46 protein-coding genes are annotated in these 57,671 nt (G+C 44.3%); 31 read left to right on the forward strand and 15 right to left on the reverse strand.

All coding sequences use genetic code 11. The features are described 5' to 3' along the window. Window positions 1-156: 156 nt before the first annotated feature. The 3 genes from JMX50_RS06810 (at window position 157) to JMX50_RS06820 (ending at window position 5,135) form a co-directional block, all read left to right on the forward strand. Window positions 157-1,407, forward strand: coding sequence for a PQQ-dependent sugar dehydrogenase (locus tag JMX50_RS06810; RefSeq protein ID WP_201628965.1), 1,251 nt, complete (start codon window positions 157-159; stop codon window positions 1,405-1,407). 197 nt (window positions 1,408-1,604) lie between these two features. Continuing rightward, window positions 1,605-3,254, forward strand: coding sequence for a BCCT family transporter (locus JMX50_RS06815; RefSeq protein ID WP_201563560.1), 1,650 nt, complete (start codon window positions 1,605-1,607; stop codon window positions 3,252-3,254). A gap of 225 nt (window positions 3,255-3,479) precedes the next feature. After that, entirely contained in the window at window positions 3,480-5,135 is a 1,656-nt protein-coding gene (locus JMX50_RS06820) for a BCCT family transporter (RefSeq protein WP_201626064.1), read from the forward strand. 201 nt (window positions 5,136-5,336) lie between these two features. On the opposite strand, the gene JMX50_RS06825 is transcribed toward JMX50_RS06820, so the two are convergent. The 9 genes from JMX50_RS06825 to dnaQ all read right to left on the reverse strand — a co-directional run bounded on the left by JMX50_RS06825 (window position 5,337) and on the right by dnaQ (window position 14,814). Continuing rightward, window positions 5,337-5,702 carry a hypothetical protein gene (locus JMX50_RS06825; RefSeq protein WP_201628966.1) on the reverse strand — a complete coding sequence of 122 codons (366 nt, stop codon included), beginning with the start codon at window positions 5,700-5,702 and terminating at the stop codon, window positions 5,337-5,339. A gap of 252 nt (window positions 5,703-5,954) precedes the next feature. Next, the gene (locus tag JMX50_RS06830; protein WP_193031653.1) at window positions 5,955-6,308 is read right to left on the reverse strand and encodes a DUF3144 domain-containing protein; all 354 of its coding nucleotides are present in this window, start codon (window positions 6,306-6,308) and stop codon (window positions 5,955-5,957) included. Window positions 6,309-6,444: 136 nt separating this feature from the next. Continuing rightward, on the reverse strand, window positions 6,445-7,611 hold the full coding sequence (gene metK, locus JMX50_RS06835) for a methionine adenosyltransferase (RefSeq protein WP_201628967.1): 1,167 nt from the start codon (window positions 7,609-7,611) through the stop codon (window positions 6,445-6,447). 144 nt (window positions 7,612-7,755) lie between these two features. Next, on the reverse strand, window positions 7,756-8,352 hold the full coding sequence (locus JMX50_RS06840; protein WP_201563552.1) for a DJ-1/PfpI family protein: 597 nt from the start codon (window positions 8,350-8,352) through the stop codon (window positions 7,756-7,758). Window positions 8,353-8,431: 79 nt separating this feature from the next. Beyond that, complete coding sequence (gene nth / locus JMX50_RS06845) at window positions 8,432-9,127, reverse strand: endonuclease III (RefSeq protein WP_201563550.1); 696 nt, start codon at window positions 9,125-9,127, stop codon at window positions 8,432-8,434. Between the two features lie 53 nt (window positions 9,128-9,180). Continuing rightward, complete coding sequence (locus JMX50_RS06850) at window positions 9,181-10,032, reverse strand: RnfABCDGE type electron transport complex subunit B (protein WP_227670954.1); 852 nt, start codon at window positions 10,030-10,032, stop codon at window positions 9,181-9,183. 123 nt (window positions 10,033-10,155) lie between these two features. After that, window positions 10,156-11,244, reverse strand: coding sequence for an NAD(+) diphosphatase (gene nudC, locus JMX50_RS06855; protein WP_201628968.1), 1,089 nt, complete (start codon window positions 11,242-11,244; stop codon window positions 10,156-10,158). Window positions 11,245-11,349: 105 nt separating this feature from the next. Beyond that, on the reverse strand, window positions 11,350-13,032 hold the full coding sequence (locus JMX50_RS06860) for a hypothetical protein (RefSeq protein ID WP_201628969.1): 1,683 nt from the start codon (window positions 13,030-13,032) through the stop codon (window positions 11,350-11,352). A gap of 177 nt (window positions 13,033-13,209) precedes the next feature. Further along, window positions 13,210-14,814, reverse strand: a complete 1,605-nt coding sequence (gene dnaQ, locus JMX50_RS06865) for a DNA polymerase III subunit epsilon (RefSeq protein WP_201628970.1) — start codon at window positions 14,812-14,814, stop codon at window positions 13,210-13,212. 307 nt (window positions 14,815-15,121) lie between these two features. Between dnaQ and JMX50_RS06870 the strand changes: the two genes are divergently transcribed. Both JMX50_RS06870 and JMX50_RS06875 read left to right on the forward strand, forming a co-directional pair. Beyond that, window positions 15,122-15,682: a hypothetical protein gene (locus JMX50_RS06870; RefSeq protein WP_227670955.1), complete on the forward strand. Its 561-nt coding sequence runs from the start codon at window positions 15,122-15,124 to the stop codon at window positions 15,680-15,682. 121 nt (window positions 15,683-15,803) lie between these two features. After that, window positions 15,804-16,109 carry a hypothetical protein gene (locus JMX50_RS06875; protein ID WP_201565338.1) on the forward strand — a complete coding sequence of 102 codons (306 nt, stop codon included), beginning with the start codon at window positions 15,804-15,806 and terminating at the stop codon, window positions 16,107-16,109. Between the two features lie 108 nt (window positions 16,110-16,217). Here the strand turns inward: JMX50_RS06875 and JMX50_RS06880 are convergent, their stop codons facing one another. Then, the gene (locus JMX50_RS06880) at window positions 16,218-16,628 is read right to left on the reverse strand and encodes a YkvA family protein (RefSeq protein WP_201565337.1); all 411 of its coding nucleotides are present in this window, start codon (window positions 16,626-16,628) and stop codon (window positions 16,218-16,220) included. Between the two features lie 283 nt (window positions 16,629-16,911). Between JMX50_RS06880 and JMX50_RS06885 the strand changes: the two genes are divergently transcribed. Further along, window positions 16,912-18,195 (forward strand): LD-carboxypeptidase, encoded by a 1,284-nt coding sequence (locus JMX50_RS06885; protein ID WP_227670957.1) that lies wholly within the window; start codon window positions 16,912-16,914, stop codon window positions 18,193-18,195. A 66-nt stretch (window positions 18,196-18,261) separates the two neighbouring features. Here JMX50_RS06885 and JMX50_RS06890 read toward each other — a convergent pair whose 3' ends face one another. Further along, window positions 18,262-19,284: a GlxA family transcriptional regulator gene (locus tag JMX50_RS06890; RefSeq protein ID WP_201628972.1), complete on the reverse strand. Its 1,023-nt coding sequence runs from the start codon at window positions 19,282-19,284 to the stop codon at window positions 18,262-18,264. A 201-nt stretch (window positions 19,285-19,485) separates the two neighbouring features. Between JMX50_RS06890 and JMX50_RS06895 the strand changes: the two genes are divergently transcribed. The 4 genes from JMX50_RS06895 (at window position 19,486) to JMX50_RS06910 (ending at window position 24,071) form a co-directional block, all read left to right on the forward strand. Then, the gene (locus tag JMX50_RS06895; protein WP_201628973.1) at window positions 19,486-21,291 is read left to right on the forward strand and encodes an acyl-CoA dehydrogenase; all 1,806 of its coding nucleotides are present in this window, start codon (window positions 19,486-19,488) and stop codon (window positions 21,289-21,291) included. Between the two features lie 56 nt (window positions 21,292-21,347). Further along, window positions 21,348-22,355 carry an NADP-dependent oxidoreductase gene (locus JMX50_RS06900; protein ID WP_201628975.1) on the forward strand — a complete coding sequence of 336 codons (1,008 nt, stop codon included), beginning with the start codon at window positions 21,348-21,350 and terminating at the stop codon, window positions 22,353-22,355. A gap of 3 nt (window positions 22,356-22,358) precedes the next feature. Continuing rightward, window positions 22,359-23,141, forward strand: coding sequence for an SDR family NAD(P)-dependent oxidoreductase (locus JMX50_RS06905; RefSeq protein ID WP_201628976.1), 783 nt, complete (start codon window positions 22,359-22,361; stop codon window positions 23,139-23,141). Window positions 23,142-23,306: 165 nt separating this feature from the next. After that, the gene (locus tag JMX50_RS06910; protein ID WP_265088591.1) at window positions 23,307-24,071 is read left to right on the forward strand and encodes an SDR family oxidoreductase; all 765 of its coding nucleotides are present in this window, start codon (window positions 23,307-23,309) and stop codon (window positions 24,069-24,071) included. A 119-nt stretch (window positions 24,072-24,190) separates the two neighbouring features. Here JMX50_RS06910 and uvrA read toward each other — a convergent pair whose 3' ends face one another. Continuing rightward, a complete protein-coding gene (gene uvrA / locus JMX50_RS06915) occupies window positions 24,191-26,788 on the reverse strand; it encodes an excinuclease ABC subunit UvrA (protein WP_201628978.1) in 2,598 nt (865 codons plus the stop codon). A gap of 330 nt (window positions 26,789-27,118) precedes the next feature. On the opposite strand from uvrA, the gene arfB reads away from it, so the two are divergent. After that, window positions 27,119-27,532 (forward strand): alternative ribosome rescue aminoacyl-tRNA hydrolase ArfB, encoded by a 414-nt coding sequence (gene arfB / locus JMX50_RS06920; RefSeq protein ID WP_201589017.1) that lies wholly within the window; start codon window positions 27,119-27,121, stop codon window positions 27,530-27,532. Between the two features lie 97 nt (window positions 27,533-27,629). Here arfB and JMX50_RS06925 read toward each other — a convergent pair whose 3' ends face one another. Further along, complete coding sequence (locus JMX50_RS06925) at window positions 27,630-28,829, reverse strand: sugar transporter (protein WP_201628979.1); 1,200 nt, start codon at window positions 28,827-28,829, stop codon at window positions 27,630-27,632. 404 nt (window positions 28,830-29,233) lie between these two features. Here JMX50_RS06925 and JMX50_RS06930 point away from each other — a divergent pair, with 404 nt between their 5' ends. The 6 genes from JMX50_RS06930 to JMX50_RS06955 all read left to right on the forward strand — a co-directional run bounded on the left by JMX50_RS06930 (window position 29,234) and on the right by JMX50_RS06955 (window position 38,077). After that, window positions 29,234-30,181: a LysR substrate-binding domain-containing protein gene (locus JMX50_RS06930; protein WP_201628981.1), complete on the forward strand. Its 948-nt coding sequence runs from the start codon at window positions 29,234-29,236 to the stop codon at window positions 30,179-30,181. A gap of 273 nt (window positions 30,182-30,454) precedes the next feature. After that, window positions 30,455-31,726 carry an aspartate aminotransferase family protein gene (locus JMX50_RS06935; RefSeq protein ID WP_201628982.1) on the forward strand — a complete coding sequence of 424 codons (1,272 nt, stop codon included), beginning with the start codon at window positions 30,455-30,457 and terminating at the stop codon, window positions 31,724-31,726. Between the two features lie 239 nt (window positions 31,727-31,965). Continuing rightward, window positions 31,966-33,366 (forward strand): VOC family protein, encoded by a 1,401-nt coding sequence (locus JMX50_RS06940; RefSeq protein ID WP_413786826.1) that lies wholly within the window; start codon window positions 31,966-31,968, stop codon window positions 33,364-33,366. A gap of 170 nt (window positions 33,367-33,536) precedes the next feature. After that, the gene (locus JMX50_RS06945) at window positions 33,537-35,027 is read left to right on the forward strand and encodes an aldehyde dehydrogenase family protein (RefSeq protein ID WP_201565327.1); all 1,491 of its coding nucleotides are present in this window, start codon (window positions 33,537-33,539) and stop codon (window positions 35,025-35,027) included. Window positions 35,028-35,312: 285 nt separating this feature from the next. Continuing rightward, the gene (gene nhaC, locus JMX50_RS06950; RefSeq protein WP_201628984.1) at window positions 35,313-36,773 is read left to right on the forward strand and encodes a Na+/H+ antiporter NhaC; all 1,461 of its coding nucleotides are present in this window, start codon (window positions 35,313-35,315) and stop codon (window positions 36,771-36,773) included. 17 nt (window positions 36,774-36,790) lie between these two features. Further along, window positions 36,791-38,077 (forward strand): NAD(P)/FAD-dependent oxidoreductase, encoded by a 1,287-nt coding sequence (locus tag JMX50_RS06955; RefSeq protein ID WP_201628985.1) that lies wholly within the window; start codon window positions 36,791-36,793, stop codon window positions 38,075-38,077. Between the two features lie 137 nt (window positions 38,078-38,214). Here the strand turns inward: JMX50_RS06955 and JMX50_RS06960 are convergent, their stop codons facing one another. Further along, window positions 38,215-39,150 (reverse strand): LysR substrate-binding domain-containing protein, encoded by a 936-nt coding sequence (locus tag JMX50_RS06960; RefSeq protein ID WP_201628986.1) that lies wholly within the window; start codon window positions 39,148-39,150, stop codon window positions 38,215-38,217. A gap of 106 nt (window positions 39,151-39,256) precedes the next feature. On the opposite strand from JMX50_RS06960, the gene JMX50_RS06965 reads away from it, so the two are divergent. The 12 genes from JMX50_RS06965 to JMX50_RS07020 all read left to right on the forward strand — a co-directional run bounded on the left by JMX50_RS06965 (window position 39,257) and on the right by JMX50_RS07020 (window position 54,237). Beyond that, entirely contained in the window at window positions 39,257-39,985 is a 729-nt protein-coding gene (locus tag JMX50_RS06965) for a cupin domain-containing protein (protein ID WP_201628988.1), read from the forward strand. A 1-nt stretch (window position 39,986) separates the two neighbouring features. Further along, window positions 39,987-41,120 carry a flavin monoamine oxidase family protein gene (locus JMX50_RS06970; RefSeq protein ID WP_201628990.1) on the forward strand — a complete coding sequence of 378 codons (1,134 nt, stop codon included), beginning with the start codon at window positions 39,987-39,989 and terminating at the stop codon, window positions 41,118-41,120. A gap of 637 nt (window positions 41,121-41,757) precedes the next feature. Next, the gene (locus tag JMX50_RS06975) at window positions 41,758-42,330 is read left to right on the forward strand and encodes a TetR/AcrR family transcriptional regulator (RefSeq protein ID WP_201624570.1); all 573 of its coding nucleotides are present in this window, start codon (window positions 41,758-41,760) and stop codon (window positions 42,328-42,330) included. A 190-nt stretch (window positions 42,331-42,520) separates the two neighbouring features. Further along, window positions 42,521-44,038 (forward strand): betaine-aldehyde dehydrogenase, encoded by a 1,518-nt coding sequence (betB, locus tag JMX50_RS06980; protein ID WP_227670958.1) that lies wholly within the window; start codon window positions 42,521-42,523, stop codon window positions 44,036-44,038. Window positions 44,039-44,157: 119 nt separating this feature from the next. Continuing rightward, window positions 44,158-45,858 (forward strand): choline dehydrogenase, encoded by a 1,701-nt coding sequence (betA, locus tag JMX50_RS06985; protein ID WP_201628992.1) that lies wholly within the window; start codon window positions 44,158-44,160, stop codon window positions 45,856-45,858. Window positions 45,859-46,196: 338 nt separating this feature from the next. Beyond that, entirely contained in the window at window positions 46,197-48,242 is a 2,046-nt protein-coding gene (gene betT, locus JMX50_RS06990; protein ID WP_201628994.1) for a choline BCCT transporter BetT, read from the forward strand. Window positions 48,243-48,982: 740 nt separating this feature from the next. Continuing rightward, the gene (locus tag JMX50_RS06995; RefSeq protein WP_201628995.1) at window positions 48,983-49,897 is read left to right on the forward strand and encodes a hypothetical protein; all 915 of its coding nucleotides are present in this window, start codon (window positions 48,983-48,985) and stop codon (window positions 49,895-49,897) included. Window positions 49,898-49,954: 57 nt separating this feature from the next. After that, window positions 49,955-50,539 carry an alpha/beta hydrolase gene (locus tag JMX50_RS07000; RefSeq protein WP_201628996.1) on the forward strand — a complete coding sequence of 195 codons (585 nt, stop codon included), beginning with the start codon at window positions 49,955-49,957 and terminating at the stop codon, window positions 50,537-50,539. 291 nt (window positions 50,540-50,830) lie between these two features. Beyond that, complete coding sequence (locus tag JMX50_RS07005) at window positions 50,831-51,466, forward strand: hypothetical protein (protein WP_201620280.1); 636 nt, start codon at window positions 50,831-50,833, stop codon at window positions 51,464-51,466. A 350-nt stretch (window positions 51,467-51,816) separates the two neighbouring features. Next, on the forward strand, window positions 51,817-52,476 hold the full coding sequence (locus JMX50_RS07010; RefSeq protein WP_201628997.1) for a glutathione S-transferase: 660 nt from the start codon (window positions 51,817-51,819) through the stop codon (window positions 52,474-52,476). Window positions 52,477-52,829: 353 nt separating this feature from the next. Beyond that, entirely contained in the window at window positions 52,830-53,438 is a 609-nt protein-coding gene (locus tag JMX50_RS07015) for a hypothetical protein (RefSeq protein WP_201628998.1), read from the forward strand. 85 nt (window positions 53,439-53,523) lie between these two features. Beyond that, window positions 53,524-54,237: a DUF6977 family protein gene (locus JMX50_RS07020; protein ID WP_201629131.1), complete on the forward strand. Its 714-nt coding sequence runs from the start codon at window positions 53,524-53,526 to the stop codon at window positions 54,235-54,237. A gap of 198 nt (window positions 54,238-54,435) precedes the next feature. On the opposite strand, the gene JMX50_RS07025 is transcribed toward JMX50_RS07020, so the two are convergent. Next, window positions 54,436-55,431, reverse strand: a complete 996-nt coding sequence (locus JMX50_RS07025) for a diaminopimelate dehydrogenase (RefSeq protein WP_201628999.1) — start codon at window positions 55,429-55,431, stop codon at window positions 54,436-54,438. Between the two features lie 526 nt (window positions 55,432-55,957). Between JMX50_RS07025 and rluF the strand changes: the two genes are divergently transcribed. Both rluF and ppiC read left to right on the forward strand, forming a co-directional pair. Continuing rightward, entirely contained in the window at window positions 55,958-56,956 is a 999-nt protein-coding gene (rluF, locus tag JMX50_RS07030; RefSeq protein ID WP_201629000.1) for a 23S rRNA pseudouridine(2604) synthase RluF, read from the forward strand. A gap of 169 nt (window positions 56,957-57,125) precedes the next feature. After that, on the forward strand, window positions 57,126-57,404 hold the full coding sequence (gene ppiC / locus JMX50_RS07035; RefSeq protein ID WP_201565312.1) for a peptidylprolyl isomerase PpiC: 279 nt from the start codon (window positions 57,126-57,128) through the stop codon (window positions 57,402-57,404). Window positions 57,405-57,671 lie beyond the last annotated feature (267 nt).

Raw genomic sequence — 57,671 nt, forward strand, 5'->3', positions numbered from 1 at the left:
CTTACTTGCCTATACTTTATATGGGTGGGTAAGGGGTTTTTGCGTTTGTTGCAAGTATTATTTTACCGTTGTTATACTTCGCCCGTACTTTGACTATGGTATAAATAATTATAGTGCAAATAAGAATGCAACAAAATTAAGGGAGATGACATCAGGATGATAAACAATAAAAAACAGACAAATACGCTAATAACATTACCGTTGATTCTTACCGCACTGCTGTTTAGTGTCTCTGCGTGCTCCAATCCTTCAGCCGTCAATACCAACAAAGATCTGACCGAGTATAAAGAAGGGCAAGCCCCTATCGATGCATCCATAGCAAGTATGGAAAAACCTAGCTTTGCAACGAAAGCAGTGACCGCCTTTAATGAACCTTGGGCAATGACCGCGTTGCCTACCGTCAATAATAAAGCAGCCAAACTGCTTGTAACCCAAAAGACAGGCGAGTTATTGATTGTTGATACAGCAACAGGTGCGAAAACAACAGTCAGTGGGATACCGAAAGTCGCTTATGGCGGGCAGGGCGGACTTGGCGATATTATCCTTGCGCCAGATTTTGCTACCTCTAATAATATATATCTTAGCTACGTTGAAGCAGGCAAGGGCGCTGATAATAATAAATTTGGTGCAAAAGTAATCAAAGCGACATTGACGGGGTCAGATACTGATGCCCCAAGCTTACAAGCCATGACGCCCATTTGGGAGCAATTTCCAAAAGTAAAAGGGCAGGGGCATTATAGTCATCGCTTACTGTTTTCACCTGACGGGCAGTATTTATATATCAGCTCAGGCGAGCGCCAAGAAAAAACCCCAGCGCAGGATATGAGCGTGAATTTGGGTAAAATTATCAGATTAAATCTTGATGGCTCAGTGCCAGCCGATAATCCATTTATGAATACAAATAATGATATCGCTGACCAGTTTTGGACCACGGGTCATCGTAATGTACTTGGTATGGCTTTCGATGACAAAGACAGACTTTGGGCGCATGAAATGGGTCCACGCGGCGGTGATGAGTTTAATCTTATTGAAAAAGGTAAGAACTATGGCTGGCCAATCGTCTCAAATGGCCGTAATTATACAGGAACCGATATTCCGGATCACGATACGCGCCCTGATTTTGCAGCGCCTAAAATTACTTGGACGCCCGTCATATCACCTTCTTCAATAAGTATTTATCACGCCGGTAAACATAATGACTTTCCAGCGTGGCAAGGCCATGCGCTGATCAGTGGCTTATCATCAAAAGCGCTCATCGTGGTGAGTTTTGAGAAAAATAACGGAGCGGCAGAACGCTATCGCTATGATATGGGTGAGCGTATTCGTGGTGTCCTAAACGTCGATGGGCAAGTATGGTTATTAGAAGATGGCGCTAAAGGTAGGCTGCTGCGATTATTGCCGAATTAGTGATTTATCTAATGGCCTGCATCAATCGCTGGCTAAATAATCTAACTGAATAATTGCTTAAAATGTCCAAATCAAGATTTAAAATAGCCAAGCAAGTTGTTACAAAAAAATATCTTTATCAAGTTTATTTTGTAGTTAATTGATAATTAAAGGTTAGTTTGTTAAGGTGACCTTTCTTAAATATGAGGTTTTAGCGAATGAACGAAGTAAAAGTAGGTAAGCTCGGCCCATTTCCAAGGGTAAATAAGCCTGTATTTATCACGTCAGGTATCTTAATTGTCGGCTTCATCATTTTTGGCTCGTTATTTACTGAAACTGCCGCAGCGCTTTTTAGCTTCTTACAGGACTTTATTGCCGAAAAATTCCGCTGGTTATTTATCATCTTATTTAACGTGGCGCTGGTGTTTTGTATTTACCTTGCCGCCAGCCGCTACGGTGATATTCGCTTAGGTAAACAGACAGAGCGACCGCAATATACCTTATTTTCATGGATTGGGATGTTGTTTTCGGCGGGCATCGGGATTGGATTGGTCTATTGGGGCACAGCGGAACCCTTATACCACTTTATGGCACCGCCCGTTGGTGAGGGACAGACTGTAGAGGCAGCAAAGCAAGCGATGAATCTGTCGTTTTTGCATTGGGGGCTGCATGCATGGGCGATTTATACCGTCGTGGCACTGTCGTTAGCCTATTTTCACTTCCGCCGTGGTCTGCCATTATCAATTCGCTCAACCTTGTATCCTATCCTCGGGCAAAAGATTTATGGTAAATGGGGGCATACCGTCGATATCTTGGCGGTATTCGGGACGATGTTTGGGGTTGTGACCTCGTTAGGTCTTGGGGTTATGCAGATTAACTCGGGTCTAGAGGGTTTATTTGGTATTCCTAATACCTTGACCGTACAGTTTATTATCATTGCCTTCGTAACTTCACTGGCTTGTGGCTCGCTGATGCTAGGTCTTGATAAAGGGATTAAGCGCCTTAGTGATATTAATATGGGGCTGACCGGTATCCTACTGGCCTTTATGGTGATTTTGGGTCCCACCTTATTTATCTTTGACAGCTTTATTGAAAATGTTGGCAACTATTTGGCAAACATCGTCACGTTATCAACGTGGAGTGAAGCCTATAGTGGCACTGATTGGCAAAGTGCTTGGACGATATTTTATTGGGCATGGTGGGTCAGCTGGTCACCATTTGTCGGCGTATTTATTGCACGTATCAGCCGTGGCCGTACCATTCGCGAGTTTGTATTTGGCGTGCTGCTTATCCCGATGACAATTTTATTTTTCTGGTTTACAACTTTTGGTGGCGTTGCGATTCAGATGGAGCTGCTAGCCGCCATCAGCCCTGATTTGGTCAGCCCAGGATTGGTCGCCGCGGTGCAAGCGGATACCGGTAGTGCCATTTTTAAATTGGTTGAATACTATCCGCTTACCAAACCTATCACCTTATTGATTGTGGTGATGATTGTACTTTGGTTCGTGACCTCTTCAGATTCGGCCAGCTTTGTCATCGATATGTTGACCGCTGGTGGCGATACCAATCCACCCAAAATCCAACGCTTATTTTGGGCCATTATGCAGGGCGTGATTGCGGCAATTTTATTAGCGGCAGGTGGATTAGGCGCATTACAAGCGGCGGCCATCGTGGCAGGATTGCCGTTTGCTTTGGTCATATTTGTGATGATGTATGCGCTATTACGTGGCATGAGTCGCGACCGTCTTATCCTATATCGCAACCAGCAGCGTTACATTACTGACGAGTCAGCCGACCATAATTCAGCCAATGAGTTTGTGGATGAAGAGCTATTAAAAGGTCCGCCTAAAATTGTGAAAGGTGATTGATAGGCTGAATATCGCCGTATCAAAGATATTTTTATACGTTGAATCATATAGTTAGCTTATATTTATTTTACCTAAATAAACAATATAATAATTGTCATTTAAAATCCTAAGATGCATCGTTATCTTAGGATTTTTTAATTTTGCCCATTAACAGATGACTGACCGGATTTGATAGTTTGTAAATATCTTGTTAAGGTTGGCGTCCTAAAAAATTGAGACGACTGAATGGATCACGTTAAAGTTGGCCGATTGGGCCCTTTTCCACGGGTAAGTAAACCTGTTTTTTTAACCTCAGCGATTTTAATCCTCGCATTTATTATCTTCGGTGCCTTTTTTAATGAATTGGCAAGCGAAGTGTTTGGCCAAGCGAAGGCATTTGTATCGATGCGCTTTGGTTGGTTTTTTATCATGGTGGTCAACTTAACGTTGGTGATGAGTATCTATCTGATATTTAGCCGCTATGGCGATATTAGATTGGGTCACCAAAATGAGACCCCAGAGTACAATATTGTTTCTTGGATTGGCATGCTGTTTTCGGCCGGTATTGGTATTGGCTTGCTCTACTGGGGGACGGCTGAGCCGCTATATCACTTTATGGCACCGCCCTTAGGTGAGCCTGAAAGCATTGCCGCGGCTAAGCAAGCGATGAACATCTCGTTCTTGCATTATGGTCTGCATGTCTGGGCAATTTATGGCATGGTGGCGTTATCGTTGGCGTATTTTCATTATCGCCGCGGCTTGCCATTGGCCATTCGCTCAACCTTATATCCGTTACTAGGCAAAAAAATCTACGGCCCTATGGGTCATATCGTTGATACGCTGGCGGTATTTGGCACCATGTTTGGTGTGGTTACGACTTTAGGTCTTGGGGTACTACAGATTAACTCAGGGCTTGAGAGTCTATTTGGTATTCCAAATAACATCACCGTGCAGATTATCTTGATTGCTTTTATCACTATGCTGGCAGGATTGTCACTATTGATGGGACTTGATAAAGGCATTAAGCGTTTAAGTGATATCAATATTTTCTTTACCATTGTGCTATTAAGCTTTGTGATTATTTTGGGTCCAACCCAGTTTATCTTTAACAGCTTCTTTGAGAATATCGGTAATTACCTACATCAAGTAATTCCACTTGGGCTATGGACGGAATCTTATGAAGGTGAAGCAAACTGGCAGTCATCATGGACAGTGTTCTACTGGGCGTGGTGGATTAGTTGGTCACCATTCGTTGGGGTATTCGTTGCCCGTATTTCTCGTGGTCGTACCATTCGTGAGTTTATCTTAGGGGTATTATTAATCCCTATTACCATTTTGTTTTTATGGTTCACTGCCTTTGGTGGTTCAGCAGTGCATATGGAGCTGATGGCGGCGGTTGACCCAAATATGGTAAGCCCTGGACTGGTTGAAGCAGTGCGCGCGGATACCGGTAGTGCTATCTTTAAGTTGATGGAGTCGTATCCGCTGACGGCAGCGCTGAACGGGCTTATCGTGGTGATGATTGTCCTTTGGTTTGTCACCTCATCAGATTCTGCCAGTTTTGTGATTGATATGCTGACCTCAGGCGGCGATACCAATCCACCAAAAATCCAGCGCTTATTCTGGGCAGGTACCGAAGGGGTTATCGCGGCGGTGTTATTAGCCGCAGGCGGTTTGGGTGCGCTACAAGCAGCCTCTATTGTCTCGGGCTTTCCGTTTGCCGTGGTCATTGTCATTATGATGTATTCATTACTGCGGGGCTTGAGCCGTGATAGATTGATACTTTATCGTAATCAGCAGTGGTTTATCACTGAAGAATCTGCCGAGCATAACTCAGCCAATGAGTTCCGCGATGAGGAATTATTAACCGGACCACCAAGTCTAAAGCCGACTGATGACTAGTGATGAGTAATAGCTATAATTAAAAGCTATGTAGCAAATGTTCATAGCAGGTTTGCTAAAAAACAGTCGCAGTAAAAATATAAAAAATCCCAGCTTAACACTGGGATTTTTTATGGGCGTTTAATAATTTATGCGTGTCTAGAGAAGGATAGGTATTTAACGATATGCTTTTAAAATCAGCGTTACTGTTTTAGACATTCATTATGAGCATTCGCCTTTTACATAGCTGATTGCCTCAGGGGTGCTACAAGCTGAGCAGGCATTGCCCGCCGTGCGATAGCTTATCACTGAGCCCACTTGTGTTTTTACGCAGACCGGATCGTATTGCGCCGTACACATGGTTTTTTCGGGATCAAAGGTTGGACACTGGGCAACGATTCCTTTTGGAGGTTGGCTGGTATTAGAAGCGGGCGGCTGAATAGCTGTGTTATCAGGCATAGGGCTTGAGTTAGAGTTAGTGCTGATATTGTTACAACCCGCTAAGCCGAGCGTCAAGGTTATGGTGAGTGATAGGGCGAGGGTAGAAGGCTTTAATAGAGATAGCCATGGTTTAGATAGAGCGCTCATAATAAATATCCTTATATTTTATGTATACGTGCTTTTAATTATTCATTTTGCATCAAAAGTTTGTGTTAAAAAAGTCTATCATCAATGCAATGGTTAGTATTTAATCATAGAACATTTGCTCGTAAGATATTTGATAGTAAAGGATTTATGCTCAGTCATCTAGTGCAAAACAGATAAAAAAACCCAAGCTTATAAGGCTTGGGTTATTTATGTTACTTCTTAATAAAATTCTGCAATCATATTTTATATAGCTTACTGCGCAGGTTTATCATCTTTATTAAGCTGCACGTACTTATCAAAATTCTGTGCGTAGTCGGTCAAGTTGTCGCTCAGCATTTGGCGATATTGTTTGGTATAAAACTCAACGATATCGTCTTTTTCTTTGGCGAAATCATCACCCTTTACAAAGCCAATCGAGGCAACTGACGCACTATAACGTGCCGCCGCATAAAGCAGTGACGCGCCTACTTGACCTGAATGCGCTTCAGGACCTAGTTGACTGTTTGCCACACCAATAATCGCATCGGCACGCTGATAAAACGCTTGCATCTCAGGGGTGATTTCAAGAGCGGCATCAATATCATCATTTTGGGCATTGTTTGGCATATTGTCTTGAGACATAAGCGACTCCTAATAAGGGTAAGTAAATTTAAATATATCACGCCAGTCTTTAAACTTAAAAAGGATAAAGACTGGATAAATCTAAAAAATGGATAAGATAGTAAACTGTCTAACGTTAGGCTTATAAACCTGCATCTGCTTTTAAGATTTCCGCTTTGTCAGTTCTTTCCCACGTAAAGGCGGTTTCAGAACCTTGGCGACCGAAGTGACCAAAGGTTGCCGTTTGCTGGTACATCGGCTGCAATAAGTTCAGCATACGCGTAATACCATAAGGACGTAGGTCAAAATGCTTACGAATCAAGCTAATGATTTCATCGTTGCTGATTTTGTTAGTACCAAAAGTGTTAATTGAAATCGAAGTCGGTTCAGCAACCCCAATCGCATAGCTCACTTGTAACTCACAGCGATCTGCGATACCGGCAGCGACGATGTTTTTGGCCACATAACGTACTGCATAGGCAGCGCTGCGATCGACTTTTGAAGGATCTTTACCACTAAATGCACCGCCACCATGACGCGCCATACCGCCGTAAGTATCAACGATAATTTTACGACCGGTAAGACCAGCATCACCGACAGGGCCACCAATGACAAATTTGCCCGTTGGATTGATATGGTAGCGCGTACCGGCATGCAATAACTCTGCTGGCAATACTTGCTTAATAATAGATTCCATTACCGCTTCTTGCAGGTCTGCTTGCGAGATGCTTGGATCATGCTGCGTTGATAAAACCACGGCGTCAATGGCAACCGGTTTATTACCGTCATATTTGAGGGTAACTTGGGCTTTGGCATCGGGACGTAACCAAGGCAGCTCACCGCCGCGGCGCAGCTCAGATTGACGCTCCATCAAGCGATGGGCATATTCGATAGGCGCTGGCATCAATACTTCGGTCTCATTGCTGGCATAACCAAACATTAAGCCTTGGTCGCCGGCACCTTGTTCTTCAGGATCGCTACGATCGACACCTTGAGCAATTTCAGGAGATTGCTTACCCAGCATATTAATAACGGCACAGGTCTCGCCATCAAAGCCCAAGTCTGAGTGATGATAACCGATGCCATTTACTGTATCACGGACGATACGTTCAACGTCGATATTGGCAGTCGTGGTGACTTCGCCTGCTAGTATGACCGCGCCTGTCTTAACCAGCGTTTCACACGCCACACGGGCATGTAAATCTTGGCGTAAAATGGCATCAAGGATAGCATCTGAGATTTGGTCAGCCATTTTATCTGGATGGCCTTCGCTCACAGACTCTGAGGTAAATAAATTATATTCGCGCATAGTGGGATCGCTTAATTGCAGGGACTGTAATATATAAAATCAGTCATTATTAAATGTTAACGGAAAATAGAAGGTAAAAGTGAATCAAAAAATTATGATATTTTACCGTGAATCGAGGTAAAACTCTAGTGTCAGCCATGACGGCTAACAATTGTAGAAATCATCGAGGCGGCTGTCTTCTTGCCAGCGGTATTCTGTATAGTCAGCGACTTCTTTTGCGCTATCGCGACCTTGTCTATCAGCAATAAAACCAAGCGCCATATCCATGCCAGCCGTGACACCTGAAGAAGTATAAAACTTGCCATCTACCACCCAGCGCGCCTGCTTTATCCAATCAACCTGATCTGATTGTTCGGTTACCCATTGCCAAGCACGCTTATTTGACGTGGCTCGTTTATGGTCTAAAATACCTGCCTTCGCCAATAAAGCACTACCCGTACAGACGCTAAGCACCCAGTCGGCGTTATCAGCGAGCGTAGTCAGGGTCTGCAAAAACTTACTATCATTAATCAGTGGACGTGTACCTTTACCGCCGACGACCAATAATATATTCGTTTGCTGGGCTAACTCTGCTACTGCGACAGTTTGTAAGGCAACACCATGATGGTTATGAATGATACCACCTTTCATTGACGCAAACTGAATGCGAAAATCGTTAGGTAAGCTACCAAATAGCTCAATAGGCCCAAATAAGTCTAAAGTTTCAAAGTCGTCAAATACGAGTGCGGTCAGGGTCTGCATTCTGATTCCTTAAATTAAAGTATTAAGCCGAAGTATTTAGAAAGGAGATATTTGAAAGTTTTTAAGGTTCTCAAAGCCTTTAAAGCTCTAAAAATGCCGCTTTATCCTTAAACATACATTCTTCATAAACAGGACAAGCGCCACATTTTGGGGTACGAGCTTGACAAGTATAGCGCCCATGCAAAATCAAATAATGGTGAGCATCAACGATAAAGTCATCGGGGATACGTTCGAGCAGTTTTTTCTCAACGATTAAGACATTTTTACCCGTGGCAAGTCCCGTACGGTTGCCGACGCGAAAGATATGGGTATCGACCGCCATCGTCGGCTGCCCAAAGGCGGTATTTAAGACCACATTCGCCGTCTTCCGCCCGACACCCGCTAGAGACTCTAAGTCTTTACGGTTATCAGGGACGGTGCTATCAAACTTCTCAATCAAGTCGCGGCAGGTTTTAATGACGTTTTTGGCTTTGGCATTAAATAAGCCAATATTCTTAATATACGCTTTCAGTCCTTCTTCGCCTAATGCCAAAATGGACTCAGGCGTATTCGCTACCGGATAAAGCTGATTGGTGGCAATATTGACGCTGACGTCGGTTGCCTGCGCCGATAATATGACCGCGATAAGCAGCTCAAAGTTACTGCTATAATTGAGCTCAGTTACTGGCTCATCAATCGTCGCAGCCAACTTCTCAAAAAACGGACGCACATCACGATTGGGCATCCGCCTCGATGGCGGGGTATCAGCAGTTTTATGTTTAACGGTTTTACTCATGGTATTGTTACCATTATTTTTTTCATTGGTTAGTCAGGAGTAGATATTGGCTATTAAAGTTGTGTAAGCTCAGCTTTTAATTCATTAAGCTCTGCTTGTTTGCTCTCATTAGGCCGTACGCTAAGCTGCTTTTCTAACTTCTTAATTTTACTGCGTAGCTTTGCCGCTGCAATGGTATTTTTTGCTTGTGCTTCACTGATATTCAACGATTGACTGGCGGCATTATTCAGTTTTGCCTCCACCATGCTAACCACAGGTTTACTATTGCTGCTATCCGCCAATTGCTCACTGACGCGTCTTAGATGGGTATGATAACGCTGGCGCAAATCCTCTTGTTCAAGCGTGCGCTCAGCTGTTGATAGGGTACGCTCAACGGTGACCAAGTCAATGCAATCAACCGGGCAGGGCGCGATACATAGCTCACAGCCTGTGCATAAATCCGTAAAAATAGTATGCATATGCTTGCCAGTCCCGACGATGGCATCAACAGGGCAGGCAGGGATGCATTTGGTACAGCCGATACAATCATCTTCTCGAATCACCGCGCGCACTTCTACTGGACGCTGTGAGCTTACATCTATCGGCCATTTTGACGGCTCAGCGCTAAATGGTTGTATATCGCTGCTATCTTGATTGATGATTTGTGCAATCGCATCGGTCACAGGCTGACCGCCGGGCACACATTTATTATAAGGCTCATTGTCGATAACAATCGCCACCGCATACGGTAAGCAGCCATCAGCATGGTCGCAAAGTCCGCATTGGGTTTGCGGCAAGCAGGCGTCAATGCGCGCAATCTTTGCTTGGGTGGCGGCCGGCAAGCTCTCTATGTTCAAGCTATCGAACAAGATAGGTAGATTGGTGAGACGGATATGACTGCTGTTTTTATTCATGGTGCTTTGCATTTAATGTAAAACCTTTATATCAATGCTAGATGCTGATATTAAAATAAATAGGGTAATAGCGATATTTATTAAGAACATCTATATTTATAAAAAGACATCTTGCCCTTATGAATTAAATATCCATTAAAGTGAGATGCCTTGTTCATGAGCAATTTGGGCAATCAGCGCATAAGCAATGCTGCCTTTTGACGGTATTTTCGGTAAATCTGACAGATCAAAAAAATCTGCATGTGACAGCTCATCTTCTTGTATGACGATGTCACCACCAGCATGAGAGGCTCGAAAACCAAGCATTAAATTAGACGGAAACGGCCAAGGTTGACTGCTGACATAGCGAATATCTTTGAGGCTGATATTCACCTCTTCTGCCACTTCGCGTACCACCGCATGCTCTAAGCTTTCACCGACTTCTACAAAACCGGCAATCAAACCATATTGTAGCGCTTGCTGAGGCGTTTTTTGCTGCCCATAACGGTGATGGTGCGCCAATAATATTTGCATTGCACCCGTTTGCGGATTCGGTCGGGTAATGGCGGTAATAACGCACGGCTGCACACGTGGATACTGGCGTAAGCGGCAAACTTGGCAGACCATCGCACGCTCAGCGCTTGCGGCATGTACCACGGGAGCGGCACAGCGACTACAAAACTGCGTATCTGCTTGCCAACGTAATAACTGTATGGCTTGGCTAAGTTGGTCAGATAACGCGAATGGCAGCTGCGTGATAAGTAGACGATACGCAATAAAAGCGCAAGTATCGGTGTCTGGACTAATTTTCTCGTCGCTATTACTTGTTAAATCGTTATTCTTTAGAGCGTTGCTTTCTAAATCATGACCTTCTAAAATTCTAGGTAAGTCAATATGATGGGCTATGGCATAGTCATAAGTAATGGCAATGGCCGCTTGTGATGTAAAAGTATTGGCAGTATCGGTTTCAAAATCAGCCAAACTAGCGCTATCTGCACTATCAATGCTGAGCGTGCTGCTTTTTATATCGTTATTAGGTAACCAATGAGTCGGCGCTAAGCTTTCAAGGAGCGTGACTCGTCCAACTTGATAAGCTGGCTGAATGTTATGGATGTCATGAATGTCATGAGTGTTTAACGCTGTATCATTAACCGAATCTGGTAACTGAACCTGTACAGGCCACCAGCCATTGGGCGTTTGACGACATAAAACCGTCTCGTCACGAAGTATAAAGGCGTGGGTCATAGGATAAGTTTCCAAACAATCAAAGACAGACTCATATCCGTATCGATATGAGTCTGTTTAAAGTGGACAGTTAAATGATAACTCAGTAAGTAAATAAACTAGCTATTAGGCAGCAAGCAACTGGCTTAAGCTTTGTTGCCCGATATCTAGCGCCTGTTTACTCACGGGACGATTGTTCTCAAAGCCATCTAAATGATGGTCAACGGCCATGATGACATCGGCGATATAAGCCAAGGTACCATCATCAATCCGTGCGCCACTATCAATACGCTGCTGCAAATAACTCGCTAATTGGCCGAGCATGCTAGCAGGGGTTGGCAATTGTAAAAACCGCACCGCACCTGACACTTGACGCAGCATTTCAGGAATATTTTGAATATTAAGGATATCACGCTCAGGTTCAGCCAAATAGTCATTGATGGCTTGTTCGGCACTGGCAATGGCGGTACGGCTCTCTTGTATCAGCGTATCATAGGCGGTATTTAGCTGATGTAATGAGATATGCGGATTGTTCAAAGGTAAATAAATAGCCCCTGGGGTGTGCATTTCTGCCATGGCGATAGTGGCATTTTCAGCGTGCATCAATGCCAATAATAAATGGTCAAAATCTTCTGGCGTAGGCGCGCGCCATTTGCTCACTGCCTCCGCTGCGGTACTCAAACTGTTTGCAGCATTTGCTAAGCCTAACAATCGGAATGCTGAACTCAGCTCGGTCAGCTGCTCAGTGATTTGCGAGGTTTGCATATCGACAGGATTGATAGAATCACCGCGTGCGTAGCTATCGACATTCTCTTTGATATTATTGATTTGTGCTTGAATAATGGTGTTTAAAGTGTCCGTCAAAGCACGATTAGGACCAAATAAGAAGCGCGCCATTTGCTCAAGTTGCGGCGTCTCTAACTGATTGGCAGCATATTGTTCACGTAGAATTTTGGCCTCTGCCGTATCGCGCTGGCAAGCAAAGCTGACTAAGTCTGCAAAGCGTGTGTCCATTACGGGCAGATAGCTTTGGAACTGCTGCTCTAAGTAAATAAGCGTGTGTTTTTGGCTTAAGTTCAGCGGTAAAATGCTGGCAATATCCGCCACAGCGGCAGTTGCTGCCTGCCAAAACAAACGGTTAGAGTTTGCAGCTATCAAAGCACAAGCTGCTGACATGGCATCGAGTTTTTTCTGCTCATCGTCGCTCACGTTGCCGTCTTGATTTAACAACGCAACCCCAAGTCCACTACGATAAGCGTAAGTCAGTAATTCGCTATCAAGATTGAGCTCGTGCAGCGGTTGAAAATTGTTTTCAGGGTTGGCAATGCTGACGCTGCTGCTACCAAAGGTTGAAAAATAATCAGCGGCGATTGGTGCTTCTTGCCCGTGAGCATTGAGCTTATTAATAATAGGCAGTAGTAAAGTCGGCTCTACTGACTCAGTCAATAAGACAAACTCAATATAACGATCAAGCGTCATAATGGCTTCTGATAAGTCCATAATCAAAGCCGTATCGCTATTATCACCGCTATCATAAAGCTGCTGTAAACCATGCGCGATAGCGGTGTTGAGCGCCTCTGCACCTGCCAGAGCAATCAGCTCAAAAATACAAGACAGCTGTTTTAACACAATAATAGAATCTAATAATAAAGGCGCTTGGCTATTATCATCATTAAATTCGCCCAAATGAATCTCAGTATCTTTTAATATGACTTTAATTTCATCGTGCAATAAATGCAGTGATGGCAGGTTAAAATCAGTCACACTCAAGGTTGGGGCGGTTAATTTCATTTGCGTAGAATGGTTCATAGTTGTTTTTTTCCATGACGTACTGATGAAAATAGCAATGGTTTATGATCAATTAAAAATAATATCAATAAGGTTTTAACGCTTATTGTCATAATAATCAAGACTAACTTACTTAACCGCCAGTATAAGAGGTTATTTTAATAAAAAAAGCGATTTTAATGATGGGGGTTATAACGGCTACATTTTATCTTTAAGCGCAGGATAATCCTCTGCAAGCGCCGCGTACCAGCTTTGATTGGCGCTCTCATTGCTACTGGACTCTAGTAATAAAGAGGCCAAATTAGCAAAGCTTGCATGGGCGGTATGTCCGCCATCGGCTTGGGTGTCGTCCTCGATAGCAAGGGTGACTTGTCCGCCGGTCATTGCCAAATAAACTTCAGCTAAAATCTCTGAGTCAAGTAATGCCCCGTGGAAAGTACGGTCTTGCTTACCGACATCTAGGCGGCGCACGAGGGCATCTAGAGTGTTTTTTTGCCCCGGATATTGCTGCTTGGCCATCACCAGCGAGTCGGTCACTTGGACGCGCTCTGCAAAGTCATGCATGCCAACTTTGGCGAACTCCATATTTAAGAAGTTCATATCAAAGGTGGCGTTATGAGCGATGATTTCGGCACCGTCCATAAAGTCATACAGCGCCTGAGCGACTTGATCAAAGGTTGGTTTATCGGTTAAAAACGCCTCAGAGATACCATGAATGCGGATAACTTCTTCATCCATACCGCGCTGCGGGTTGATATAGACGTGGAGCTTTTCACCGGTAAATTTACGCCCGACCATCTCTACAATACCGACTTCAATAATACGGTCACCCTTCATTGGGTCAAGACCTGTGGTCTCGGTATCCATAATAAGCTGGCGGTCAGATTCATGACGATGGATGGGCTTTGGCAGCAGCGGTATAAAATACGGGTTGGCACGGCTAGTATCACCATCAAATTTTGGCGTATCGGCTTCGCTACTGGTCTCTATATCAGCTGTTATGTCAGTTGCTATAGCTGCTATTTGGTTATTTGTGCTGGTGTCTGGCATCACTGTATCGCTTATTGGTTTGGTAGCATGGTGCTCATTGCTATTTTCTGCAGCTAAAGCATCTGTAGTTATCATCGTATCATGATGGTTTTGACTGTCTAATAACTCTGCATCAAGCTCATCATCCATCATATCAAAACCTAATGGATCAAATTTTAGCCAATCATCGCTAGCGTTCTGGGTATTATCGGTCACTATTTGCTCTTTTTTTTTAGCAGTCTCTTGCGAGTTGATTAGGGCAGCACTTTCACTGTTAGAGGTCACGCCTAAATTTGCTAGCTCATCCGCTTTTTCGTTGCCCGCGTGTCCGGCGTGACCCTTAACCCAATGCCAATCAACATCACGCTGCTGGCAGAGCTCATCTAGTCGCTGCCAAAGGTCTTGGTTGGCGACGGGCTTTTTACTTGCCGTTTTCCAACCTCTTTTTTTCCAACCCTCAATCCATTCGGTAATGCCTTTTTTGACATAGCTTGAGTCTGTCCAAATCTCAAGGTTGTGCTCATGCGGACTGTGGGTCAGTGCTTGTATCGCGCCCATCAGCTCCATGCGATTATTGGTCGTTTCTTTATCACCACCATATAAATCCTGCGTACAACCATCGCTAAATATCAGGTGCGCGCCCCAGCCGCCAGCACCCGGATTGCCTTTACAAGCACCATCGGTATAAGCAACTGTCGTATTGGGTTTTGCGGCCAACGGATTTATGGCGTTATTAATATTAAATGACTGCGCTGAAGTAGAAGTGTCTGACATAAAAGCGTATTGACCTAATAAATGGTAAACGTGGAGCAGGGCGGTTTCGGTAGTGCTATTTTTACACCAGCTAGCACGATATATTTTAGGTTTGAGTATAGCAAATCTATCCCAGCTATGGGCAGCTGGCATGCACAAAATCGTAAAAGCACAGATGATAGTAGTGATGATAATAATAACGCGGTGGTTTTCTGTTAAAATGGCTGCGATTGTAGTGCGATGGCACGATTTGATTGTTTTCTTTTGATTATTTTTAACAGTTAGACGCTCAATATCAGCTTTTTATATGCAAATGCAGGATAACCCTATGATGTCCGTACGCCCAAACGTTTTTTATAAAAAATGGCCGCCCTTGATGGTCGCTATCACAGTCAGTAGCGCACTGTTTTTAAGTGCTTGCAATGATAGCAATACGCCAGCTGATACTAAACAGATGCAGACGGCAGCGGATTTATCCATATTTGAAGGCTGCTATACCGTCAGTCATGACGAGCCTGCACAGATAAAAGTCAGCCAACAGGGCGGCGCGTGGGTGATGCAGATGAAAGAGCCGGCAAGCGCTAAGCGCGTTTGGGATGATGCTGAGCCGTTAGAGGTGATTGCAAATAGCGACATACCCACGTATTTCTCTATTGACCCTGACAATGTCGATGCGGTCATTGGGCGTCCAGACAGAGTGTTGGTACTGGCGCATGTGAAGCCTGTCTATGCCAATATCGATCCGCTACTTGATAGTGAGTATTTATCCTACATTTATCGCGGTGCCAATACCATTTACCGTGTCGAGTGTGACGAGGTCAATACGGATATTTTAGCCAATCCTCATTCAAACATTGTGATTGATAATGTGAATGAGAGCAGCCAGTAAAACTATAGACAACCCTTTATATAAATAGCTCATTATCGGGTATGATAATAAGCGAACATAGCTATTTATAAACCATTAAAGCTTTCTGTAATCAACAAATACGTCATTAGAGTCAGGCAATATGAATTTTTTTAGTTATGTGGTGTTAGGCGGATTTTCTTATGCGGCGGGTTGGGCAGTCAGAACCTATATTCTAGATAAACAGCCAAAACCTGAGCAGCCTTATAACCTTAAGCATCCAGCAATCTTAGCCTATCTTGGCGGATTTTTTATTATTATGCTGATTATTTCATGGCTTATCGGTCGCTATTTGCTTGGACACGTTGCCGTTGACTTGCCTTTTATTATTGTGAATAGCTTGGTTGCTACCTTTGTGTATTCATTTGGTCTGAATCCAGAAAAAGCCAATTATGAAGTGCCAGATTAACCCGTATAGATAAATTGCTAGCGGTTAATAAAAAGCCAAGGCTGATAAATGGATTATCGGTCGTGGCTTTTTCTCATTTATCTTTTCAATAGCATAGCTTGTCAGCAGTTAATTCTTTTTCTTTAAGTTGGTGGCAGTTTTAACCGCTGTTTGGCTTTGCTTCCACGTTTGATATTTCTGTAAATCCTTTTCGATAAGTTTTAAGCAAAAGGTGAGTACCAGCGCATCGTCGATATGCCCGATAAAAGGGATAAAATCTGGGATAATATCAATCGGGTTGAGAGTATAAAGCAGCCCGACGACGCCCGCTGAAATGGTTTTGTAGGGAATATCGCGATAATTGCCTTTGTAATAATCTTTAATCAAGCTCATAAATAGCATCAAATCTTTGGCAAAACGCTCAAGATGGCTGCTATCTTTTAGCTTTTCTTGCAGTTTTTCTTCCTCATGAATGAGGTACTCTAAATCGGCATCTAAGATGTCATCTTTTTCCTGCTTATCAGTCGCTTTGTCAGCCATTATTATTATCCTTATTTAAGCGCAATTGATGTCTTTATGTGATGTCTTCATACTACAACAAAGTCGTGGCATGCGCCAATATTGCGTATTATTGATAGGCTTAATTGGGTTAGTTTTTTAGTGTATAAGTAGCGAAAAAGTAAATATGGGCAAGGGTTAGGCAACTATTTTCACTTGCAAACCGTTTACAATACGCAGCTGTGATGTCTAAGCAAATAGATTGCAAAGATAAAGATGATTCAAAAGTAGATTAAAATAAAAAACGATAAGGTAGCAGCGAGCGATGGTTTCCAAGAGTCAGTTATTAAAAAATGCTAAAAGTAAAGATGCTCATACAGCGAATGACACGACGTCTGGCTTGAATCGTCGCCAGTTTTTACGTCAAGTCGGTATCAGTGCCGGGGCAGGATTATTAGTAACCCAAAGCATCACTCAGGCGCTGGCTGCAAACGCTATCCAACAAGATGCCGGTACGCAGCTTACTAAAGACGACTTACCAACGGCATTGATGAATGAGAGCCTGACATCACAAGAAGCAGCGCCCGAAATATTGCAATCGAATACCCGCTGTATTACGCCAAGTATAGAGACGCGGCTTTTTGCCAGCTCCAACGTTGGTGGTAGTGATGAGCGTAATGAATTGGCACTAGATCGTTTGGCTTGCGCGGGCTTTAAAGTGGATAATCCTGCGATTACCAAACGGCAGTATTTGCGCTTTGCAGGTACGGATTCGCAGCGCGCGAGTGATTTGCAAAACATCGCTACGGGTGCGATCGCAGCACCGAAACTGCTACTTGGTGTACGCGGTGGCTATGGTGCTGTGCGTTTATTGCCGATGGTGGATTGGTCGACGCTTGGTCGTATTATGAAGGAGCGTGGCACGATACTGGCGGGCTTTAGTGATGTGACCGCGATTCAGTGTGCGCTACTGGCAAAAGGAGGCATGAGCTCGCTTGCTGCCCCGATGCTTTATAGTGAGTTTGGCAAAACCAAACCCGACCAAGTCAGCTGTCGACAATTTGCGGAAGCATTAACCAATCCAAATCTGACTATTAATATACCAGATGCGTCTTTAACCAGCCCAAATTTACCGAGTATCTTGGCAAGCTCTGAGCCAAAAACGATAACGGGCACTATGTGGGGTGGCAATCTAAGCGTGGTGTCAGCGCTGGCAGGCAGTGAGTATTTGCCACGGATCACTGGCGGTATCGTATTTTTAGAAGATGTCGGCGAGCAAGCCTATCGTATTGAGCGCATGCTATATGATTTGTATTTGGCAGGGGTGTTTAAGAATCAGCAAGCGATTGTATTTGGCGCGTTATCAAGTAGCGGTGAGGACAGTTATGACAAGCGTTATGATGTCGCTACTGTAATTCGTCAATTGCATAAGCTGACAGGATTGCCGATTTATAGTGGTATGCGCTTTGGTCATATTGGACAAAAACACAGTTTTCCATTAGGTGCGACGTGTCAGATTAGCACCAATAACTTCGGTGGCTATCAGTTAGCATTTAGTGGTTATCCAACGATTAAAGCAGATGCCATTCATGTCGAAGGCTTGTGGTAATCCGTTTAGCTATCAGAAAAACCTCATAAGAAATAGCAATAAAATATAAGCTAAGTCTTAAAAGTTCTAAATCGCCAAGCGTGAAAATTTATCCTGATATTCTTTTGGCGTCAGCTCAGTAGCTCGTTTAAATAACCGAGTAAATGATGAAATATCATCGTAGCCGACTTGCTCCGCTAGTGATTTAATCGTCACATCTCCTAATTCTAACAAACGCTTTGCCTGCTCAATTCTCACCGCTTGAATATACTCAATCGGCCGCATAGCAACGCAGGATTGAAAGCGTCTATTTAAGGTGCGCGGGGTGATATTCACCATAGCAGCCAAATTGCTCACCTGCATAGCTTGCCTAAAATTCTCTTCGATAAATTCTTGTACCTGCTTAACCAGCTGATCTGAATGTGGTTTATGCAACGTCACATTGGTATAGCTGTTTTGATTGCCTCTTTTACTATCAATAATCTGGGTTTTTGCCACTTGGGTAGAAATCTCGCGCCCGCAATAACGCTCGATTAATAACAATCCCAAATCATAAAAGGCGCTTCCACCTGCTGCACAGAATATATTGCCAGATTGGTCTTTTGACTGGCTTTTTGAGTGAGTGACAAATTGGTTTTCTTGTAAATCAACCAATGGAAAATCTGTCTTAAACTTACTGGCATAGCCCCAATGAGTGGTCGCTACTTTGCCATCGAGCAAGCCTGCTTTTGCTAAAAAGAACGCGCCGCTACAATTACTAGCGATATCCGCTTTGGTATTCGCCAGTCGCTTGATGTGTGGAATTAAATCGCTATTTTGACTCAATACTTTATCGATTGAATCGCCAATCGTTGGGATTAATAGTAAGTCGCACTCTGTGACTTCCTGAATATCGCAATGCGCTCGCATGATTAAGCGGTTGCTGCATCTAATATCTACACCGCCCAGACTGGCAATCTGCACATTAAATCTAGGCTCTACTTCCTCATCCAAAAATCGCTGCCAGCTGACGCCAGTAAATGAAAATAAATCTAACGCTCCTGTCAAAGCGCTGCCAAGTACGCCATCGAAGCCGACAATGATGACTTTAAAAGGTTTGAAGTAGGGCATAAGCGTTCGCTTCCTTTAAGTTTACGCAAATTTATAGCTGATATTCACCAGCTGCACGATACGTAATTTGAAATTCACTAACCATAGGCTAGAGGATATGTCTTATTTGACCATAATTATGTCATAAATGACAATACGGCAAGGCAATAAATTAGCTTAATATCAATGCATCACCAAATTTAATGAGTTAACGAGAATACTATGGCAGCAGATACGCTTATCAATGACTTTGAGTTACCGTTCCAATTATATGATGTATTGGGCACTGAACATTTAACCAAGCATCCGAAATTTGCAGAACACAGCCGCGAAACCTTTGATGCGGTATTAGACACCGCCAATAAAATCGCGACCAATTTATTCTTGCCCCATAACCATGTGGCAGATAAAAACGAGCCACAATTCGATGGCCAAAAAGTCAGCATGATGGACGATGTCAAAGTCGCCTTTGATGCGTTTCGTGAGTCGGGCTTTATAGCGGGTCGTTATAGCTTTGACGATGGCGGCATGCAATTACCGGAAACCGTGATGACAGCCGTGGCAGGCTATTTTATGGCAGCCAACCCATCGACCACCGCTTATCCGTTTTTAACCACGGCGGCGATTAATGTTATCTCACATTTCGCCAGTGATGAGATTAAAAATGCCTTTATGCCGCGCATGTTGACGGGTGAATTTACGGGCACCATGGCATTAACGGAACCGCATGCTGGTTCGTCGCTTGCCGATATCAAAACTACCGCCGTCAAACAAGACGACGGCAGCTATCGCGTCAAAGGCAGCAAGATTTATATCTCAGCGGGTGATCACGAATTGTCTGATAATATTGTGCATTTGGTCTTAGCCAAAGTGCCCGGCGGTCCTGGTGGTGTCAAAGGAATTTCTTTATTTGTCGTCCCAAAATATCGATTAAATGAAGATTTATCAGTCGGCGAGCGCAATGATGTCCATTTAACCGGACTTATTCATAAGCTTGGCTATCGAGGTGCGACTTCTACCGCATTAAGCTTTGGCGATGCAGGTGAGTGCTATGGCTATCTGATTGGCGAAGAGCATTTTGGTCTGCGTTATATGTTTAAGATGATGAATGAAGCGCGCATCGCGGTTGGCTTTGGCGCAGCGATGATTGGCTATCGTGGTTATCAGTATTCGCTCGATTATGCCAAAGACAGGACGCAAGGCAGAATTGCACCAAATAATAAGCCTGAAGATGCGGCAACGGCGATTATTAATCATGGTGATGTCAAACGTATGTTGCTTGCGCAAAAAGCCTACAGCGAGGGCGGCATATCACTCTGTCTTTACGGTTCAAACCTGATTGACCGTATCAATACGTGTGAAGATGCAACACTAAAAGCTGAGCTATCAGAGTTATTGGATTTGCTGACGCCAGTGTTAAAAGCATGGCCCTCTGAATATGGTCCAAAGGCCAATGACTTGGGCATTCAAGTATTGGGCGGCGCAGGCTATACACGTGAATATCAAGCCGAGCAATTTTGGCGTGACAATCGTCTTAATCCCATTCATGAAGGTACAAATGGTGTGCAAGCGTTAGATTTGTCATTTCGAAAGTTATGGCAAAACAAAGGTCTTGGTATTCAAATTCTCAAACGTGAAATCACTAAAGACTTAGAAAGTATCAGCACATCAGAAACCGCCAAACTTGCCGGTAAATTGATGCCTTATATGGGTCATTTGCATGAAGTCTTGGTGCATCTAAGCAAAATTCTGCAAACAGAAAAAGCCATCACACTGACTGGTAATGCGCAGGCCTTGATGAATATTTTTGCCTCAATCGTGGTCAGTTGGATTTGGATTCGCCAAGCCAGCAAAGCTGAGCAATTGCTAAGCGAGACAACAGATATTGAAAAGCAGAATTTCTATCATGGCAAATTACAAGCAGCCAAATACTTTATCGATTGGGAATTGCCGTTAATCAAGCGCGATATTGAGCTGTTAAATAACGACAATGCAGTATGTACCGATATGCAAGCAGAGTGGTTTTAAGGGATTTTGAATCATATTTTGTATTAATAATAAATACAACTTTAAAGGAATAAATAATGACAACAATCAATAAGCAGTGGCGCTTAAAAGAAAGACCTGTTGGCGCACCGAGTGCAGAGACGTGGGATTATACTGAGTCGGAACTACCGACTATTTCAGATGGTGAGTTACTGATAAAAATCGAATATATCTCGATGGATCCAGCGATGCGTGGCTGGTTAAACGATGCCAAATCTTATATCGCACCGGTACAGATTGGCGAGGTAATGCGTGCAGGAACGGTGGGCAAGGTCATTGAAAGTAAACATGAAAAGTTTGCGGTCGGTGATTATGTTGTAGGTCATAACGGCGTGCAATCGTATGCGGTCAGCGATGGCATAGGACTACATAAAGTCGATCCAAAGCTTGCGCCATTGTCTTATTACTTAGGCGTGCTCGGTATGCCAGGTATGACCGGTTACTTTGGCCTGCTAAAAACAGGCGCGCCAAAAGCGGGCGAAACCGTCGTCGTTTCTGGTGCCGCTGGTGCAGTTGGTGGCTTGGTTGGGCAAATTGCCAAGCTCAAAGGCTGCCGCGTCGTCGGTATCGCAGGTGGTCCCGAGAAATGCAAATTCTTAGTCGATGAGCTGGGTTTTGATGCGGCTATAGATTATAAAAATGAAAATGTCAAAAAGGGCTTAAAACAAGCGTGTCCAAATGGTGTCGATGTCTTCTTTGACAACGTCGGCGGCGATATTTTAAATGACGTCCTCACGCAAATTAATCTACATGCCCGTATCGTTATCTGCGGTGCGATTAGCCAATATAACAACACTACAGAAGTCAAAGGGCCATCAAATTATTTGTCATTATTGGTCAATCGCGCCCGTATGGAAGGCATCGTCGTCTTTGATAATATCAAAGAATACCCGACGGCGATGCAAGACATCGCAGGCTGGATTCAAGCGGGTGATATTAAAGTAAAAGACCATATCGTTGAAGGTATCGAGACTTTCCCTGATACCTTGATGATGCTATTTAAAGGTGAAAATTTCGGCAAGCTGGTACTTAAGGTAGAGGGATAAATCATGACACTGAATACAAATGGAATTGCATCAGACGTCACTGGTAAACGCATTTTAATCACCGGCGGCGCGTCTGGCATCGGTGCGGCAAGTGCGTTATTGTTAGCCAGTCGCGGTGCGAAAGTTGTCATTGGTGATTTGGCAGAAGAGATGGGCGCTACTGTTGCTCAGCAAGGGCAAGATACTGGCAACAGTATCGTCTTTAAAAAAGTCGATGTGACCAGTGGCGATGAAGTGCGGACGCTATTTGCTTTTGCTATGGAAACGCTTGGCGGTCTTGATGTGGTGATAAATAATGCCGGTATCGACCATAAACCGGCACCGATGCATGAGTTAAGTGACGATGATTTTGATCGTAATATCGCGGTTAATCTAAAAGGCGTCTGGCATTGTATGCGCGCTGCTGTTACTTGTATGGCGCCCAATGGCGGCGGTCATGTGATTAATGTTGCCTCCATTGCTGGTTTACGTTCAGCGCCACTGCTGACAGCTTATAGCGCGGCCAAGCATGGAGTGATGGGGCTGACCAAGTCTGCTGCCCATGAATATGCCCGTGTCAATATCCGCTTTAATGCGGTATGTCCAAGCTTTATCGATACGCCAATGGTGCGTAATACCATGGCAAAAATGGACGAGCGCGCCCAGCAAGCCACCATCAAAGCCAGCCCAATGCGCCGTTTGGGAGATGTCGATGAAGTATCTGGCGCGATTGCTTGGCTAGCTAGCGATGAGAGCAGCTTTATGAATGGTCATGCGTTTACCCTTGATGGTGGGATGTTGGCTTAGTTAACTTAATATATTTTATTAAAACCATTGATGTTAAGTTTGGCGGTGCTGGTAAAAATTTTCTTGCTTGCTGTGTGCGTTGCACTGCAGAGGCTGCAAAAATTTCTTCCAGCTCTGCTACACATTTAAAATGTATAAATAATATATTCAAAAATATAAGGAATAATGATGAAAGATTTATTTGATTTAACAGGTAAGATTGCTTTGGTTACCGGTGCGAGCCGCGGTATTGGCGAATCTATCGCCCGCTTATTGGCGTCAAGAGGCGCGCATGTGATTGTCTCTAGCCGTAAGATTGATGCTTGCCAAGCGGTCGCGGATAGCATCATCGCTGATGGTCATAAAGCCAGCGCCTTTGCTTGTCATGTGGGCGATATGGATCAGATTGAAGCGATTTTTGAGCATATCAAAAGCGAATTTGGTCAAATTGATATCTTGGTCAATAACGCCGCGGCAAACCCTTACTACGGGCATATCTTAGATACGGATTTAGCGGCTTTTGATAAGACCGTTGAAGTCAATATTCGTGGTTATTTCTTTATGTCGACGGCTGCGGGTAAGATGATGCGCGAGCAGGGCGGCGGGGTGATTTTAAATACTGCCTCGGTCAATGGCTTGGTCGCAGGTGACAAGCAAGGTATCTATTCAATTACTAAAGCGGCAGTGATTAGCATGACTAAAGCCTTTGCCAAAGAATGTGGCCCACTAAATATTCGCGTTAATGCGTTATTACCGGGTCTGACCGATACCAAATTTGCCTCTGCTTTGACGACCAATGATAAAGTCTTAAAAATGGCACTACATGCCATTCCGCTAGGGCGCGTGGCTAATCCTGACGAGATGGCAGGCACGGTATTGTACCTAGTCTCTGACGCCTCAAGTTATACCACGGGTGCAACCGTGGTCGTCGATGGTGGTATGTTGGCTTAGTTAGCAATGCATGTTTAAAAAACCGATGTTTAAAAATAGAAAACCGCATGACTTTAATAGTGATGCGGTTTTTTTATACCGATGTTTTTATTAAGTTATTTTTATATTCTATATCAATACTAAGTCAATAAAAAAGGCGCGGTACGACTCTCTTTGGATTTCGCCACCTCTTTAGGCGTGCCCGCGGCGACAATAAGACCCCCTTCATCGCCAGCACCCGGGCCCATATCGATAATCCAATCGCTGTTGCTAGCAACTTGCATATCGTGCTCAACCATAATCACTGTATTACCGGTTGCGACCAGCCCATTTAACTGTGCCATCAGCATCGCGACATCAGAAGGATGTAAGCCAGTCGTTGGTTCATCGAGCACATACAGCGTATCGCCGCGCTGGGTACGCTGCAGTTCGGTAGCAAGCTTGATACGCTGTGCTTCGCCACCAGACAACTCGGTCGCTGGTTGTCCAAGTCTTAGATAGCCAAGCCCAACTTTTAGCAAGGCATCTAAGGCGCGCATTATTGGGGCATCATCAATGAAAAATTCAGAAGCCGCTTCGACCGTCAAATCGAGTACTTCAGCGATGTTTTTACCTTGATAAGTAATTTCTAAGGTTTCGTCATTGTAGCGCTGACCATGGCACACTTTGCAAGGCGAGTAAACACTCGGCAGAAATAGCAGCTCAACGCTGACAAAACCGACGCCTTCGCAATTTGGGCAACGTCCTTTTTTAACGTTAAATGAAAAACGTCCAGCATCATAGTGCCTTGCTTTTGCTTCTTTGGTGGCAGCAAACAACTTGCGCACATGGTCAAACAGTCCAGTATAAGTCGCCAGATTTGAGCGCGGTGTGCGCCCGATGGCTTTTTGGTCAACGGTGACTAAGCGCTTGATGTGCTCCATACCACTGACTATCTCACCGCCTATTGGCGTTTCTTGTTCTTGCTCCAGTAAAGCCGCTTCATCGGTGGGTGCTTCAATCACGGTTTTTTGCCCTAGCGCATTGTAGACCAGTTCAACCAACGCTTGACTGACCAAACTCGATTTTCCCGAACCTGAAACGCCCGTCACTGTTGTTAATACTCCTAAAGGAAATGCCGCATCTAACCCTTGTAGATTATTACGCTCGATATTGGCAAGTTTTAGCCAATGATTAGGTTGTCTTGGCTGCTGGCTTGTTAATTGATGGGCTTTTGGTTGCTGGGTTTTTGATTTTTTATTTTTGGAATCACTATTAAAAAGATATTGTCCAGTATAAGAATTACAGATATCTTGCAAGCCTGCGACAGGGCCGCTATAGATGATTTCACCACCGTGACTGCCCGCTTTTGGTCCGACATCGACGATCCAATCGGCATGGCGAATGACGCTGACATCATGCTCGACAATGAATAATGAATTACCCGCGGCTACCAGTTCATCTAACGCACCTAATAGCGCCTGAGTATCGGCAGGATGCAGGCCAGCGGACGGTTCATCGAGCACGTAAACCACGCCAAATAGTTTAGAGCGAATTTGGGTGCCAAGTCTTAGGCGCTGTAGCTCACCGGGCGATAAGGTAGGCGTGGTACGTTCAAGTGATAAGTAACCTAGCCCAAGTCTGGTTAACGCTTGCACACGCGATAAAATATCGCTGGTAATACGCTTGGCAACAATGGCTTTTTCACGGTCGGGCATATCATCGCTGAGTTTTTTATTGGCAGCGTCTTGAAGTTTTAGCGCCAGTTCAGTCAAGGTTAATTGTGATAACTCGCCAATATCAAGCCCTGCAAATTTAACCGACAGCGATTCTTGTTTTAACTTTTTGCCATGGCAGCTTGGGCATTCTGAAATTTGCATGAACTGCGCCACGCGTTTTTTGGTACGTGGACTTTGGGTCGTGGCAAAAGAATGTAAGACGAAATTTTTTGCACTGGTAAAAGTGCCTTTATAATTGGGTTTTTCACCTTTTTTAATCGCCTCGCGTACTTGCTCGAGATTGTATTCTGGGTAAACCGGCACTTCTGGGGTTTCATCGGTAAATAAAATCCAATCGCGGGTTTCCTTAGGTAAGGTGTTCCAAGGTTTATCGATATCGTAGCCCAGTGTGGTCAATATCCGGCTCAGATTTTGCCCTTGCCATGCTGGTGGCCAAGCAGCAATGGCGCGTTCTCGAATGGTTTTCGTCTTGTCAGGCACGAGCAAATCTTCTGTGACCTCAAACACGCGGCCAATACCTGAGCAAGTAGGGCAAGCACCTTCTGGCGTATTTGGCGAAAAGGCATCGGCATATAGCATGTCTTGCCCAAGAGGGTATTTGCCCGCTCGCGAGTACAGCATGCGCAGACCATTTGAAATCGTCGTCACGCTACCAACCGATGAACGTACCGACGGCGTACCGCGCTGCTGTTGCAGGGCGACGGCGGGCGGTAAGCCTTCTATCGAATCGACATCAGGCTCGCCAACTTGGTCAATCAAGCGCCGTGCATAAGGCGATACCGAATCAAGGTAGCGGCGTTGCGACTCAGCAAACAAGGTACCAAATGCCAGTGACGATTTGCCTGAGCCTGATATACCGGTAAAAACAACCAACGCATTACGCGGTAAATCTACATCGACATTTTTGAGATTGTGCACCCGCGCGCCCCTGACCTGAATGCTTTGTGCAGCGGTAAGGTTGTGATTTTTGAGAGAAGTGTTAGATTTTTTATGATTAGATTTCTTATTATTGGTTGTCATACAACGCTTATTCCTTTGACTAAAATCGGCTTGTTAACGCTTTGATTCAACAATACCCTATCTGTTTGATACTGTGTTCTTTTAATATCGTATCTGCTTAACGTCATCCTACCACCTTAAAATCAAATCCCTGCGCAGGCTTACGCTTTATAGACAGAGGATAGACACAGCAACGTCAAACGATAACATTTATAAGGTTTACCCTATAAATTGCAGATTATAGAGGTTAAGAAATACGGCGTTTTGGCCGCTATTAAGCGGGCAAGTGGCGCGTTAATTGAGAATGCTTTATCATTAACCTTATCTATCAATCATTTATAAAAGTATTTTATGATTTTTATCAGCAATACCATTAGCCTGAATGACAGCGAAGTAGAGATTAGCGCCATACGCGCGCAAGGGGCAGGCGGGCAAAACGTCAATAAAGTCTCTTCTGCGATTCATTTGCGTTTTGATATTCATGCCTCAAGCTTAAGCGATGTCATTAAGCAGCGCTTATTGGATAGTAAAGACAGTCGAATCACCAAAGAAGGCGTGCTTATTATTAAGGCGCAGCAATTTCGTACTCAAGAACGTAATCGAATTGATGCTTTGGAGCGGCTGCAAAGCTTTATTATAAAAGCCACCCATGTCAATAAAACCCGCAAAGCGACCAAACCTAGCCGGAACGCCAAACGTAAACGCGTCGATCAAAAAACCCAGCGCGGTAAGACCAAAGCGTTACGCGGTAAGGTGGATTTTTAAATAAGCGGCTTAATTTTTTAATAAACCAAACAGCAAAATGCCAGCCCATTTAATTGGCTGGCATTGTGTATAGGCTTATTTACTATCAAATTTTTAGCTAACCAAGTCTTCTATTTAATTCAGGAAAGCGCTTTATCATAAATAACATCAAGAGCAGCGACACACTGGCGATAGCGGCACCAACATAGCCGACACTCGATATAGAAATATGCGTTACTGCATAACCACCAAACAGCGCACCGGCGCCAATGCCTAAGTTAATAATCCCTGAGAACATCGCCATCAGCATATCTTGCGCTGTGACATCAACCATGATGACTTTGGCTTGCATAGAGATAATCAGCAGCATCAGCGCCGCGCCCCACAGTAACGCAATGAAACTCAGCGCCCAGATAGAAGTCACGGCAAACAATAGCACCAGCATAGATATCAGCATTAATATGATCGATATCAGCATCAATCTGGTATTAAAACGATCACCCCAGCGGCTAAAAATAACACTGCCTGCAATCCCTGCCACTCCAAATAATAGCAAGACAACCGTCGCGGCGTTTTCACTAATAGCGCCAACCTGCCGCATAAAAGGCTCGATATAAGAATAAGCGGTATAGTGCGCGGTAAAGACCAGTAAAATGAGTAGATACAAACAGACCAATAAGGGGTTTTTAAGCAATTCTGGGATTTTTCTAAACGAGCCTTCAAACATACTTGGTAGCGTTGGCAATAGCCTTGCTTGCAAGATAAAGACGATAAAAGCAATCACGCCAATACCGCCAAAGGTTGCCCGCCAGCCAAACCATTGACCGACTAAGCGCCCTAGTGGCACGCCAAGCACCATCGCCAATGAAGTACCGGTCGCAAGTACACTAAGCGCCAGTGCTTTTTTGCCTTCTGGTGCTACGCGTATCGCTATCGCTGCCGTGATGGACCAAAATATCGCATGCGATAGCGCAATACCAACGCGGCTAATCAGCAATACATCAAAGCTCCAAGCAAATACGGACAATACATGACTGGCAATAAAAACCACAAACAAGCCCAAGAGTAAGCTTTTACGCTCAAAGCGGCTGGTGAGCAGCATCAATGGCAATGACATGGCCGCGACAATCCACGCATACAGCGTCAACATCCAGCCAGTTTCTGCTGTGGTGATGGAAAAATCTTGGGCGATGTCACTTAATAGGGCAACGGGGACAAATTCGGTGGTATTCATAATAAAAGCGCTGACGCCCATTAAGAATACTTGGAAATACTGAGTTCGGCGAGCATTTGCGCTCACCTCAAGGTTATGTTTCATATGATCCAATACAAATAAAGAAGGCGCTAATAGTGCAAATTAGCTGAAAAATAATTCATGAGTTTAAGAATAACGGCGGCATAGGTCGTAATGATGAAAAAGAGGAGGGCAAGATAGCAAATCAGTTGCGGTATGTCAGAGCCTATCATCAGACCCTACTATTTTATCAGAAATAGACCGTGTTTTTTGTAGGAGAGTCTTTAAAATTAGCGACCGAATAATTGGTTGAATGGTTAAGTAAATCCGATGATGACATCAGTGTCAGTTACATAGTGCTTATAGTGAGGTATCGCTATTTACGCTTGAATATAGGTATGATGACGCCATAGGCTAGGAATGCCTGATAACGTGATTTTAAATAATCATTGATATTTTACTAAGATGGAATAAAAGAAAAGCAATCTATGAAAACAGACACCAATAAACCATTAGCATTTAGACGATATCCATCGACGACGGCGCTGCAATGTTTTGAGACCGCTGCTCGTCATTTGAGTTTTACCAATGCCGCGCAAGAGATGCACATGACCCAAAGCGCCATCAGTAAGCAAGTGGCGCAGTTGGAGGAGATGTTAAACCTGTCTTTGTTTTATCGGACGCCACACCGGATTTCATTGACCCCTGCTGGCAAGTCATATTATCTTGAAGTATTAGAGATTTTAAAACATATCGAGGTGGCGACCACCAATTTGATGTCGCATAGCAGTAATACTGAGCTGCTAAAAATCGTCTCGCACCCCACATTTTGCGCCCGTTGGTTGATTCCAGCACTCAGTGGCTTTAGTCAAGAATATCCACTTATTAACTTGGATATTAAAGAGCTGGCGGGGCCGTTTTTTTCTGAAGACCAAAATGTCGATATTGCTTTTTTATATGGTGATGGCATGTGGAGCAATATGGAGTCTATAAAACTGTTCGATGAATACTGCGTTGCAGTCTGTCAGCCGCAGTATTTGCGAGATAAAACACTGAGTACTGAGTGTCTAAATGACTATGTGCTATTGCAAATAAGTTCGCGCTTAAGTGCGTGGTATGAGTATTTTAAGCAACAAGATATCAGCGTCGATGGCACCTTTGTAGGTCCACGTTTTGAGACTTTTCATGCCTGCATTTCTGCCGCCTTACTGGGTTATGGTATAGCCTTGGTGCCGTTACGTTTGGTTGAGCCCGAGCTACAATCAGGCGCTTTGGTGATGGCGTGGGATTATGCGGCAAAGGGTCGCGGCAGCTATTATGTGACTTATCCTGTCTCTTCAGGGCAATCGCATAAGGTCAAAGCGGTTTTAGAATGGATTACGGCTTATTTAGCAATCTCAGATGAACGTGAAAAGGCGTTAGGGTTGGTTTTATAATGTCACTTACGTTTATTTATAACCTAAAGTATTTTTATATCACTGGCCTTGTTATTTTTATCCTACAAAGTTATTTGCTGTGAAAATTTAACAAGCTAAAAAAACAAAAAAACTGCCTTAATACGCAGTTTTTTTGTTTTTTAAAGGATTCGTTTAGGAAGCTAATTTACTGCTAATGACAAAAAGGAATGCCACCACAACTATTATTCGTTTGCTGCCGGAATGATGTTTTGTTGAAATGAGTCTAACTCAAGGAAGAGATAGAGATTCATCATGGACAAGCTTTATAACGTGACCGATGCCTTTACGATGGTGCATCCGCTCACGCTCGTCAAAGGCAAAAATGCCAGAGTTTGGGACGACAATGACCGCAGCTATATCGATTTTGTCGGCGGTATCGGCGTTTTAAACTTTGGTCACTGCAATCCTCACATCGTTGACGCCATCATTCAGCAAGCCCAGGCGCTGATTCATTATGCCTACAATGCGGCAGCGCATCAGCCGTATCAAAGCTTTATGCCGCGATTATGTGAGCTTGTGCCTATTAGCGGCGAGCTGGCAGGAATGCTCACCAACTGCGGTGCAGAAGCAACCGAAAACGCCATCAAGATAGCACGCATGAAGACGGGTCGCACAGGCGTTATTGCATTTGATGGTGGCTTTCATGGGCGCACACTGGCTGCCGTCAATCTCAATGGTAAGGTCGCGCCTTATAAGCGCGGACTTGGTACGCTAGCCAGCGGCGTTTATCACATTCCTTTTCCCAGTCCCGATAATAATATCAGCGACGAGCAAGCGATTGACGCGCTCCAGCGTTTATTTATGGTAGAAACCGATATCGATAATATCGGTGCCATTATCGTCGAACCTGTACAAGGGGAAGGCGGTTTTCAATTGTTGTCGCCCACCTTTGCGCAATATCTACGTAAGTTTTGTGATGAGCATGGCATGTTACTCATCATGGACGAAATCCAATCCGGCTACGGTCGTACTGGCACGCCGTTTGCTTTTACCCATTTAGAGATTGAGCCTGACCTTATTTTACTTGGCAAAAGTATCGCGGGCGGCTTGCCATTAGGCGCAGTCATCGGCAAGGCTAGTGTGGTCAATGGTCTCCCCAAGGGCAGTTTGGGTGGCACCTATTCTGGCAATCCAGTGGCTTGCGCCGCTGCCAATGCCACGCTCGATATCATGCAAGCCGATGACGTTTGGCAGTCAGCCAAGCATTATGCCCAGACGATTGAGACGACCATCAGCCAATGGCAGCAAGAAGGTATCTCACCTTGGTTATTTGGACTTACCGGTATCGGTGCGATGCGCGGTATCGAGCTGCGCCATCCTGAGCATGATGTGCATCCAAGTGTGATGGCGCAAGTATTAACCAAAGCCCGCGAGCGTGGTCTATTGCTGATGCCAAGTGGGCAATATCGCCATATCATTCGCTTATTGCCACCACTCACCATAGAGCCTGACACCCTAAAAGAAGGGTTGGATATTCTAAAAGAGGTGCTCATCGCGCTTCCTGATGGATTGCCTGCCGCTTAATGTTTAGGAGTGCTTAGGCATGTTTAGGAGTGCTTAGGAATGTTTAAGAGTGCTTAGGCGTGCTTAGGCGTACTTAGGATTGATAGTGCATCGTCATAACCAAATGCTCGAAATCAAATACTTATTATTAAGCTAAAGATTTATTAACTCTATTACAAGGATGTTTATTTGTGAAAAATAGTAGCGTCAGTCCAGATAAGGATTTTATCTGCAGCGATGATATTCGCCATGATTTCTCTATGGCCATGTCAGCCATGTACCAAGATGAGGTGCCGCTATACGGCGATTTGGTTGATTTGGTCAGTGATGTCAATGCCGAAGTATTAACCTCACACCCCGATATTAAATCACAACTGCTGCATACGGGCGAGATTGAGCGTCTAAGCATGGAGCGTCACGGGGCGATTCGACTGGGTACCGCAGCAGAGCTGAGCATGATGCGCCGTCTTTTTGCCGTGATGGGTATGCACCCTGTCGGCTACTACGATTTAGCGCCTGCTGGCGTGCCGGTGCATTCAACAGCTTTTCGCGCGCTTGACTCGCATTCATTGCATAAAAGCCCCTTTCGCGTTTTTACCTCGTTATTGCGTTTAGATTTGATTGCCGATGAAACCTTAAGACAAGAAGCCACGGCCACACTGGCGCAGCGTCAGATATTCACTACTGGCGTCATTGAGCTTATTGAGGTTTTTGAGGCGCAAGGTGGTTTAACTGCTGAGCAAGCACAGCAGTTTGTCCAAGAAGCGCTAGAGACATTTCGCTGGCATGATAAAACGCCGGTGGCAAAAGCGCTCTATCAGCGTCTATTAAATCAGCATCCGCTCGTCGCTGATGTGGTTGGCTTTAAGGGTCCACATATCAATCATTTAACGCCTAGAACCTTGGATATTGATGCCGTACAACAAGGCATGCAAGCCCGCGGCATACCCTCAAAAGCCATTATCGAAGGGCCACCGCGTAGAGCGTGTCCTATCTTATTAAGGCAAACCAGTTTTAAGGCGCTACAAGAAGCGGTTGGCTTTAAAGTTGCTAATAACTCAGACGCTAGCCATGAAGAGTACGAACAAGGGCATCATACCGCGCGCTTTGGAGAGATTGAGCAACGCGGTGTGGCGTTAACACAAAAGGGCCGCGCGCTTTATGATGAATTATTGGCCGCAGCTCGCCGCCAGCTTGGTGCTACCCCAAATGAGGACAATGCGGCTCAGTATAATCAAATTTTGACTGAGATATTTACCGCTTTTCCTGATGATTATCAAACTCTACACGATGAGGGGCTGGCGTATTTTTATTACCAGCTGACGGACAGCACCCTTGATTCTGAGGACGGTCAAGCGTTGTTGGCCGGCAGCTTAAGCACTGATGATTTGAATAAAGTGCCTAATGCTAAGCTGACTGCTCTGATTAATGATGAAGTGCTTCGCATTGAACCCATCGTTTATGAGGATTTTTTGCCCGTCAGTGCCGCTGGTATCTTTCAATCAAATCTGCAACAGGCGCAGCCAAGCCAATATGACGGTTACTCAAGCCAACAAGAGTTTGAGCGTGATTTGGGCGCAGCCATTTATGATGAGATGGCATTGTATGAAGCGATGCAGGCGCAAAGCCTTGAGCAGTGTCTGTCTAGTGTCAGTGTTTAGTAAGATTTAGGCTAAAAATAGCCAGCTTATAGCCGCCTTATTAGCACGTCATTCCAAAAAGGAATGACTGCAAGAAATTTATTATTTTGCAACTTAGTAGGTAGCAGGGTAATTTTATAAGTCAGTCAAGGACGTAGTAAACCATTATACCAATATGCAAGGGATTGATTATGATTAAGCAATATATGTCTGCAATGGGCGTAGAAGAAGCACACTATCAAAATGGCGACTTTGAAGTCACCACCCCAATTGATGGCTCAGTCATCGGTAAAGTCACGTTAGATACAGTGGCCGACGTCGATACTAAAATCCAAAATGCCAAACAAGCCTTCCAAGAATGGCGTGTCGTTCCTGCCCCTAAACGTGGTGAGCTGATTCGTCTATTGGGTGAAGTCCTGCGTGAGCACAAAGAAGATTTAGGTATCTTAGTATCGCTAGAAGCCGGAAAAATTAAAGAAGAAGGTCTTGGCGAAGTACAAGAAATGATTGATATTTGCGACTTTGCCGTGGGCGTATCGCGTCAGCTTTATGGTCTAACCATCGCCTCAGAACGCCCAGGTCACCACATGCGCGAGACATGGCATCCACTTGGTGTCATCGGCGTCATCTCTGCCTTTAACTTTCCCGTTGCCGTTTGGTCTTGGAACACGGCACTGGCCATCGTCTGTGGCAACCCTGTCATCTGGAAACCTTCAGAAAAAACCCCTCTTGTCGCCTTAGCTTGCCAAGCGTTATTTGAAAAAGCCTTGGCAAAATTTGGTGAAGCACCAGCACATTTATCGCAAATCATATTGGGTAAAACCGATATCGGTAATGCGTTGGTTGAAAACAAAGACATCGCTTTAGTCAGTGCCACCGGTAGTACGCGCATGGGCCGAGAAGTGGGACCGAAAGTGGCTGAGCGTTTTGGTAAATGCTTGCTTGAGCTTGGTGGTAATAACGCCATGATTTTGGCACCCACTGCTGATTTAGATTTGGCGCTACGTGGCATTTTATTCTCAGCAGTAGGAACGGCAGGGCAGCGTTGCACCACCTTACGCCGTCTGTTCGTTCATGAGTCAGTCAAAGACGATATCTTACCGCGCGTTAAGTCTGCTTATGAGACGGTGAGCATCGGCCATCCGCTTGAAGGAAATTTGGTCGGACCACTGATTGATGAAGACAGCTTTAATAATATGCAAGCGGCGTTAGAAAAAGCCCGCAATACTGGCGGTAAAGTCACGGGCGGCGAACGTGTACTAATGGATAAATTCCCCGATGCTTATTATGTGACTCCGGCGATTGTTGAGCTTGATGAGCAAAATGACGTGGCACGTAGTGAGACGTTTGCACCGATTTTATATGTCATGCCTTATAAAGAATTTGACGATGCGCTAGCGATGCAAAACGATGTCCCACAAGGGCTGTCTTCTTGTATCTTTACCAATGACTTACGTGAAGCTGAAACTTTCCTCAGCGACCGCGGTAGTGATTGCGGTATCGCTAACGTCAACATCGGCACCAGTGGCGCTGAGATTGGTGGCGCATTTGGCGGCGAAAAAGAAACCGGTGGTGGTCGTGAATCAGGTTCGGACGCATGGAAAGCTTATATGCGTCGTCAGACCAATACGGTCAACTACTCAACTGAGCTACCACTCGCGCAAGGCATCAACTTTGGCTAATAACAATGTGATGTGACGTGATGCTTGTTAAGTAGGCTCAGCGCCTATTTAGCAAGCCAATTATTAGCTATTTTGGTCGCCAATTATTAAGTAATTATTGTTTTAATATGAAAGCCTGCGGAAGTGATGAATAACCATTCATGATTTCAAAAACAGGCTTTTTACTCCCTTTGCCGTAACCTTTTTCGCACTTTTTTCAGCATTATCAGCAGCCATGGATTGGTTGTTTCCACTACTGTTATATCCATGACAGCAGTATCCACTACTAAGGAAGGTAGGTATCTTATGATGGATAATAAACCTTATGACGAAGCTAAAGATGGCTATGGTCCGTCTTCTAGTTTTTTATTAGATATTGCACCTCTGGTGTTGACTGCCATTATTCTAATGGTTCAGTTTTTCGTATTCAAAGATTTTACCCCTCACATTCCCTTAGCTTGCGGTATTTTAATCACTGGCTTGTTTATGAAGCTGCGTGGCCGTGACTGGGATGGCATGGAACAACGCTTTTTAAAGGTTGTCAAAATTGGTCTACCGGCCATGATTATCTTGATGGGCGTTGGTATGCTCATCGGTGCTTGGATTATCGCTGGTACGGTTCCCACGATTTTATACTACGGTTTTAGCGTTTTTTCTCCTTCATCATTCCTAGTCTCTGTCTGTCTAATTTGCGCCATTATTTCTGTTGCAACCGGTACCTCTTGGGGCACGGTTGGTACGGTCGGTCTTGCCATGATGGGTATTGGGCTAGGCTTGGGCATTCCGCCGTCACTAACAGGCGGCGCCATTGTTTCCGGTGCTTTTTTCGGCGACAAAATGTCCCCTTTATCTGACACCACCAACTTAACCCCAGCCGCTGCCGGTATTGACCTTTGGGAGCACATCCGCGGTATGTTGCCAACCACCGTACCTGCCATGGTGACTGCATTGATTATCTATGCATGGATTGGGATGGGCTATGGTGCAGAAAATGTCGATTTATCTTCAATCAGAGACATTCAAGCCTCACTAGCAGCCAACTATAACTTGAGCATCATTACTTTATTACCTGCTGTGGTCGTTGTCATTGCAGCGGTGATGAAAATGCCTGCCATTCCAACGGTATTATCAGGTGTGGTGGTTGCAGGCTTAGTCGCGTTCTTTATGCAAGGCGTGGGTGTGCACGACATTTTTACTGTCTTACAAAATGGCTTCGTCAGTGAAACAGGCTTTGCTGTCGTCGACCAACTGCTGTCTAAAGGCGGCGTCATGTCGATGACATGGGTTGTGACCTTGACCATCTTTGCTTTAGCTTTCGTCGGCTCAATTGAGCATTACGGTACGCTTAAAGCCATCATGGCAAAAATCAATAAGATGGTGAAATCAAGATTTGGTTTGGTAATGACCACGTATGCCAGCACACTTGGTGTCGGTACGCTCATCGGTGACGTCTATACCACACTGGTATTGCCAGGTCGTCTACTCAAAGACAAATATCAAGAAATGGGCTACAAGCGCACGACGCTTACCCGCTCTATTGAAGATACCGGCACCCTGTTATCTCCTCTGATTCCTTGGAACATGGGTGGTAGTTTCGTTGCGGCAACCTTAGGTATTGCGACGCTTACTTATGCACCATTTGCTTTTGCCTGTTGGTTATCGCCACTATTTGGCTTGCTATGGGTATTCTTAGATAAATTTATTCCCCGTGAAGAACCTACTGTTAATAACGACACAAGCACGCTCTCCACTGTAGACAACGTGTAATTTAGAAGGAATATAAGATGTTGCAAGAGCAATGTTTGTGGAATATGACCGCACCTATTATTGATACTTACAGCCAGATGAATAGCGATACTGAAGCGACTATTTGTATCATAGGCGGCGGTTATACAGGGTTATCGGCGGCGATTCATTTGGCAGAAAAAGGCGTCAAAGTTATCCTCTTAGAGAGTCATACGATAGGCAGTGGCGGCTCCGGTAAAAGCGTAGGGCTCGTCAATGCAGGTACTTGGGCGCGCCCTGATGATTTGAATATTGCGCTAGGTGAAGCGGCAGGTGAGCGTCTAACTGAGGCCCTCGGACAAGCGCCAAGCTTAGTATTTGACTTAATCAAACGTTATAATATCGACGCACAAGCCACTCAAGCCGGTAATATCCACATGGCACATAACGCTAAAGGTGAAGTCGATGTCGATATTAGATACGAGCAACTTAGCCGCCGCGGTGCGAATGTTGAGGTATTAACCGGCAGTAAATGCCATGAGTATTGTGGTACTAAAAATATCAATAAGGCACTACTCGATCACCGTGCTGGTACCATCAATCCCTTGGCTTATGTCAGAGGACTGGCCAAAGTGGCAAAAGATCTTGGCGTCACTATTTATGAGCATTCCGCTGTTGAAGCCTTAGAAAAGGTGGATGGCTATTGGTATGCAAGGACTTCTAAAGCGCGCGTGAAATCTGAGCGCGTCATTATTGCGACCAACGCTTATACCGAAGGCGAGTGGACAGAAATCAAAAAGACCTTTTATCTGGTTTATTACTATCAGATTGCATCTGAGCCGCTCAGCGGAGAGGCGGCAGATCGTATTTTGCCATACAAAACAGGGGCATGGGATACACGCTTGGCCTTGTCTAGCTTTCGCCGTGATAACGATGATCGCCTATTATTGGGAACGGTGGGTGGTACACAGCTTAAACCAAAATCCTTTTATCAATCATGGGCCAATGCGGTGCAAAAAAGCTATTATCCAGATTTGCCAGCATTTAAGTGGCAGTATGAGTGGACTGGTAGCTTTGGCTTTACGCAAGATCATATTTTTCGAGTCATGGAGCCCGCTGAGGGTTTGCTGACCGCAACCGCTTATAACGGTCGCGGCATTACCACAGGCACACTAATGGGTAAGTGCTTTGCCGATTATATAATGACCGGTAATAGAGACAGTATTCCCTTACCATTTAAGACTTTAGAAGAGGCAAAAGTTTCTTTTGGAAGCATTAAGTCTGGCTTTACTGAGCTGGGATTGACTTTGTATCATGCGGGTCAATGCCTAAGAATTATTGGGTAGGGAATTTGGACAGGAAATAATGACACGCCTTAGTCTGATAGAAATGTTGAACTTTGCCTAAACCGCTAAGTAAGTTTAGGCAGTATTTTCCTTTAAATTGAATCGGCTATTCATTTTTCATGTTGAATCGATTATCCCTAAATAAAACCGTTCTCGTGAGTGGACGACACTTCTGCAAACAGCCAATCACGAAAGGCTTTAAGCGTTGCCATATGGGCAGATTCCGCTTGATAAACGACGTAATAAGCCAGTGGCGAGCTAAAGGTAATTTCAGGAAATAATCGTACCAAGCGTCCGGCAGCGACATCATCACGTGCCATCACACTACGCGCCAACGCAACCCCATGACCATTGATGACCGCTTGGAGCACCGCTGCTGAGTTATTGATTTGCATCCCTCGCGAGGTATCTACTTTGGCGAGCGTAGCATTGATTAAACTTGCTTGTACAAGCCAATCATCCCACGAAGGAAAACCGATAAAACCATCCATGGAGCGGTCATGGATGAGCATTTCTTGGGTCAAATCAAGCGCGTTTTTTCCTTGTAATAATTGCGCCGAGCAAACCGGATAAATCTCCTCTTCCATCAGCTTTTCGCTAACTAATCCTGCCCAAACTCCAGCACCATAGCGCACGCCGATATCGACGTCTTGGATGGCAAAGTCGATTGATTTAGCGCTGGTATCAAGCCTTACATCGATATCTGGTTGCAAGCTTTGGAATCGATCGATACGCGGTAACAGCCATTTAGCGGCAAAGGCAGGGCTGACCGTCACCGTGAGTACGCCGCTATTTGAGCCTGCTTGTAACTGTGCCAATCCTTGTGCCAAGCTGTCTAAGCCTGCCCGAATATGAGGCAATGCCAGCTCGACTGTTTTGGTGGGAATTAAGCGCGATTTGCCGCTAGGTTTGCGATAAAAAAGCGGTAAGCCTACCGCATCCTCTAAGCTACGTACCAGTTGACCGACGGCAGCAGGAGTCACGTTTAGCTCGTCTGCCGCCGCAGAAAAACTTTGATGACGGGCGCTTGCTTCCAAGGCACGTAGGGCGTTTAAATGTACGGCTTTCTTCATAGTGGCAAACATTTTCTTTTAGAGAGATGAATATTATCTCGTTTGTCAGCCGATGTAAATCAGCGGATAATTGACGGCATCAAACCTTATCTTTGGAAAACATTCTATGCTTATCAATGCAGATTTTACCTGCCGTGCTTCATTAGCGCCCGAACACTATCAATGGGTGTCATCACCGCAAAATGGCGTCGAGCGCGTGATGCTCGACCGCGTCGGCGCAGAAAAAGCCCGTGCCACCAGTATCGTGCGCTATGCCCCTGACTCTTATTTCCCCCATCATTTGCACCCGGGCGGCGAAGAGATTTTGGTGTTGTCGGGTACTTTTTCGGTAGATAATATCGATTATCCAGCGGGTTGGTACTTACGCAATCCACCAAACTCTGGTCATCAGCCTTATAGTAAAGAGGGCGCGGTTATTTTTGTCAAACTTTGGCAAATGCCAGCAGCAGAGGCGCGTTATGTCGCCATCGATACCAATGATGCGGCAAATTGGCAAAAACAAGGCAATCGTGATGTCTGTCATTTATTCTCAGACGACAGCGAGCAGGTCAGCTTACAACGCTTAGATGCTAATGAGGTGCTATTTACTGAAGCTATCAAAGGCGGCGCTGAGATATTAGTGCTAGACGGTGAATTGATAGACGGCGAGCTAATAGATGTCGAATTAATAGAAGAAAGGATAATAGACGACGCTCAAATTTATACTCGCGGTGGTTGGATACGCTTGCCAGTAGATGCGCTGCCACCAATAAAGGCAGGCGAGTACGGCGCTACGGTTTATCTTAAAACTGGTCATCTATCTCACATCATCGGTGCTGACGTGGAAGGAGCATAATATGCAAACAGTATCTGTAGCGATTATTGGCGGCGGCTTAAGTGGCTTGTATGCAGCTTATTTATTAGAGAAAAAAGGCGTTGATTATGTGCTGTTAGAAGCGCGTCCAACCTTGGGTGGTCGTATTGTGACAGCGCGGGCAACTGACCCAAATACTGCACAAATAATAGATAACACCAATGGCTTTGATTTGGGACCATCATGGTTTTGGCCAGAGTATCAGCAGCAGTTGGCGCGTCTGATTGATGAATTGCAGTTAGAGAGTTTTGCGCAATTCGAAGAGGGCAATATGCTGGTTGAGCACTCACCTAATGAGCCTGCTATGCGTACGCACGGCTATAAAAGTGCGCCGCCGTCTATGCGGCTTAAGGGTGGTATGGCGACATTAATTGACGCGCTCTATCAGCGTTTAGATAGCACGCGGATTTTGACCAATCAAAAAGTGCGTCAGCTGCATAATACTGGGCACTATATTGAAATCACTAGCGAAGATAAATCTGGGCAAGTGGCTGTTTGTCAGACACAGCAGTGGCAAGCGCAGCATGTGTTACTGGCGCTACCGCCTCGATTGGCAGAAGAAAGCATAACGTTCGAGCCTACTTTACCGACCAATCTTACGATACAGTGGCGAGGGACAGCCACATGGATGGCGCCGCACGCTAAGTACCTTGCTGTTTATGACAGTCCATTTTGGCAACAACAAGGATTGTCAGGCTCAGCACGCAGCGGACAAGGACCGATGGTTGAGATTCATGATGCATCGGTGGCAGATGGTAATGGGGCACTATTTGGTTTTATAGGCGTACCTGCAGCCGCACGTCAAACTGTATCTGCAGACGTATTAAAGCAGCATTGCCGTGCGCAACTGGTGCGTTTATTTGGGGCACAAGCAGAATCGCCTCAGGCTGAATATCTTAAGGACTGGGCGCAAGAGCCATTTACGGCAACCGCTGCTGATGCTAATAGTGATGGTCAGCATGCCACAGCACCTATCTCTAAAGCGCTATCTGGCATCTGGGCAAATAGTCTGACTGGTATCGGTAGCGAGTGGTCAGCGCAGTTCCCCGGTTATATCGCGGGCGCTATCGATGCAGCAAGCATCGGCGTTAAAAATTTACCTGAGTCGATAGCATAGTCAGTTCAAAATAAAAGCGCTACGTCATAGCTATGTGCGACTGTTCTAAATTTTCCTTGCTTGCTGTTATCAAGTGCCACCATATTGATACTTAATAATCTCCATCAGTCTACTTGACTTAAAACTTCAACATTCATTTCTCTGCCTATTTAGACCATGCAGCTTTATCTAAGCCAATGTGGTCTAAATCAGCCTCTTCTAAAATAGTATTTTCTAGAACAACTTTCTCTAGAATAATGTTCTATAAAACCCAGATACATACCAGCCCTTCACATTGCTGTATTATTTCTATAAAATACCGACCGTGTGGTTTCTTTTATGAGATAGATAACTTTATCCTTATAAAACTGCTTTCTAAGTTTAGGATAAATAAATAATCCCTATTTTCTTTAAGGCAGAAACCTCATATCTGCGTCTTAGCATCATGGTTGAAAGCTTATGATGCGCTTGCAAGAGTCATCATTTTTTAGGTGCTTGGCGTAAGGTATTTAGTAAAAACTGGTTATACGGCGGTAGTTGCCATCACTAGCATTGTCAAAATTGTCAGAATTATGGATGGCATAGAAAGCGGCAATAGTAGCAATAGTGGCGACAAACTTATTCTCAAACTCTTTGGTGCATGAACATCGAGATAAAAATGAAAACAGAAAATGCTTATAAACGTAAAAAACAGCCAGAAATCGTACGTCGTGCGCTGCTTGATCAGGCAGCACGCATCACGCTAGAGCAAGGGTTGTCTAAAGTCACTTTTCAAGCCGTCGCCGATGCGGTTGGGGTGACCAAAGGTGGGGTGATGCATCATTTCACCACCAAGAATGCATTGATTTTGGAAGTATTCCATGACGCGATGAAAAAGTTTGAAACAGAGGTTGATACGGCGATGGCCAAAGACCCAGTGCGTTATGGTTCGTTTACCCGTGCCTATATCAATGCCACGATTAGCTTAGGCGAAAAAGGGCAGGAAGAGTTTGATAATCAGGCAACCTTATATGTATTGATGCTGGCGGACAGCGAGCTGCGCAAGCTGTGGGCTGAGTGGTCAAATGAGCAATTAGACAAGCATAAACCAACTGATAATACCGAAACGCTATGCATGGTGCGTCTGGTCGCTGATGGTATTTGGCTCTCTGATTTTTCCGGCATTAATATATCCGATAAAAAATCATTACGTGAGCGTTTGCTAAAAATGACCCAGCCTGAACATGAATAAAACGCTAGTTTTGCTTTGATTTAAACACAATACTTTAAACACAGCGCTTTAAGCGTTTATTAAAGAAATGCTTAAAGAAAAAATTTTAGAAATAAACGAGATAAATTTATTTTAAATACTTAACCCATGACGACATTATTTGCTATTGGCTTTTTTATAAAGCCTTTACCAGTCGTCGATAGGAGAACCTATGACAGATTCAAACATAAGCAACCCAAACAACTTAAAAGACATCATCGATTTAGAGCAAATACAAACCGCTTATATTAACGGTCGTTATTTGGCGGTCGATGAATCATTAGCGACATTTGAAGATATTAATCCGGCGACAGGTGAGGTGCTCGCCACCATTCAGCAAACGACCGATGAGCAGATTAATGAAGCGGTAAAAGTGGCGCAACAAGGTCAAAAAGTGTGGGCAGCGATGACAGCGGTTGAGCGCAGTCGCATTCTGCTAAACGCGGTTGCGATATTGCGCGAACGCAATGATGTACTGGCATTGCTCGAAACCAAAGATACGGGTAAAGCGCTTTCTGAAACCAAATATGTTGATATCGTCACCGGTGCCGATGTCGTTGAGTATTATGCCGGTCTTGCACCAATGCTTGAAGGTCGTCAGATTCCGCTGCGTGATAGCAGCTTTGTTTATACCCGCCGCGAGCCGCTCGGCGTGGTCGCAGGTATCGGCGCGTGGAACTATCCGATTCAAATCGCGATGTGGAAGGCAGCGCCAGCATTGGCTGCTGGTAATGCAATGATTTTTAAACCCTCAGAAGTCACGCCGTTAACAGCACTAAAACTGGCAGAAATATTTACCGAAGCAGGCTTACCAGACGGCGTCTTTAACGTTGTGCAAGGGGATTATAAAGTTGGCGAAGCGCTAACCCAGCATCCTGATATCGCTAAAGTATCGTTTACGGGCGGCGTACCAACGGGTAAAAAAGTCATGTCTAGTGCGGCATCATCGTCGCTTAAAGACGTGACCTTAGAGCTTGGTGGTAAATCGCCATTAATCATATTTGATGATGCAGACATCGATACCGCTGCTGATATTGCCATGATGGCAAACTTCTATAGTACCGGTCAGGTTTGTACCAATGGCACGCGCGTCTTTATCCCCAAAGCCTTACAAGCCAAGTTTGAAGAAGCTATTTTAGCGCGCGTCGAGCGTATCAAGTTAGGCAATCCGCTGGACGAGAGCATCAACATGGGGCCATTGGTCAGCTTCCCACATATGGACAGAGTGCTTGGCTATATCGAGCAAGGTAAAGCGGGCGGCGCGCGTCTATTGACTGGCGGTGAACGTATCACGGCAGGCGAGCTTGCCAATGGCGCATTCGTTGCACCGACTGTGTTTACGGATTGCAGCGATGATATGAGCATAGTACGTGAGGAAATATTTGGTCCCGTGATGTCGATATTGACGTACGAGACCGAAGAAGAAGTCATTCGCCGCGCCAATGATACCGAGTATGGCTTGGCAGCAGGAGTGGTAACCGCTGATTTGACCCGAGCGCATCGAGTAATCGGTCAGATTGAAGCGGGTATTTGCTGGTTAAATACGTGGGGTGAGTCACCCGCGCAAATGCCAGTGGGCGGTTATAAGCATTCTGGTATTGGCCGCGAAAATGGCATTGAAGCCCTTGAGCATTATACGCAGACCAAATCTATCCAAGTAGAGCTTGGTAAGTTTGAATCAGTATTTTAAGCAGTTGTATTGTAAAAATTTTTAAAACAGTCAGGTTGGCGTATTAGGACTCATTTGTCCTTTTGGCACCGCCTTACTGATATGAAATGATGGATTTTTTTAATATTATGGAGCGTTTTATGACATCAACCACACCTGAATATGACTACATCATCGTCGGCGCAGGCTCAGCAGGAAATGTGCTGGCCACCCGCTTGACCGAAGATGCCAACATTAAGGTGTTGCTGTTAGAGGCGGGTCGTCCGGACCATCGCTTAGACTTTCGCACGCAGATGCCAGCGGCGCTCGCGATGCCGTTACAAGGAACCACTTATAACTGGGGTTATAAAACCGATCCCGAACCTTATATGAATAACCGCGTCATGGACTGTAGTCGCGGTAAAGGACTTGGCGGCTCATCATTGATTAATGGGATGTGCTATATCCGTGGCAATGCGCTTGATTTTGACGATTGGGCCAAAATAAAAGGCTTAGAGGATTGGACTTATTCAGACTGCCTACCTTATTTTAAAAAGTTAGAAAATTGTGACGCTGGCGAGAATGATTATCATGGTGTCGGTGGTCCGGTTGAAATGACCACCTCCAAGCCAGGAGTCAATCCGCTGTTTGAAGCCATGATTGAAGCGGGCGTGCAAGCTGGCTACGCGAGCACGGATGACCTAAATGGTTATCAGCAAGAAGGCTTTGGGCCAATGGATCGCTTTGTCACACCAAATGGACGCCGCGCATCAACGGCGCGTGGTTATCTTGACCGTGCCAAACCGCGTAGCAATATCACTATTTTAACTGGCGCATTGACTGATGTGATTCTCTTTGATGGTAAGCGTGCTGTCGGTGTCAAAGTCGCCCATCAAGGTCAAATCAAAAAATTCTATGCGTCTCGTGAAGTGATTGTTTCATCGGGTGCGATTGCCTCGCCGCAACTGCTACAGCGTTCAGGGATTGGTCCTGGTCAATGGCTTAAAGATGTGGGCGTGACTGAAATTCTAGATTTACCGGGCGTCGGTAATAACCTACAAGACCATTTAGAGCTGTATATGCAGTATGAATGTAAGCTACCGGTCTCAATTGCGCCAGCCAATAAATGGTGGAATAAGCCAGCAATTGGTGCGGAATGGTTGTTTAATGGCACCGGACTTGGGGCGTCAAATCAGTTTGAGGGTGGCGGCTTTATCCGTACCGATGAGAAATTTACCCATCCTAATATTCAGTATCATTTCTTGCCGTTAGCGGTGCGTTACGATGGTCGCAGCGCGGTGAAAGCGCATAGCTTCCAAGCGCATGTGGGCTCATTGCGCTCCCCAAGTCGTGGTCGCGTTAAGCTGACCTCGAAAGACCCAAGCTTGCATCCAAGTATCTTATTTAACTATATGTCGCATGAGCAAGACTGGCAAGAGTTCCGCGCCGCCATGCGTATCACCCGTGAGATTATGCATCAGCCAGCGCTTGACCCTTATCGTGGTCGAGCCATTGCGCCGACCGATGATTTGGTGACCGATGCGCAGTTGGACGAATATGTCCGTAACCATAGTGAGACGGCTTATCATCCATCATGTACTTGTGCGATGGGCGAAGGCAATGATTCGGTGGTCAATGGCGAAGGGCTGGTACACGGTATCGATGGCTTGCGCGTCGTCGATGCGTCGATTATGCCAAATATCATCAGTGGTAATCTAAACGCGACCACTATTATGCTCGCCGAAAAAATCGTCGATAAGATGAAAGGTAAGCAATTACCACGCTCGAAGGTAGATTATTACGTTGCCAATGGCGCACCGCTCAGAGCCGAGCCGATGCGCGATTACAGTTTTGTTGTTTAAATGGCTGTCTAAACGACGGCATAAGCTATTGGGCAATAAACAATATAAGACCATTTCAAAAAAGAAGGCCTTTCACAGTAAAGGTCTTTTTTATCAGCGCTTATGTTAAGTAGACAGGGCTTTTATGGCGACCTCTGTTTAGCATTTGCTTTGCTATTTTAATAACAGTTTATATCTAGCAAATTTTATTTATTGGTACTGCTTTGTGCGTCATGCGGTGATACGTATTTTATGTGACTATTAGTCATAAAACTATTAGTCATAAAACTATGCAGTCATAAGACTATGACGGACAAAGCAATATCAGACCCTGTTTAATTTACCTATTGAGGTCTTTTATGTACAGCTCGCCATCAGAAGATGCGACGAAACCCCTGACTCTAAATAAGACGGTTTTTTTAGGTTCAGCTATTATTTCTATTTTATTGATCATCTGGACGATTGTGTTTCCAGATTATAGTGAGACATTATTAAGCTCAAGCATGGCATGGGTATCAGAGAGTTTTGGCTGGTATTATATGCTGGTGGTTGCCGCTTATAGTATTTTTGCTTTGTTTGTTGGTTTTTCTAAATACGGTGATATCAAGCTTGGGCAAGACCATGAAAAAGCCCAGTTCCCGTTTTTAGCATGGGCGGCGATGCTGTTCTCCGCGGGTATCGGGATTGATTTACTCTTCTTTGGTGCCTCTGAGCCGTTGATGCATTACCTAACGCCGCATACGGGACTCGAGCCTGCCAGTGCCGAAGCCATGCGTGAAGCACTGTCGCAAACCTTTTTACACTGGGGTCTTCATGGTTGGGGCATTTATGCCTTAATCGGGATGGCATTGGCCTATTTTGCTTATCGTAAAAATATGCCACTCGCTCTACGTTCACCGCTGACCCCTATCTTTGGTGAGCGCTTAATCAAAGGCTGGCTTGGTGATGGTATTGATACCTTTGGCGTCGTCTGTACCTTGATGGGTATTGCCACCAGTTTAGGTATTGGGGTATTGCAGGCTAATGCCGGCTTGACTCATGTATTCGGTATCGAATCTAGCAAAATGGTGCAGAGCCTGATTATCTTAGGCGTGGTTATTGCTGCCGCTATTTCTGCCATGACCGGCGTTGAAAAAGGCGTACGCCGTTTATCCGAATTTAATATGCTGTCGTCGATATTGCTACTATTGGCCATATTAGTACTGGGTAATACCGTTTATTTACTCAATACCTTTACCCAAAATATTGGTCAATACTTTCAGACTATTGTTTTTAAAACCTTTGATGTCTATGCTTATGATGGTACGGCTGGTGCTGACTGGAAGTCAGGTTGGACGATATTTTTCTGGGCATGGTGGGTTGCTTGGGCACCCTTTGTAGGATTATTTATCGCGCGTATTAGCCGTGGTCGTACTTTGCGAGAGTTTGTATTTGGCGTGATGTTTATTCCACTTGGTTTCATCTTTGCATGGTTCTCTATCTTTGGTAATTCAGCGATAGATTTGGTCGCCAATGGTGCCACTGAGCTTGGTGAAATCGCCGTTAATGACGCGGCGATGGGTATGTTTGCCTTGTTTGAATACTTCCCTTATAGCGATGCTTTTTCATTGGCAGGTGTGGTAATTGGCCTGATATTTTTTGTGACGTCTGCTGACTCAGGCGCTTTAGTACTTGCGAACCTAAGCTCAAGAGGTATGACCAATGATACCGACGCACCTGTTTGGTTACGCCTATTTTGGGCAGCAGCCACGGGCTTGATTACTTTAGGCTTACTGTTTGCGGGTGGTTTCGCCTCGCTACAATCGGTGTCTGTGATTGCCGGTTTGCCGTTCTCACTTATTTTAGTGCTTTACATGATGGCTATGTGGAAGTCATTAAAAGAAGAGGGCAATAAGCGCAAAGCCAGTACCGTTGGCACAGCAAACGTGCTCGATAGTGGTAAAGGTTGGAAGGCGCGCTTGCAACGTATCGTCAGTTTCCCAAGCCATAAACAAGTCGAACGCTTTTTACAAACGGTCGTTAAACCTGCCATGATTGAAGTTGAAAAAGAGCTAAAAGATGGTGGCCTTAAGACGGCATTGGATATCCGAAATCTGGCCAGTATCGGTAAAGATATAGACGCTGGAATGGATGAAGATGACGGTCAGATAGATGGGGTAAAACTGCGCGTCGGTCATGGTGATGAAGATGACTTTATTTATGAAGTCAATCTCATCAAAGCTGAGCGACCGAACTTTACGCTCAACACTTCAAGCAAGCAGGCCGAGTTTTATTACCGCGCTGAGGTATTTTTAAGTGATGGCTCGCAAGAGTATGACTTGGTTGGCTATACCAAAGAGCAAGTGCTGGTCGATATTCTGCATCAGTACGAATGTCATATGCAGTATCTGCATTTAGAACGTTAATTCATTTATTAAATCATTCATCAAACGCTAGTATATGGCGTGCTAGATTTTAGATATCTGATGCACAATTTGGCAAAAGATAACCCCATAAGTTGCATTCAGCTTATGGGGTTTTTTATATGAATTGGATCAATAAATAATAAGCTTAATGATAAATTTAGTGATAAATCTAGTAATAAGTGATTGGGCGACAGTAGTTGTCGCACAGCTTTTTTAGCCTCTTTATTTTCATAAGGTTTTATATTATAGTTATTGAGTCAGGCAAAAATAACATGGCAAACAGTTAACCCCCGGGGCGCAACGCTTCACTTTTTAACTGAGTTGTCTTTAGCAAGCATTTTTAATGATGTCCTTGGAACAGTGTTATTTTGGTTTACTCCTAAACCACTTCGCCTGTACAAATCCAAACCCCAAAAAACATATTGATTGATAATCAGAAAGACTGAACAGAAAAAAGCTCGTTGATTTTAATTTTTTAAGCGTAATAACGATAAAAAAAGCAGCTTTACGATAATGACCAGCTACGGCTAAACAATTAGAAAAAATACCGAATCCTACATTCTAAAACCGATTAACTTACTTAAATTATAGCTAATGACGTCATTTTACAAAATGGCGAATAGACTCGGCTGGCTTAAAATTACGCTTAATAAACCCCAAAAAATAAGAAAACAGTACGAAAAACAATACGAAAAATACTGCAACGAACAAACCAAAATCAAAATAATAAGGATATGACAATGACAAAGTTAACCTATCAATTTGAGCAAAAACGCATAGACAATATGCAGTGGTCGGATGGCGCAAAACTGTCTGGAATAACGGCACTGGCGAGTGATGAGAAAGAGCGGGTACGAAACAGCCCATTGTTTTATCTTGAGACGGTTTCGATAAATAATTATGAAGATGATGTGTATTTTGTCAATAATACCGATGATACCTTGAGCTTTGTCGCGCCGTTTAGGCTGTGCCGAAACATAAATGATGCAAGAGCTAAGCTTGGTGATGTCAGTGCTGAGAACGTAGAAAAAGTAAAGCTTTATAGCGATGATATAGACCGTTTATACACGGATGTTTTACCGAAGCAAGGGGTGCGTATTGGCAGTATGCATATCATTTATGATAGCGATGCGTTGATGCAATGGTTTATCAATGTGCCTTATAAGGGCGTTGATACGCATTATGGCATTTGGCGCTTTAACGTAGTCAAGAAGGGCGGTATTGGCGGGTCTTACCCATTGCTTTTGCAGGACTTTAGCAAGCCCTCAAATGTGGTCAGTAGCGATTGTGTGACTGAGCGTGATGAGATGCCGATAGAGCCTTTGCTCTATGAGGAGCGCTGCTCGATGTTAGGGCAATTTATCGAACAGTATGGCGTGGCTGACGCCATATTTATCTTGGCCATTAATGATGTGCTCTATCGCTATTGTGTGGGCTGGAGTGCGCCCTACAATGAGTCGGATATTCAGGCAAAAGATATTGCGCGTAAATTAACAGAGCAAAAGCCAAAAGATACTGAGGCGGTAAAAGCCATTGTCCAAGCCGTTTACGATTTTTGGTTTAACAAAGGTTTTGCAAAAAATATCTCAATGCAGGCTTGTGAGGAGATTTTGAGTTTATACCAAGCGCAGATTGCCAGTCAAAAAGCGGTTTAATTTATAAGCCAAATTAATAACAATAACTCTAAAGAATAATGAAAAAAGGAGAGAGCTATGATGTTTCCTATTGAAAATAACGATACGTTTTTACTGTTTTTTCATGGTCTTGATTCAAGTAATGAAACCAGTAAATACACTTGTATCACACGGGAGCCGAAATATTGTCAAACGGTCAATTACCGCGAAAATTTTGCAGAAATGTTTGAGATTTACGATGCTTTAATTCAAAAAAAGATGCAAGAATATCCACGCGTGGTATTGGCAGGGCATTCGCTTGGTGGTTGGTTTGCCAATCATTTTGCTCATAAATATAACTTACGCGCGCTCTTGATTGCGCCTTGTATTTATCCAAGTGACGTTTTAGCGGACCGTATTCCGGCAGTGGCTGATATGAAACTGTCTTTTCCGACATCAAACACTGAGATGGTACGAGTTATGGTGGAAGTCGACGATGAAAGTTTGGATGTGGCGGTCGCTAGACGAACCTTGGTTAATCTGCCTGAAAGCTGGGAAGTCGATTATTTCGAAGGCGGTCATCACCGTATCGCTCGCAGTAGTGATATTTGGTATCACTTGGTTCATTTGTGTGAAGACCCTATTGTTTGGATGGATGAAGCGACGTATCATGGTGAAGATTAGGATATTTCTTTAAAAAAGAAGCATTGATATCAGTATTTATTTTCTATGAGCTGATGTGCTATCATTATTAAACGATCTAATCATTTATCGTGGGTTTAACAGTTTTGTCGTTACCAATTGCTATTGCAAATTATCATGATTGCAATGGGTGGTGGCGTACAAACCTTGCAACTTCCAGCACGATATAAAACAATCCTGGTAAAGCGCATGAGCCTGTACTCCGACATCCTCATTTGTGCCTGATTTTATACTTTTTCGTCGGAGTTATAGGAATCTAAGGTCTTCACTATCATGAGCCAATCTGCCAATCCATCCAAATATACTCGCCGTTATCATCCTCGTCATCCTTTAGCACAATATGCAATCACTCAAATAGACACCCTCGAGCTGTGCGCGCAAGATATTGTCAAGGCTATGGGTTATTCTATTAAGTACACGATTCCTGCCTGTGATCGTTTGCGTCATGTATTGTCTAATAAACATCTTGGTCTTGATGGCAGCTATATGGATAAATGCTTTACCGCCGATGAGTTTTTAGCCAAGCTGTTTTTGGTACTAGAATTGCCTTATGAGCGCTTTGCCGAAGATATTGCCCAGATTAAATATGAGTTGGCGCATTGTCCTCAGCCGCAACCTCGATATCGCTTACAAGCCGATGTCGATTATAAATTTACTGGCGGCGCAAATTGGATGTCGCGTTGGGGAGTCTCGTTCTTAGAGCAGGTACGTTTGCCAAGTGGATTTGCTAAATTGGATGAAGCTGCGCGTAAGGCAGTGATTAAACAAGGTATCCGCGAGCATTATCGGCAGCATGATGGTCAACTGCCTTATGATGGGATTATTAAAGGCTATCGCTTGATTGTTGAGCAGCAAGATGAAGTGGTCGATAAAATAGAATATGGATTGCCAAAATCTAGCAGTGTTTAATAGCCTAAGCATTATTAATTTATAATTTTAGACAATCACCTTTACAATGCTTTAGGTTAAACGTCAGATTAAACACAGGCCTCACTACTATGAAAAGTCGTGAGGCTTTTTTTTATTGGTTAACTATTACTATTAAATTGAGCGAACGTTTTTTAAGCGGGCTCGCCACCATATCCTTAAACATCAAACCTAGCCTTGAGAGCAAGCACTAGCATTGTTATCATGAGTAGGTGAGGGTATGGCCATGACCACAGCTAAAATACGCACATACCTTAGCCATAAAACGCTAGCTTTTATGTTTAAAATTATTAATCTCAATTTAAATTTCAATTTAATGGCGAATCCTACCTATGACTTCCTCTTATCCGTGTCTGTACTCTTTTCGTCGCTGCCCTTATGCCATGCGCGCCCGCCTTGGCATATTGTTTGCCGAGCTGCAGGTAGAGCTGCGCGAGATAACGCTAAAAAATAAGCCGCCGCAGATGCTAGCGATTAGCCCAAAAGGTACGGTACCTGTGCTGCAGCTTTTGGATGGCACGGTGATTGAAGAGAGTAGAGAGATAATGATATGGGCGCTTGAGCAGCAAGATCCGCAAGGATTGCTTAATGATGCAGCTTTACATGAGGCGAATGTATTGATTGATAAAAACGACAACGAATTTAAACATTGGCTCGATCGCTATAAATATGCCGACCGTCATCTCCAGATGAGCCAAACAGAGTATCGACAGAAGGGTGAAGTACTTTTACAGCTTTTAGAGGAATTACTAACTAAAAATCCTTATTTGTTAGGGAAGGGTATCACGCTTGCTGATATTGGGATTATGCCTTTTGTCCGTCAATTTGCTCATGTAAATCGCGATGTTTTTTACAACCTCCCTTATCCAAATTTGCAGCGTTGGCTACAAGATTGGCTTCAGCATCCACTTTTTTTGCAAGCGATGACCAAGTTTCAGCCGTGGCAAGATGGGGATGAGGTGGTGGTTTTTCCTTTGTCTTCAATAAGCTAAGATTTAGTCTGACTGTGATAGTTACTAACTCCGTGCTGTAAGTAAGTTGGAAGTGTAAGGCTTATGAGATTTAGCCCCTTTTTTAGCTAAATCATAATATTAAACCACATCTCATTTCTATTCGCTCTTTGGTCATTGCTCATGGATAAGCCATATCATCTATGCCGAAGAAAGCGTACAGCTCGACAAATATTTTTATCCTTGCTAATATACAAGCACATCGTGGGTTTAACGCTACTTCCAGCACGATGAAAAACAATAACTGGTAAAACGCACAACTCCTTTTTCTCTGTAAAGTTAAAGCGACTGTGCTGAATCATTTTGGCATAAACAGAGTAACAGGAGCGCCTCATATGACTATTTCTAGTCAATCGACAACGACAACGACACTGCAATCTATCATTCTAAAACGCATCGAGCAAAAAACGCTATCCCATCATGAAATACTGACGCTAATGGGGTATCATAATCATCCTAAAACGACAGACAAAGCCCTTAAGCGCCTGCAAACAGTTTTGTCCAGTCCTGCGTTGGGGCTGACTAATAAAACCTACGATTTTAAGTATGCTGCCTCGGAATTTGTTGAAAAGTTATGTAGTGTTTTGGGTATTGATAAAACGGTATACCAACCCCTTTTAGCAGAGTTAGAGCGCAATGCCAGTCATTCATTAAATGCCATTACACCGATTGTTTATGCTGATATTGCCTTTAATGAAGACTTTAGACCGTCATTCAATTCATATATGGCGGTGGACAGATTTAAACGCATCTCATTAGATGATGAAGTCAGGCTATTACCGCGTCAAAAGCAGCTAGACATCATTAATGAGCGCATCACTGCACACTATAAGGCGATGCAGGGTAAAATTCCATTTGCTGGGGTGATTAAAGGATATAAAGTAGTATTCAATAATGGCCGCGACGATGAAGCACGACTTTATATTGCACATCACCAGCTATAAAAGACGCGTTATAAAAGTACATTTATACAAGACTATTGATAATTAAGATATAAGGCATATTGCAATGCAAGAAACACAGAACCCTATGGAACAAGCGCAAAGCGCGGTAGAACACAGACCGGTATTCATGCCTAGAGTCAATAGTGACAATTTGGTCAAGACGGACATGGTGCGATTTGAGCGGCACGTGGGGTTTGCCAGTAGACAAAAGAAAAAATCCATCAATGATATGCATCAAGTCATTCGCAAAAAATATGGCTTTAGTCACGTCTTAGAGCTATCGAGTAAATCTGGCAATAAGTTGAGTTTTCCACTCAGTCCATTGAGCTTAAAGCTAACGAATGAGTATGATGGTCAAGCGTATAGTGTCGAAAATGCCTTTCAGAGCAGCATGATTTTTGAGGATGGTGGCCCCTATACTGACTTGCTGACAGTCCCGCCAAGACAAGCCAAAAAAGACGCGCGTTTAACAACCTCAGGTGAGCTGATTGGCTATAATTACTTTGGCATGGAGTGGAGTGTAGAGCCGTTGACTACATTTTATGACTGGCTGTATGTGAATGCTCTAAAGCAAAATACTCATCTGCATGAGGAAGTCATGCAATATCAAGCTTTTACGGATCGTGAGTTTAATCCTAAGAAATCTATCCATTGTGCGGCTTATGCGCTAGCGATGTTTGTCGCGCTCAATAAACGTGGGTTACTCGATAATGTTGAAGATCCAACGGTGTTTTTTAACTTATATCATGAGTTTAAAGTGAGTAACACCGAGCACCTTTTGGAAGAGGGTTGGGTCTGAATGATTTATAAAGCAAAATCCTTATACATCGTCAATGAGCTTTAAATCACGTAGAAATTATATAGAAATCACGTAGAAAGATTTCTACTGTTTATCAAGCATAGCCCACCAAAAACCAGATTATAAAAAAAGCACCACGCCATTAAGGTTCGGTGCTTTTTTGAGCTCAGTTTTTTATTTCTAGTCTAGCGCAGACATTTACAGTAGCTCTTTACGCAGCTGAGCAGGAGACTTAGGTGATAATAAACTAGGTGCGACGTCGAGTACGGTTTTCGCACCAGTTTCGCCTGCTAAGTTCATTTTATAGGCGGCGCGGGCATAGGCTACGAGTACGCTAGAGGTAAATTCAGGGTTACTGCCAAGCTTTAATGAAAACTCCAATACTTGATTGTTCTGCTCATCATCCATGCCACTCACGCCACTGCGAATCACGAAACCGCCGTGGGGCATCTTTTGGTGTTCACGCTCAAACGTTGGTTGGTCGATAAAGTGCACCTTGGTATCGTAGTCGGCAAAGTAGTCCGGCATGGTGACGATGGTGTTGCGTACGGTATCGGCATCTGCGCCATCTGCTAGCACGATATAGCATTCGCGGGTATGTTTATCGCGGGTGCTCAGCGTTGGCTGCTCGCCATTTCGTACCCGTGCCATGGCAGGTTCTGACGGAATGGTATATTGCACGCCTGACTTCACACCATCTACGCGGCGTACCGCATCTGAATGACCCTGACTTAAGCCCTTGCCCCAAAAGGTATAGGTTTCGCCAACCGGTAAAATGGCTTCGCCGTATAAGCGGTTGATGGAAAACAAACCGGGATCCCAACCGACGGACAACATGGCGACTTTGTTAGCTTTCTTGGCCGGTGTATCAAGTGCTGCAAAGTACTCAGGAATCTTAGCGTGAGTATCAAAACTATCGACAATATTAAATAAACCAGCCAACGCTGGGCCTTGCTCAGGCAAATCAGACTTAGAGCCGCCACATAAGATCAGCACATCTATCTCGTCTTTATATTGGGCAATATCGTCCATGGCGTACACGGGCACGCTGTCGTCAATCAGGGTGACGGAGGCAGGGTCTCGGCGGCTGAATACACAGACTAACTGCATGTCTGGGCTTTGTTTGATGGCGGCTTGCGCGCCGCGGCCGAGGTTGCCGTAACCGGCGATGGCGACTCTAATTATTGGGGTCATTATGATTAGCCTTACGTTGGTGTAGCGGACAGTCACTTACTGCCGGTGTAATAAGTATCAAGTAGCACATGCTATCTAATTAGTACTTGTTGTGCAATAAGGGTTTGCAGTAAGCTCAACGGTAATAAATTGATGGTTTACACAAATGGTATCTATTTTAGAGGATTACTATAACAAGTGATAGGGTGCTGTCATACTAAATTTGAACTGCGTTTTAGATGCTCACAAAGATGCATGGCGTAGGATGGGGCGAAATTTTCTAGTGAAATTAAATCAGAATCTCTCCAAACTGACATCGATTAACGTTTATTACTATAACTTAAGCGAAGCAATGGTCACGGCTATGAGACTACTTGTACCTTTAAACAATGAGCAATAAACAATGAGCAATAGGTTTTTGCCCATCTCTCCTGAAACGTGAACTGGATTTACTATATAATGTCAGCCATCTCGTTGTTGATAATCCATTCAGTTGAGGTCTTTTTCTTAGCAAGAAAGACTTTCTATTAGGTAAAAACGGTGCTTTATGTTTAACGCTTCTTCGACTCGCTTAAATAAATACATTAGCGAAAGCGGTATTTGCTCCAGGCGCGACGCTGATCGCTTTATTGAACAAGGTAATGTGTACGTCAATGGCAAGCGTGCTCAAGTAGGCGCACAAGTAGTTGCTGGAGATGTAGTAAAAGTTAACGGCCAGCTTATTGAGCCACGGGAAGCAGATGATTTCGTTTTTATTGCGTTGAATAAACCAGTAGGCATTGTGAGCACCACGGAAAGCTCTGAGAAAAACAATATCGTTGATTTTGTGAGACATAGCGTACGTATTTTCCCGATTGGGCGTTTGGATAAAGATTCCCAAGGTTTAATCTTTTTAACGAGCAATGGCGATTTGGTTAATAAGGTGTTACGTGCGGGTAATAACCATGAGAAAGATTATGTGGTGACGGTAAATAAGCCGATAACGGATAGTTTTATTGAAGGCTTAGCAGGTGGCGTGCCTATTTTGGGCAGGATGACGAAAAAATGCCCAGTTACTAAGGTGTCGCCTACCGTATTTAACATCACACTAGTGCAAGGTTTAAACCGTCAAATTCGCCGTATGTGTGAGCATTTTGGCTATGAAGTCGTGAAGCTTGAGCGCACACGTATTATGAATGTGAGTCTTAAGGGTCTTCCCGTTGGAGACTGGCGAGATTTAACCCCAAAAGAGATGGCTGTTTTACTGAAATCTATAGAAGACTCTTCTTCAGAAGACAGTACTGCTGCCAAGAAATCTCGTAAGGCGCCACGAAAAAAACCTCGTACGGATACTTCGTCAAAGTCAAAAGAATCTTCAAAACCAACGGGCGCAGCAAAGGGAAATGCTAAACATCCCAAAGATGGTGCTAGAAAACCAGCGGGTTCTAAAGGTAAAGACAGGCGTCCTTTTGGTGATAGCAAGAAGCCTGGTGGCAAAGGCAAACCTGCTGCAAATGGCAAGCGCCCTGCAAAAGGTCGAGGTTCTTCGCGGTCCTCAAAACGATAGATTGATAGGTAGTGGCAGCGCCACTCAAAAGGCACTAATTCTCATCCAAAGAGTAGCACCTGTGTGGATAATGACTTTTGATGCAGTAGCGCATAAAAGTGAGGTCAGTAACCAAGGTAAGTAGTGATATAATGTGCTGATAATCGATATTTTATGAAGGGTTTACATTATGGCTCGTACCGCTAGCGCATTACACATTTTAGTAAAAGACAAAGAACTGGCTGACGACATTATTGCCAAACTCAAAAAAGGTGCCCAGTTTGATGTGTTGGCTAAGAAACACTCAACCTGCCCATCAGCTAAAAAAGGTGGCAGCTTAGGTGAGTTTAAACAAGGTCAAATGGTACCAGCATTTGATAAAGTCTGCTTCAACGGCGAACTCTTTACCCCGCATTTAGTGAAAACCAAGTTTGGCTGGCATGTGGTTAAAGTGCTTTACAGGACGTAAGCGTTAGAGCCTGTAATGGCATAGAAGCTTTGAGCTGTTTTTAAGACGGTGTACACAATAAAGCCAGACAACTTAAGCTGTCTGGCTTTTTTTACGGTTAATACTTATCTGTTTGCCAAAAATCATGCTCACATTATCACTATCTCCAACAATAACACCGCTCAGCGATAGAAATTTTTATAAAAACCATAAAAAAACTGCGTAGCCTTTATCTTTAAAGACGACGCAGTTCTATAGTTTTTAAATATCAGTATTTGAGCATCTATT

The sequence above is a fragment of the Psychrobacter maritimus genome, from assembly GCF_904846345.1.
Lineage (GTDB): Bacteria > Pseudomonadota > Gammaproteobacteria > Pseudomonadales > Moraxellaceae > Psychrobacter > Psychrobacter maritimus.

Excerpts from the sequence above, each read along its gene's own strand:
- JMX50_RS06895 (WP_201628973.1), top strand. The coding sequence starts at position 19,486 with ATGGCAGCAGATACGCTTATCAATGACTTTGAGTTACCGTTCCAATTA.
- betA (WP_201628992.1), top strand. The coding sequence starts at position 44,158 with ATGACATCAACCACACCTGAATATGACTACATCATCGTCGGCGCAGGC.
- JMX50_RS06830 (WP_193031653.1), bottom strand. The coding sequence starts at position 6,308 with ATGCCAAACAATGCCCAAAATGATGATATTGATGCCGCTCTTGAAATC.
- JMX50_RS07020 (WP_201629131.1), top strand. The coding sequence starts at position 53,524 with ATGGAACAAGCGCAAAGCGCGGTAGAACACAGACCGGTATTCATGCCT.
- uvrA (WP_201628978.1), bottom strand. The coding sequence starts at position 26,788 with ATGACAACCAATAATAAGAAATCTAATCATAAAAAATCTAACACTTCT.
- JMX50_RS06965 (WP_201628988.1), top strand. The coding sequence starts at position 39,257 with ATGCTTATCAATGCAGATTTTACCTGCCGTGCTTCATTAGCGCCCGAA.
- JMX50_RS06945 (WP_201565327.1), top strand. The coding sequence starts at position 33,537 with ATGATTAAGCAATATATGTCTGCAATGGGCGTAGAAGAAGCACACTAT.
- JMX50_RS07005 (WP_201620280.1), top strand. The coding sequence starts at position 50,831 with ATGAGCCAATCTGCCAATCCATCCAAATATACTCGCCGTTATCATCCT.
- JMX50_RS06960 (WP_201628986.1), bottom strand. The coding sequence starts at position 39,150 with ATGAAGAAAGCCGTACATTTAAACGCCCTACGTGCCTTGGAAGCAAGC.
- nth (WP_201563550.1), bottom strand. The coding sequence starts at position 9,127 with ATGAGTAAAACCGTTAAACATAAAACTGCTGATACCCCGCCATCGAGG.
- JMX50_RS06970 (WP_201628990.1), top strand. The coding sequence starts at position 39,987 with ATGCAAACAGTATCTGTAGCGATTATTGGCGGCGGCTTAAGTGGCTTG.
- JMX50_RS06875 (WP_201565338.1), top strand. The coding sequence starts at position 15,804 with ATGAATTTTTTTAGTTATGTGGTGTTAGGCGGATTTTCTTATGCGGCG.
- JMX50_RS06860 (WP_201628969.1), bottom strand. The coding sequence starts at position 13,032 with ATGAACCATTCTACGCAAATGAAATTAACCGCCCCAACCTTGAGTGTG.
- JMX50_RS06955 (WP_201628985.1), top strand. The coding sequence starts at position 36,791 with ATGTTGCAAGAGCAATGTTTGTGGAATATGACCGCACCTATTATTGAT.
- arfB (WP_201589017.1), top strand. The coding sequence starts at position 27,119 with ATGATTTTTATCAGCAATACCATTAGCCTGAATGACAGCGAAGTAGAG.
- JMX50_RS07015 (WP_201628998.1), top strand. The coding sequence starts at position 52,830 with ATGACTATTTCTAGTCAATCGACAACGACAACGACACTGCAATCTATC.
- JMX50_RS06810 (WP_201628965.1), top strand. The coding sequence starts at position 157 with ATGATAAACAATAAAAAACAGACAAATACGCTAATAACATTACCGTTG.
- JMX50_RS07010 (WP_201628997.1), top strand. The coding sequence starts at position 51,817 with ATGACTTCCTCTTATCCGTGTCTGTACTCTTTTCGTCGCTGCCCTTAT.
- betT (WP_201628994.1), top strand. The coding sequence starts at position 46,197 with ATGTACAGCTCGCCATCAGAAGATGCGACGAAACCCCTGACTCTAAAT.
- JMX50_RS06880 (WP_201565337.1), bottom strand. The coding sequence starts at position 16,628 with ATGGCTGACAAAGCGACTGATAAGCAGGAAAAAGATGACATCTTAGAT.
- JMX50_RS06910 (WP_265088591.1), top strand. The coding sequence starts at position 23,307 with ATGATGAAAGATTTATTTGATTTAACAGGTAAGATTGCTTTGGTTACC.
- JMX50_RS06885 (WP_227670957.1), top strand. The coding sequence starts at position 16,912 with ATGGTTTCCAAGAGTCAGTTATTAAAAAATGCTAAAAGTAAAGATGCT.
- metK (WP_201628967.1), bottom strand. The coding sequence starts at position 7,611 with ATGCGCGAATATAATTTATTTACCTCAGAGTCTGTGAGCGAAGGCCAT.
- betB (WP_227670958.1), top strand. The coding sequence starts at position 42,521 with ATGACAGATTCAAACATAAGCAACCCAAACAACTTAAAAGACATCATC.
- JMX50_RS07025 (WP_201628999.1), bottom strand. The coding sequence starts at position 55,431 with ATGACCCCAATAATTAGAGTCGCCATCGCCGGTTACGGCAACCTCGGC.
- JMX50_RS06890 (WP_201628972.1), bottom strand. The coding sequence starts at position 19,284 with ATGCCCTACTTCAAACCTTTTAAAGTCATCATTGTCGGCTTCGATGGC.
- nhaC (WP_201628984.1), top strand. The coding sequence starts at position 35,313 with ATGATGGATAATAAACCTTATGACGAAGCTAAAGATGGCTATGGTCCG.
- nudC (WP_201628968.1), bottom strand. The coding sequence starts at position 11,244 with ATGACCCACGCCTTTATACTTCGTGACGAGACGGTTTTATGTCGTCAA.
- JMX50_RS06930 (WP_201628981.1), top strand. The coding sequence starts at position 29,234 with ATGAAAACAGACACCAATAAACCATTAGCATTTAGACGATATCCATCG.
- JMX50_RS06975 (WP_201624570.1), top strand. The coding sequence starts at position 41,758 with ATGAAAACAGAAAATGCTTATAAACGTAAAAAACAGCCAGAAATCGTA.
- JMX50_RS07000 (WP_201628996.1), top strand. The coding sequence starts at position 49,955 with ATGATGTTTCCTATTGAAAATAACGATACGTTTTTACTGTTTTTTCAT.
- JMX50_RS06900 (WP_201628975.1), top strand. The coding sequence starts at position 21,348 with ATGACAACAATCAATAAGCAGTGGCGCTTAAAAGAAAGACCTGTTGGC.
- dnaQ (WP_201628970.1), bottom strand. The coding sequence starts at position 14,814 with ATGTCAGACACTTCTACTTCAGCGCAGTCATTTAATATTAATAACGCC.
- JMX50_RS06905 (WP_201628976.1), top strand. The coding sequence starts at position 22,359 with ATGACACTGAATACAAATGGAATTGCATCAGACGTCACTGGTAAACGC.
- rluF (WP_201629000.1), top strand. The coding sequence starts at position 55,958 with ATGTTTAACGCTTCTTCGACTCGCTTAAATAAATACATTAGCGAAAGC.
- JMX50_RS06940 (WP_413786826.1), top strand. The coding sequence starts at position 31,966 with ATGGCCATGTCAGCCATGTACCAAGATGAGGTGCCGCTATACGGCGAT.
- JMX50_RS06935 (WP_201628982.1), top strand. The coding sequence starts at position 30,455 with ATGGACAAGCTTTATAACGTGACCGATGCCTTTACGATGGTGCATCCG.
- JMX50_RS06925 (WP_201628979.1), bottom strand. The coding sequence starts at position 28,829 with ATGAAACATAACCTTGAGGTGAGCGCAAATGCTCGCCGAACTCAGTAT.
- JMX50_RS06995 (WP_201628995.1), top strand. The coding sequence starts at position 48,983 with ATGACAAAGTTAACCTATCAATTTGAGCAAAAACGCATAGACAATATG.
- JMX50_RS06870 (WP_227670955.1), top strand. The coding sequence starts at position 15,122 with ATGATGTCCGTACGCCCAAACGTTTTTTATAAAAAATGGCCGCCCTTG.
- JMX50_RS06850 (WP_227670954.1), bottom strand. The coding sequence starts at position 10,032 with ATGCAAAGCACCATGAATAAAAACAGCAGTCATATCCGTCTCACCAAT.
- JMX50_RS06840 (WP_201563552.1), bottom strand. The coding sequence starts at position 8,352 with ATGCAGACCCTGACCGCACTCGTATTTGACGACTTTGAAACTTTAGAC.
- JMX50_RS06820 (WP_201626064.1), top strand. The coding sequence starts at position 3,480 with ATGGATCACGTTAAAGTTGGCCGATTGGGCCCTTTTCCACGGGTAAGT.
- JMX50_RS06815 (WP_201563560.1), top strand. The coding sequence starts at position 1,605 with ATGAACGAAGTAAAAGTAGGTAAGCTCGGCCCATTTCCAAGGGTAAAT.
- ppiC (WP_201565312.1), top strand. The coding sequence starts at position 57,126 with ATGGCTCGTACCGCTAGCGCATTACACATTTTAGTAAAAGACAAAGAA.
- JMX50_RS06825 (WP_201628966.1), bottom strand. The coding sequence starts at position 5,702 with ATGAGCGCTCTATCTAAACCATGGCTATCTCTATTAAAGCCTTCTACC.